Origin of the sequence: Luteimonas sp. MJ250 (assembly GCF_039548455.1) — a bacterium.
GTDB lineage: Bacteria > Pseudomonadota > Gammaproteobacteria > Xanthomonadales > Xanthomonadaceae > Luteimonas.
This window is the reverse complement of record NZ_JBCLVB010000015.1, coordinates 1-55,838: the sequence shown is the minus strand read 5'-3', so window position 1 is coordinate 55,838 and position 55,838 is coordinate 1. Positions and strand designations below refer to the sequence as shown.

Annotated in this window: 55 protein-coding genes (1 of these 55 running past the window's edge); 24 read left to right on the top strand and 31 right to left on the bottom strand. The window is 67.9% G+C overall.

Going from position 1 to position 55,838, the window contains the following annotated elements; translation table 11 throughout:
* Positions 1 to 637, bottom strand: the beginning of a protein-coding gene (locus WCE37_RS12855) for a peptidoglycan DD-metalloendopeptidase family protein (RefSeq protein ID WP_343279711.1). 857 nt of this gene lie to the left of the window's left edge; 637 of the gene's 1,494 nt are visible here — the first part of the coding sequence; it begins with the start codon at positions 635 to 637; the stop codon falls past the left edge of the window.
* 249 nt (positions 638 to 886) lie between these two features.
* Between WCE37_RS12855 and tyrS the strand changes: the two genes are divergently transcribed.
* Complete coding sequence (tyrS, locus tag WCE37_RS12850; RefSeq protein ID WP_343279840.1) at positions 887 to 2,095, top strand: tyrosine--tRNA ligase; 1,209 nt, start codon at positions 887 to 889, stop codon at positions 2,093 to 2,095.
* Between the two features lie 97 nt (positions 2,096 to 2,192).
* Positions 2,193 to 2,729, top strand: coding sequence for a hypothetical protein (locus WCE37_RS12845; RefSeq protein WP_343279710.1), 537 nt, complete (start codon positions 2,193 to 2,195; stop codon positions 2,727 to 2,729).
* A gap of 158 nt (positions 2,730 to 2,887) precedes the next feature.
* Here the strand turns inward: WCE37_RS12845 and WCE37_RS12840 are convergent, their stop codons facing one another.
* Together WCE37_RS12840 and WCE37_RS12835 are read right to left on the bottom strand one after the other, a co-directional pair.
* Positions 2,888 to 4,594 carry a M28 family metallopeptidase gene (locus WCE37_RS12840; protein ID WP_343279709.1) on the bottom strand — a complete coding sequence of 569 codons (1,707 nt, stop codon included), beginning with the start codon at positions 4,592 to 4,594 and terminating at the stop codon, positions 2,888 to 2,890.
* 66 nt (positions 4,595 to 4,660) lie between these two features.
* On the bottom strand, positions 4,661 to 5,347 hold the full coding sequence (locus WCE37_RS12835) for a polymer-forming cytoskeletal protein (RefSeq protein WP_343279708.1): 687 nt from the start codon (positions 5,345 to 5,347) through the stop codon (positions 4,661 to 4,663).
* Between the two features lie 62 nt (positions 5,348 to 5,409).
* Between WCE37_RS12835 and gpmI the strand changes: the two genes are divergently transcribed.
* From gpmI to WCE37_RS12820, 3 genes are all read left to right on the top strand, one after another.
* A complete protein-coding gene (gene gpmI, locus WCE37_RS12830) occupies positions 5,410 to 6,954 on the top strand; it encodes a 2,3-bisphosphoglycerate-independent phosphoglycerate mutase (RefSeq protein WP_343279707.1) in 1,545 nt (514 codons plus the stop codon).
* The gene (locus WCE37_RS12825) at positions 6,936 to 8,288 is read left to right on the top strand and encodes a peptidoglycan DD-metalloendopeptidase family protein (protein ID WP_343279706.1); all 1,353 of its coding nucleotides are present in this window, start codon (positions 6,936 to 6,938) and stop codon (positions 8,286 to 8,288) included. The genes gpmI and WCE37_RS12825 overlap by 19 nt, the downstream gene beginning before the upstream one ends.
* 86 nt (positions 8,289 to 8,374) lie before the next feature.
* On the top strand, positions 8,375 to 9,838 hold the full coding sequence (locus tag WCE37_RS12820) for a S41 family peptidase (protein WP_343279705.1): 1,464 nt from the start codon (positions 8,375 to 8,377) through the stop codon (positions 9,836 to 9,838).
* On the opposite strand, the gene WCE37_RS12815 is transcribed toward WCE37_RS12820, so the two are convergent.
* Positions 9,832 to 10,524: a rhomboid family intramembrane serine protease gene (locus WCE37_RS12815; protein WP_343254681.1), complete on the bottom strand. Its 693-nt coding sequence runs from the start codon at positions 10,522 to 10,524 to the stop codon at positions 9,832 to 9,834. The two genes, WCE37_RS12820 and WCE37_RS12815, sit on opposite strands and share 7 nt — an antisense overlap.
* A gap of 137 nt (positions 10,525 to 10,661) precedes the next feature.
* On the opposite strand from WCE37_RS12815, the gene WCE37_RS12810 reads away from it, so the two are divergent.
* On the top strand, positions 10,662 to 12,002 hold the full coding sequence (locus tag WCE37_RS12810; RefSeq protein WP_343254612.1) for a porin: 1,341 nt from the start codon (positions 10,662 to 10,664) through the stop codon (positions 12,000 to 12,002).
* A gap of 79 nt (positions 12,003 to 12,081) precedes the next feature.
* Here WCE37_RS12810 and WCE37_RS12805 read toward each other — a convergent pair whose 3' ends face one another.
* Together WCE37_RS12805 and putA are read right to left on the bottom strand one after the other, a co-directional pair.
* Positions 12,082 to 12,591, bottom strand: coding sequence for a hypothetical protein (locus WCE37_RS12805; RefSeq protein ID WP_343279704.1), 510 nt, complete (start codon positions 12,589 to 12,591; stop codon positions 12,082 to 12,084).
* A 152-nt stretch (positions 12,592 to 12,743) separates the two neighbouring features.
* The gene (putA, locus tag WCE37_RS12800; RefSeq protein ID WP_343279703.1) at positions 12,744 to 15,899 is read right to left on the bottom strand and encodes a bifunctional proline dehydrogenase/L-glutamate gamma-semialdehyde dehydrogenase PutA; all 3,156 of its coding nucleotides are present in this window, start codon (positions 15,897 to 15,899) and stop codon (positions 12,744 to 12,746) included.
* Positions 15,900 to 16,153: 254 nt separating this feature from the next.
* Here putA and coxB point away from each other — a divergent pair, with 254 nt between their 5' ends.
* From coxB to WCE37_RS12775, 5 genes are read left to right on the top strand one after another with little or no spacing between them, the layout of a single operon-like run.
* Positions 16,154 to 17,125 carry a cytochrome c oxidase subunit II gene (gene coxB, locus WCE37_RS12795; protein ID WP_343279702.1) on the top strand — a complete coding sequence of 324 codons (972 nt, stop codon included), beginning with the start codon at positions 16,154 to 16,156 and terminating at the stop codon, positions 17,123 to 17,125.
* Between the two features lie 23 nt (positions 17,126 to 17,148).
* Entirely contained in the window at positions 17,149 to 18,822 is a 1,674-nt protein-coding gene (gene ctaD / locus WCE37_RS12790; protein ID WP_343279701.1) for a cytochrome c oxidase subunit I, read from the top strand.
* Complete coding sequence (locus WCE37_RS12785) at positions 18,806 to 18,946, top strand: hypothetical protein (protein WP_343277038.1); 141 nt, start codon at positions 18,806 to 18,808, stop codon at positions 18,944 to 18,946. Before ctaD ends, WCE37_RS12785 begins: the two co-directional genes overlap by 17 nt.
* 35 nt (positions 18,947 to 18,981) lie before the next feature.
* Entirely contained in the window at positions 18,982 to 19,542 is a 561-nt protein-coding gene (locus tag WCE37_RS12780) for a cytochrome c oxidase assembly protein (RefSeq protein ID WP_343254680.1), read from the top strand.
* A 22-nt stretch (positions 19,543 to 19,564) separates the two neighbouring features.
* Entirely contained in the window at positions 19,565 to 20,449 is an 885-nt protein-coding gene (locus WCE37_RS12775; RefSeq protein ID WP_343279700.1) for a cytochrome c oxidase subunit 3, read from the top strand.
* Positions 20,450 to 20,567: 118 nt separating this feature from the next.
* On the opposite strand, the gene WCE37_RS12770 is transcribed toward WCE37_RS12775, so the two are convergent.
* Complete coding sequence (locus WCE37_RS12770) at positions 20,568 to 20,786, bottom strand: twin transmembrane helix small protein (RefSeq protein ID WP_343254606.1); 219 nt, start codon at positions 20,784 to 20,786, stop codon at positions 20,568 to 20,570.
* 60 nt (positions 20,787 to 20,846) lie between these two features.
* On the opposite strand from WCE37_RS12770, the gene WCE37_RS12765 reads away from it, so the two are divergent.
* The 4 genes from WCE37_RS12765 to cyoE are packed head-to-tail and all read left to right on the top strand — an operon-like array spanning position 20,847 to position 24,253.
* Positions 20,847 to 21,566 carry an SURF1 family protein gene (locus tag WCE37_RS12765; protein ID WP_343279699.1) on the top strand — a complete coding sequence of 240 codons (720 nt, stop codon included), beginning with the start codon at positions 20,847 to 20,849 and terminating at the stop codon, positions 21,564 to 21,566.
* Positions 21,563 to 22,153: a hypothetical protein gene (locus WCE37_RS12760; RefSeq protein WP_343279698.1), complete on the top strand. Its 591-nt coding sequence runs from the start codon at positions 21,563 to 21,565 to the stop codon at positions 22,151 to 22,153. Before WCE37_RS12765 ends, WCE37_RS12760 begins: the two co-directional genes overlap by 4 nt.
* Positions 22,153 to 23,331, top strand: coding sequence for a COX15/CtaA family protein (locus WCE37_RS12755; protein ID WP_343279697.1), 1,179 nt, complete (start codon positions 22,153 to 22,155; stop codon positions 23,329 to 23,331). The genes WCE37_RS12760 and WCE37_RS12755 overlap by 1 nt, the downstream gene beginning before the upstream one ends.
* A 1-nt stretch (position 23,332) precedes the next feature.
* Entirely contained in the window at positions 23,333 to 24,253 is a 921-nt protein-coding gene (gene cyoE, locus WCE37_RS12750; protein WP_343279696.1) for a heme o synthase, read from the top strand.
* Between the two features lie 20 nt (positions 24,254 to 24,273).
* On the opposite strand, the gene WCE37_RS12745 is transcribed toward cyoE, so the two are convergent.
* The 6 genes from WCE37_RS12745 to rpsU all read right to left on the bottom strand — a co-directional run bounded on the left by WCE37_RS12745 (position 24,274) and on the right by rpsU (position 29,701).
* On the bottom strand, positions 24,274 to 24,675 hold the full coding sequence (locus WCE37_RS12745) for a hypothetical protein (protein WP_343279695.1): 402 nt from the start codon (positions 24,673 to 24,675) through the stop codon (positions 24,274 to 24,276).
* A 16-nt stretch (positions 24,676 to 24,691) separates the two neighbouring features.
* Positions 24,692 to 25,939 carry a DNA/RNA non-specific endonuclease gene (locus WCE37_RS12740; RefSeq protein ID WP_343279694.1) on the bottom strand — a complete coding sequence of 416 codons (1,248 nt, stop codon included), beginning with the start codon at positions 25,937 to 25,939 and terminating at the stop codon, positions 24,692 to 24,694.
* Positions 25,940 to 26,048: 109 nt separating this feature from the next.
* A complete protein-coding gene (dnaG, locus tag WCE37_RS12735) occupies positions 26,049 to 27,779 on the bottom strand; it encodes a DNA primase (protein ID WP_343279693.1) in 1,731 nt (576 codons plus the stop codon).
* A 46-nt stretch (positions 27,780 to 27,825) separates the two neighbouring features.
* Entirely contained in the window at positions 27,826 to 28,761 is a 936-nt protein-coding gene (locus WCE37_RS12730; RefSeq protein WP_343277028.1) for a YihY/virulence factor BrkB family protein, read from the bottom strand.
* Positions 28,762 to 28,934: 173 nt separating this feature from the next.
* Entirely contained in the window at positions 28,935 to 29,381 is a 447-nt protein-coding gene (locus WCE37_RS12725) for a GatB/YqeY domain-containing protein (protein ID WP_343279692.1), read from the bottom strand.
* A 104-nt stretch (positions 29,382 to 29,485) separates the two neighbouring features.
* Entirely contained in the window at positions 29,486 to 29,701 is a 216-nt protein-coding gene (rpsU, locus tag WCE37_RS12720) for a 30S ribosomal protein S21 (protein WP_343254595.1), read from the bottom strand.
* A 226-nt stretch (positions 29,702 to 29,927) separates the two neighbouring features.
* On the opposite strand from rpsU, the gene tsaD reads away from it, so the two are divergent.
* The 5 genes from tsaD (at position 29,928) to WCE37_RS12695 (ending at position 34,288) form a co-directional block, all read left to right on the top strand.
* Positions 29,928 to 31,013: a tRNA (adenosine(37)-N6)-threonylcarbamoyltransferase complex transferase subunit TsaD gene (tsaD, locus tag WCE37_RS12715; protein WP_343279691.1), complete on the top strand. Its 1,086-nt coding sequence runs from the start codon at positions 29,928 to 29,930 to the stop codon at positions 31,011 to 31,013.
* A 27-nt stretch (positions 31,014 to 31,040) separates the two neighbouring features.
* Positions 31,041 to 31,397 (top strand): dihydroneopterin aldolase, encoded by a 357-nt coding sequence (gene folB / locus WCE37_RS12710; RefSeq protein WP_343254593.1) that lies wholly within the window; start codon positions 31,041 to 31,043, stop codon positions 31,395 to 31,397.
* Between the two features lie 21 nt (positions 31,398 to 31,418).
* Complete coding sequence (locus WCE37_RS12705) at positions 31,419 to 32,693, top strand: mechanosensitive ion channel domain-containing protein (RefSeq protein WP_343279690.1); 1,275 nt, start codon at positions 31,419 to 31,421, stop codon at positions 32,691 to 32,693.
* A gap of 114 nt (positions 32,694 to 32,807) precedes the next feature.
* Positions 32,808 to 33,314, top strand: a complete 507-nt coding sequence (folK, locus tag WCE37_RS12700; protein WP_343279689.1) for a 2-amino-4-hydroxy-6-hydroxymethyldihydropteridine diphosphokinase — start codon at positions 32,808 to 32,810, stop codon at positions 33,312 to 33,314.
* Between the two features lie 140 nt (positions 33,315 to 33,454).
* Complete coding sequence (locus WCE37_RS12695) at positions 33,455 to 34,288, top strand: DUF6159 family protein (protein WP_343279688.1); 834 nt, start codon at positions 33,455 to 33,457, stop codon at positions 34,286 to 34,288.
* A gap of 81 nt (positions 34,289 to 34,369) precedes the next feature.
* Here the strand turns inward: WCE37_RS12695 and WCE37_RS12690 are convergent, their stop codons facing one another.
* Positions 34,370 to 35,122 (bottom strand): pteridine reductase, encoded by a 753-nt coding sequence (locus WCE37_RS12690; protein ID WP_343279687.1) that lies wholly within the window; start codon positions 35,120 to 35,122, stop codon positions 34,370 to 34,372.
* 69 nt (positions 35,123 to 35,191) lie between these two features.
* Between WCE37_RS12690 and WCE37_RS12685 the strand changes: the two genes are divergently transcribed.
* Together WCE37_RS12685 and WCE37_RS12680 are read left to right on the top strand one after the other, a co-directional pair.
* Positions 35,192 to 36,376 (top strand): SAM-dependent methyltransferase, encoded by a 1,185-nt coding sequence (locus WCE37_RS12685; protein ID WP_343279686.1) that lies wholly within the window; start codon positions 35,192 to 35,194, stop codon positions 36,374 to 36,376.
* Complete coding sequence (locus WCE37_RS12680; RefSeq protein WP_343254587.1) at positions 36,373 to 36,795, top strand: VanZ family protein; 423 nt, start codon at positions 36,373 to 36,375, stop codon at positions 36,793 to 36,795. The genes WCE37_RS12685 and WCE37_RS12680 overlap by 4 nt, the downstream gene beginning before the upstream one ends.
* Here the strand turns inward: WCE37_RS12680 and WCE37_RS12675 are convergent.
* Positions 36,755 to 38,029 (bottom strand): multifunctional CCA addition/repair protein, encoded by a 1,275-nt coding sequence (locus tag WCE37_RS12675; protein WP_343279685.1) that lies wholly within the window; start codon positions 38,027 to 38,029, stop codon positions 36,755 to 36,757. The genes WCE37_RS12680 and WCE37_RS12675 overlap by 41 nt on opposite strands.
* Before the next feature lie 5 nt (positions 38,030 to 38,034).
* Positions 38,035 to 40,032, bottom strand: coding sequence for a transglycosylase SLT domain-containing protein (locus tag WCE37_RS12670; protein ID WP_343279684.1), 1,998 nt, complete (start codon positions 40,030 to 40,032; stop codon positions 38,035 to 38,037).
* Positions 40,033 to 40,080: 48 nt separating this feature from the next.
* Here WCE37_RS12670 and WCE37_RS12665 point away from each other — a divergent pair, with 48 nt between their 5' ends.
* Positions 40,081 to 40,878, top strand: a complete 798-nt coding sequence (locus tag WCE37_RS12665) for a sulfite exporter TauE/SafE family protein (RefSeq protein WP_343279683.1) — start codon at positions 40,081 to 40,083, stop codon at positions 40,876 to 40,878.
* Between the two features lie 109 nt (positions 40,879 to 40,987).
* Complete coding sequence (locus tag WCE37_RS12660; RefSeq protein WP_343279682.1) at positions 40,988 to 43,855, top strand: TonB-dependent receptor; 2,868 nt, start codon at positions 40,988 to 40,990, stop codon at positions 43,853 to 43,855.
* Between the two features lie 57 nt (positions 43,856 to 43,912).
* Here WCE37_RS12660 and WCE37_RS12655 read toward each other — a convergent pair whose 3' ends face one another.
* The 15 genes from WCE37_RS12655 to WCE37_RS12585 form a co-directional block, all read right to left on the bottom strand.
* Complete coding sequence (locus WCE37_RS12655) at positions 43,913 to 45,025, bottom strand: zinc-binding dehydrogenase (RefSeq protein ID WP_343279681.1); 1,113 nt, start codon at positions 45,023 to 45,025, stop codon at positions 43,913 to 43,915.
* 85 nt (positions 45,026 to 45,110) lie between these two features.
* On the bottom strand, positions 45,111 to 45,599 hold the full coding sequence (locus WCE37_RS12650; protein WP_343279680.1) for a TspO/MBR family protein: 489 nt from the start codon (positions 45,597 to 45,599) through the stop codon (positions 45,111 to 45,113).
* 111 nt (positions 45,600 to 45,710) lie between these two features.
* Positions 45,711 to 45,974: a hypothetical protein gene (locus WCE37_RS12645; RefSeq protein ID WP_343279679.1), complete on the bottom strand. Its 264-nt coding sequence runs from the start codon at positions 45,972 to 45,974 to the stop codon at positions 45,711 to 45,713.
* Between the two features lie 39 nt (positions 45,975 to 46,013).
* Complete coding sequence (locus WCE37_RS12640; protein ID WP_343279678.1) at positions 46,014 to 46,556, bottom strand: hypothetical protein; 543 nt, start codon at positions 46,554 to 46,556, stop codon at positions 46,014 to 46,016.
* Positions 46,546 to 47,049 carry a sigma-70 family RNA polymerase sigma factor gene (locus WCE37_RS12635; protein ID WP_343279677.1) on the bottom strand — a complete coding sequence of 168 codons (504 nt, stop codon included), beginning with the start codon at positions 47,047 to 47,049 and terminating at the stop codon, positions 46,546 to 46,548. Before WCE37_RS12635 ends, WCE37_RS12640 begins: the two co-directional genes overlap by 11 nt.
* A gap of 3 nt (positions 47,050 to 47,052) precedes the next feature.
* Complete coding sequence (locus WCE37_RS12630) at positions 47,053 to 47,778, bottom strand: hypothetical protein (RefSeq protein ID WP_343279676.1); 726 nt, start codon at positions 47,776 to 47,778, stop codon at positions 47,053 to 47,055.
* 323 nt (positions 47,779 to 48,101) lie between these two features.
* The gene (locus WCE37_RS12625; RefSeq protein ID WP_343279675.1) at positions 48,102 to 48,428 is read right to left on the bottom strand and encodes an excalibur calcium-binding domain-containing protein; all 327 of its coding nucleotides are present in this window, start codon (positions 48,426 to 48,428) and stop codon (positions 48,102 to 48,104) included.
* A gap of 159 nt (positions 48,429 to 48,587) precedes the next feature.
* A complete protein-coding gene (locus WCE37_RS12620; RefSeq protein WP_343279674.1) occupies positions 48,588 to 49,400 on the bottom strand; it encodes a hypothetical protein in 813 nt (270 codons plus the stop codon).
* A gap of 303 nt (positions 49,401 to 49,703) precedes the next feature.
* Positions 49,704 to 50,096 carry a surface-adhesin E family protein gene (locus WCE37_RS12615; protein WP_343279673.1) on the bottom strand — a complete coding sequence of 131 codons (393 nt, stop codon included), beginning with the start codon at positions 50,094 to 50,096 and terminating at the stop codon, positions 49,704 to 49,706.
* A gap of 63 nt (positions 50,097 to 50,159) precedes the next feature.
* Entirely contained in the window at positions 50,160 to 50,714 is a 555-nt protein-coding gene (locus WCE37_RS12610) for a hypothetical protein (protein WP_343279672.1), read from the bottom strand.
* 69 nt (positions 50,715 to 50,783) lie between these two features.
* Positions 50,784 to 51,155 (bottom strand): hypothetical protein, encoded by a 372-nt coding sequence (locus WCE37_RS12605; RefSeq protein WP_343279671.1) that lies wholly within the window; start codon positions 51,153 to 51,155, stop codon positions 50,784 to 50,786.
* A 68-nt stretch (positions 51,156 to 51,223) separates the two neighbouring features.
* Positions 51,224 to 51,562, bottom strand: coding sequence for a tRNA-binding protein (locus WCE37_RS12600; RefSeq protein ID WP_191728689.1), 339 nt, complete (start codon positions 51,560 to 51,562; stop codon positions 51,224 to 51,226).
* Between the two features lie 525 nt (positions 51,563 to 52,087).
* Complete coding sequence (locus WCE37_RS12595) at positions 52,088 to 52,792, bottom strand: hypothetical protein (protein WP_343279670.1); 705 nt, start codon at positions 52,790 to 52,792, stop codon at positions 52,088 to 52,090.
* A gap of 1,174 nt (positions 52,793 to 53,966) precedes the next feature.
* Positions 53,967 to 54,707, bottom strand: coding sequence for a GAP family protein (locus WCE37_RS12590; RefSeq protein ID WP_343279669.1), 741 nt, complete (start codon positions 54,705 to 54,707; stop codon positions 53,967 to 53,969).
* 193 nt (positions 54,708 to 54,900) lie between these two features.
* Positions 54,901 to 55,398 (bottom strand): hypothetical protein, encoded by a 498-nt coding sequence (locus WCE37_RS12585; protein WP_343279668.1) that lies wholly within the window; start codon positions 55,396 to 55,398, stop codon positions 54,901 to 54,903.
* Positions 55,399 to 55,838: the final 440 nt, after the last annotated feature.

Here is a 55,838-nt window from a genome sequence, read left to right as displayed (position 1 = left end):
CCTTGCCGCTGACCACGGACGTACGGACCTCGATGGGGCGCTCGATGACGGTTTCAACGACCTTGCCGGCCTCCAGCGAGAGCTCGACGCGCTCGGTTTCGCCGCGGTCATAGCGCAAGGCGTGCAGGCTGCCGCGGCCACCGTTCGCCGGGGCCGGATTGAAGGCGAAGCCCAGCTGGGCGCCCGGGCGAAGCCGGGTCAGGGCATCGCGCGCGCCGGGCTGCTCGAGAAGCGCGTGCATGGTGCTGGCCGGGATGCCCAGTTCGTCGAAGATGGCGCCAAGGGTCTGGCCCTTTTCCACCGTCACCGGCATCCAGCTGGTGGCCGCCGCGTCCGGCTCCGGCTGCACGGGAAGCACCGGCAGCGCCAGCGACAGCGTAGTCAGGCGCGCGCTGTGGGGCACGTCGACGGCGGTATTGAAACCGGGCACGATGGCCAGCAGCAGCGCACCTGCGGTGGCGATCAGGCTGGAATGGGCCCACTGCCGGCGCGACCAGCGGCGGTTGCCGATGGTTTCGGCCGAGGCTTCGGCCTGGTGGCTGCTGGTGGTCGCCTGGCGCTCGAGTTCGCGCAGGTTTTCGAGGCGGACGCGCTCGCTGCGCTGGAGGTCGGATGGATGCGATTCGGGCGTGGTCATATGTGGATCGGACCCCCGGGCCCGTGCGTGACGGGCGCGTCACCGGGCCACCATAATCACGCGAAGATCACGCGTCAAACGATTGACGCGACTGGAATTTATCCCTGGCAATAATTTAACTTCCAGTTAACAACAACTTGAACCCGTGTCACGTTTCGATGCCGGAACGCGACGCCCAGCCGGACCCGAGCCTTGTCACAGAACGCCCACGAACACACCAGCCAGCCGCACGTCCCGCCCGCGCACGCGATCGACCCCGGGGCCATCGAACTGATTGCCCGCGGCACCGACGAAATCCTCAAGCGCGAGGAGCTCGAGGCCAGACTCGCCTCCGGCCGCGCCCTGCGGGTCAAGGCGGGATTCGACCCGACCGCCCCCGACCTGCATATCGGCCACACCGTGCTGCTCAACAAGATGCGCCAGTTCCAGGACCTGGGGCACACGGTGGTGTTCCTGATCGGCGACTTCACCGGAATGATCGGCGACCCCTCGGGCAAGAGCGCGACACGCAGGCCGTTGACGCGCGAGGACGTGCTGGCCAACGCGAAGACCTACCAGGACCAGGTGTTCAAGGTGCTGGACCGCGAGCGCACCGAGGTCCGCTTCAACTCCGAGTGGTTCGGCAAAATGGGCGCGGCCGACATGATCCGCCTGGCCGGCCAGCACACCGTGGCGCGCATGCTCGAGCGCGACGACTTCGCCAAGCGTTACGCCGCCCAGCAGTCGATCGCGATCCATGAATTCCTCTACCCGCTGGTGCAGGGCTACGACTCGGTGGCGCTCGAGGCCGACGTCGAGCTCGGCGGCACCGACCAGAAGTTCAACCTGCTGATGGGCCGCGGCCTGCAGGAGCACTACGGTCAGAAGCCGCAGGTGGTGCTGACGATGCCGCTGCTGGTGGGCCTGGACGGCGTCAACAAGATGTCCAAGTCGCTGGGCAACTACATCGGGGTCACCGACCCGGCGATCGACGTCGTCAACAAGACCATGAAGATCGGCGACGACCTCATGTGGGACTGGATCGAGCTGCTGAGCTTCGACATCGGCATCGGGGAGGCGACAGCGCTGAAGGCGGACGTGGCCTCCGGTGCGCTGAATCCGCGCGAGGTGAAGCTGCGCCTGGCGCGCGAACTGGCCACGCGTTTCCACGATGCCGCCGCGGCAGAGACCGCGATCTCCGGTTGGCACGCGGCGGTTACCGGCCAGGGCGATACTTCATTGCTGCCGCTGCATGACGTGGAAGTCCCGGCGGAGGGCCTGCGCATCGCCGCGCTGCTGACGGCTGCGGGGATCACGCCGTCGAACTCGGAGGCCAACCGCAAGCTCAGGGAGCGCGCGGTGAAGGTCGATGGCGAGGTGGTCGAGGATGCCGGCACCACGTTCCAGCCCGGCTTCGAGGGCGTGCTGCAGGTCGGCAAGCGCAACTTCGCGCGCGTGCGTCTCGTGTCAGGGCGGTAACGGCGGGCGAATGCATGTCCGCCTTGAAAGGGTTCGGGCGTATGGGGTGGGTCCGGGGCGGGCGTCCTGCCGCGCCCCTTCGCATGCGAGGATCCACATGTATACGAAATCAACCTGTTCGGCGCCGGTTGCGCTGGCAATCGCCATTGCGCTTGTGTCCGCCGCGGGCAGCACCGTGGCCGCCGACGTCGAACGCTACGATTACCAGAGCGCTGCAGGTGCCTGCCAGGGCGCGCTCCCGGCATTCGCAGGCACCCTGCGCGCCCGTCCGCTGGCCATTGCCAACGAAGGCGTAACGGGTGCGTTCGTCACCTGCGCCCAGGTCACGGATGAGTTCAACTCCGAATCTCGAACCACGAACGCGATCCTCGGCTTGGGCAACGTCGGTACGTCGCCCGTGACCCTCAAGTGCACGTTCGTGCATGGGAGAGGTGGATCTTCGGTGCCTGCGAGTTACCTCCCCCTCATGCCGATGACACTGGACCCGGGCCAGACCGGTTTCTTTCAAATCGTTCCGGAGAATATCGACCCGAACATGTCCCGACTCCGATACGCGCAATGGAGTTGCTCGCTGCCGCCGGGTGCGGTGATCAATTACCTGGGTCGGCATTACATCGATTACGTCGGCAACTAGCCGGGCCGGACGCATTGGGGCGGCGGCTCCCGTCGCCGTTCACCTTTGCTGTCGTCGCGCAGGCGACCCTCCGCCAGCCGCATGCTGGTGTGAAACAGGAACGGCGCCTTCCGGCGCCATTCCGTACGGCCGTTCCCGGCGAGCTCGTGCGGTGACGCTTACTTCGCGCCGGGACGCATCCCGTCGCGCGCGGCCTTGAAGGCGTTGCCTTCGTACCAGTTCGGCCAGCTGCCGTCGTCGGCCAGGGTGCGGCCCACGCCGTACAGCACTTCCAGGTCCTGGATCACGCCGTCGAGGTTCCACGCCGGATCGAATTCGTCCGCCGGCTTGTGGTACGCGACCTCGGTGTAATGGCGCGCATGTTCCGCGCCGGCGTCCTTGCCGCCGTCGAGCAGGTCGTCGCCGCCCTTGGCGTACAGCGCCGGCACGCCGGCCTTGGCGTAGTTGAAATGATCGGAGCGGAAGAAGAAGCCGCCGGCCGGGTTGCCTTCGGCGACGATCACCCGCTCCTGGCCGTCGGTGAAGGTTTTCAGTACGTCCTCGAGCTCGGAGTTGCCCTGGCCGACCACGACCATGTCGCGCGACGGACCGGCGACGCTCATCGCGTCGAGGTTGATCACGGCGACGGTGTTCTCCAGCGGGAACACGGGGTGTGCGACCTGGTACTTGGAGCCGAGCAGGCCCGATTCTTCCAGGGTCACGGCCACGAACGCGATCGAACGCTTGGGCTGGCCGTCGGCCTTGAACTTCTCCGCGATCTCGACGATGCCGGCGATGCCGGTGGCGTTGTCGATGGCGCCGTTGTAGATCTGGTCGCCTTCGCCCTCGTGGGTGCCCAGGTGGTCCCAGTGGCCCATGTAGACGACGGCTTCGTCGGGCGCTTCGCTGCCGCGCAGCACGCCGATGACGTTGCGCGACGAGCTTTCCCTGGTGGTGCTGGCGAGGTCGAAGGACACGCGCGCGTCCAGCGGCACGGCGATGAAGCCGCGCTGGTTGGCGGCGGTGTACAGCGCCTCGAGGTCCTGGCCGGCGCCGGCGAAGAGCTGCGTCGCGGCCTCGGCGCTCAGCCAGCCCTGGGCCGGCAGGCGCGGCTCCGGATCGTCGGAGGCGCGCAGGTCGAACTGCGGGCCCGACCAGGAGTTCTTGACCACGTCCCAGCCGTAGGACGCGCCGGCGGTGTCGTGGATGATCAGCGCGGCGGCGGCGCCCTTGCGCGCGGCCTCTTCGAACTTGTAGGTCCAGCGCCCGTAATAGGTCATGCGCTCGCCTTCGAACAGCGAGTCGTCCTTGGCGTGGAAGCCCGGGTCGTTGACCAGGATGACCACGGTCTTGCCGGTGACGTCGATGCCGGCATAGTCGTTCCAGCCCAGCTCCGGCGCGTCCACGCCGTAGCCCACGAACACCAGGTCGCTGTCGGCGACCTTGACCTCGGCCTCGCCGGTGCGGGTGCCGATCACCATGTCGGTGCCGAACGCGAGCTCGCGGGGCTCGCCGGCGACCTCCATGTGCAGCACGGTGGATTCGTCGGCGGTGGTCTCGACCATCGGCACGGTCTGGAAGAAGCTGCCGTCGTCGCCGCCGGGTTCCAGCCCGATGCGCTCGTACTGCGCCTTGATGTATTCAACGGTCATCTCGCCGCCGGGCGAGCCGGGCGCACGGCCCTGGAACTCATCGGAGGACAGCGTCTTCACCATCTCGGCGAAGTCGTCCTTGCTCAGCTCGGGGCTGAACGCGTGCGTGGAGGCGGTCGCGGCCGGCGCATCGCCGGTGTTGGCCGCGGCGGCGGCGGCGGCGGGCTCGCCGTTGCCGCACGCGGCCAGGGCGGTGGCCACGGCGAGGCTGAGCACAAGGTGGGTCGGTCGCATTCGTCGGGTCCTGCAGAAGTGGAATCCCCGATTCTATGCGTTCGGCGCCCTGCGGGGGCGCGGGCTTCAGTCGCTGGCGCGGGGCGGCGCGGTTGGCGTCGAATAGGGCACCGGCGTGGCGCCGCTGATCTCGCCGACGCGTGCGCTGTCGTGCACGTACAGCGTGACCTCGCGTTCGAACTCCAGGGGGCCATCGACCACGGCGCCCGGTCCGATGATGATCCGCTGGCGGCGGGTGCTGATGCGGATCGGCATCCAGTTGGCGCTGGGCTTGTCGACGTGCAGGCGTCCGCGCACGTGCGAGCCGGCGCCGATGGTCACGTTGCCGCTGCTGGTGCCGACGTCGCCGGCCACGACCGTCGCGACCAGGCCGATGGCACCGTTGACGGTTTCGACGTCGCCCTCGACCTCGCCGTCGCGTCCGATGAACACACTGCCGTTGACGGTTTCCACGCTGCCGCCGATGCGCGCGCGTTCGCCCGCGTGGATGCCGCCGTTCACCGTCGACAGTCCGCCGCTCGCGATGTCGTTGCCGGCGCGGATGGCGCCGTTCACCGTGCTGGCGTCGCCGCTGCGGGCGCCATCGTCCAGGGTGATGCTGCCGTTGACGGTTTCCAGCCGGCCGTACTCGCTGCCGGCATGGGCGGTGATCGCGCCGTTGACGCGGTTGATGTCTTCCGCGGCCAGCGCGGAGCCGGCGGCGAGCGCGGCGATGAAAAGAAGGGCGAATCGGGGAGTCTGGCGGATGTCCATGGCCCGAGTCTGCGCCGGCCGGCGCTACAATGCATGCGTCCAACGTCACAGGGTCGAACGTCGTGCCTGAGCCCGATACCGTCCGCCGGCCGAAGCCGGTGGTGCTGCTGATCCTCGACGGCTGGGGCCATCGCGACGATCCCCGCGACAACGCGCTGGCGCTCGCCGACATCCCCAACTGGCGGCGCCTGTCCGCGGCGCATCCGACCACCCTGGTGCACACCGAAGGCACCCACGTCGGCCTGCCCGACGGGCAGATGGGCAACTCCGAGGTCGGGCACATGAACATCGGCGCCGGACGCGTGGTCTACCAGGACCTGACCCGGGTCGACGCCGCGATCGCCGACGGCAGCTTCTTCGCCAATGACGGCCTGCGCGCCGCCTGCGCCGCGGTGAACGCGTCGGGCGGCACCCTGCACGTCATGGGCCTGCTCTCGCCCGGCGGCGTGCACAGCCATGAAGCCCACGTGCTGGCGATGCTTCAGCTGGCGAAGCGCGAAGGCGTGGCGCGCGTCGCCGTGCACGCGTTCACCGACGGCCGCGACATGCCCCCGCGCTCGGCCGCGCCCAGCCTGCGCGCGCTGGCCGATGCCTGCGCGCTGCATGGCAATGCGCGCATCGCCAGCGTCAGCGGGCGCTACTACGCCATGGACCGCGACCAGCGCTGGGAGCGCGTGCGCCTGGCCTGGGACGCGATGGTCGATGCGCGGGCGGAACACGTCGCGCCCGATGCCATGGCCGCGCTCGACGCCGCCTACGCGCGCGGCGAGAACGATGAATTCGTGCGGCCGACGGTGATCGCCGGCGCCGAACCCATGCGCGACGGCGACGCGATCGTGTTCATGAACTTCCGCGCCGATCGCGCGCGCCAGCTCGCCGCGGCGTTCGTGGCACCGGCATTCGATGGATTCGCCGCGCGGCGCCCGGCGCTGGCCGACTTCACCTGCCTGACCGAGTACGACGCCACCCTGCCGGTGGCACTGGCGTTCGCGCCCGACGACCTGCGCAACACCCTGGGCGAAGTCCTGGGTGCCAACGACCTGGCCCAGCTGCGCATCGCCGAGACCGAGAAGTACGCCCACGTCACCTTCTTCTTCAACGGTGGCCGAGAGACGCCGTTCGCAGGCGAGGAGCGCATTTTGGTGCCGAGCCCCAAGGTCGCCACCTATGACCTGCAGCCGGAGATGAGCTGTCCCGAAGTGGCGGCGAAGCTGGTGGCCGCGATCGCCTCAGGCCGCTTCGACGCCGTGGTCTGCAACTTCGCCAATCCCGACATGGTCGGCCACACCGGCGACCTGCAGGCCGCGATCCTGGCCGTGGAGGCGGTGGACCGGGCGCTGGGCGAGGTCGCCGCCGCGGTCGCCGCGCAGAGCGGCGAACTGCTGGTCACCGCCGATCATGGCAACGTCGAAATGATGCGCGACCCAGTCACTGGCGAGCCGCACACGTCGCACACCGTCGGTCCGGTGGATCTGATCTATGTCGGTGGGCGCGGCGACGCGACCCTGCGCACGGGCGGTTCTCTGCGCGACCTCGCGCCAACGATGCTCGACCTGCTGGGCGTCGTGAAGCCGGTGGAGATGACCGGTTGCAGCCTGCTGGCGTGAACCCGGGCCTGGCCACGCCGCCGCGACGCGACTGCCTGCCCCGGCGCGTGCCCTCGCGGCCGCTTCTGGCCGGGTCCGTGCCGCGGCTGCTGCTGTCGACGCTGCTGTTGCTGGTGGCCGTCCCCATCGGGCCGGCATCGGCCCAGGACAGCCGCGACGCGCAGCGCCGGCTGGACAGGGTCAAGCGCGAACTCAACGAGGTCGGGCGCGAACGCCGCCGCATCGAAGGCGACCGCGGCAAGGCCAGTCGCGAGCTTCGCGAGGCCGATGAGCGCGTGGCCCGCAATGCCCGGGAACTTGCCGCCACCGCGGCGGCGCTGGCGCAGCAGCAGCAGGCGCTTGCGGATCTGGAAACGCAGCGGGACGTCCTCGCCGAAGGCCTTTCGACGCAGCGCGAGGAGCTTGCCGGGCTGCTGCGCGCGGCCTATACCGTGGGCGCGACCACGCCGCTGAAGCTGCTGCTGGCACAGGATGATGCCGCGGGCGCCAATCGCAGCCTGGCCTATCACGGCTACCTGCAGCGCGGCCGCAGCGCGCGGATCGCGGAGCTGTCGGCCGAACTCGTCGGACTCGAGGAGATGGAACAGGCGATCGCTGCCGAACGCGCGGCCCTGGTCGCCACCAGCGAGCGCCAGCGCGCGCAATCCGAAGCGCTGGAGCGCGAGCGCGCCGAGCGCGCCAGGGCGGTGGCCGGACTCGATGCCAGTTACAGGGACCGCAGCGAGCGCGAGAAAGCCCTGGGTGCCGACGCGAAATCGCTCGAGCGCCTGCTCGCGCGCCTGCGCGAGGCGGCGCGCAAGGCCGAAGCCGAGCGCAAGGCCGCCGCCGCACGCCGCGCCGCCGCGGCCGCGGCCGCGCGCGATGGCGACAAGCCGGGCGCTGGCAGCGGCGTGCGCGGCAGCCCCGTGCCCGAGGCGCCGAAGGTGACCGTGGCACGCACCTCCGCGGTCCAGGTCGGCGGCCTGTCCTGGCCCCTCAGCGGCAGCCTGCTGGCCGGCTATGGCGCGCGCATGCCCGACGGCCGCCGCAGCGACGGCGTGCTGGTTGCCGCCGCCGCGGGCACCCCGGTCACCGCGGTGGCCGAAGGCACGGTGGTGTTCGCGGAATGGATGACCGGCTACGGCCTGATCCTGATCGTCGACCACGGCAACGGCTACATGAGCCTGTACGCGCACAACGACAGTCTGCTCAAGAACCCCGGCGACCGCGTCCGCCGCGGCGATGCGGTCTCCACCGTCGGCACGTCCGGCGGCCAGGGCCGCGCGGCGCTTTATTTCGAGCTGCGCCGCGAGGGCAAGCCCGTGGATCCCGGCACCTGGCTGCAGAAGCGCTGACGGGCGCCGCCCCGTGCCGGCGGCATAATCGACTGAACCCGCGCGCGGATGCGCGGTCCAAATCCCGTTCCCTCCCGGAGTTCCGCATGCGCGCCAGCCTGTTGACGCTCGCCCTCGCCAGCCTGTTGGCGCTGCCCGCCATCGCCCAGGACGCGCCCGCCGTGCCCGCTGCGCCGCCGGTCGCGCCTGAGGCCGCGCCGCAAAAGCAGGCCGTCCCGCCACCGCAGGATGCAGACACCGACACCGACACCGATGCCGACACCGACACAGACACCGATGCCGATGCCGACACCGATGCGGACACCGATGCCGATGCCGATGCCGACATCGCCGCTGCGGCGCCCTCCGTCGACGGCGATCCCGCCAGCGCGATTCCGCTGGAAGAGATCAGCCGCTTCGTGCTGGTGTTCAACGCCGTGCGCGCCGGCTACGTCGACGAAGTCGAGGACCGCGAGCTGATGCAGGCGGCGATCCGCGGCCTGCTGCTCGACCTCGACCCGCACAGCGCCTATCTCCAGCGCAGCGACGCCGAAGCCTTCGAGGAAGGCACCACCGGCGCCTACGAGGGCATCGGCGTGGAGGTCATGCAGCTGCCCGACGGCCGCATGCGCGTGATCTCGCCGATGGACGGCAGTCCGGCACAGCGCGCGGGCATCCGCTCCGGCGACGTGATCGTGGCCGTGGATGGCGAAGAGCTGACGCCCGCCAGCCACGAGGGAAGCGGACCGCTGCGCGGACCCCCGGGCACCGAAGTCGGCGTCACCATCGTCCGCGAGGGCGAGGCCGCGCCGCTGGAGCTGCGCGTCGCGCGCGCGGTCATCCGCACGCCCAGCGTGCGCGGCAGCATGCGCGAGCCCGGCTTCGGCTATATCCGCATCGCCGGCTTCCAGGCCGATACCGCCAGCGACTTCGCCGATACCCTGGACGGACTCCAGGCCAGCGCCGGCGTCGACGGCCTGCGGGGGCTGCTGGTCGACCTGCGCAGCAACCCCGGTGGCCTGTTGACCTCGGCGGTGCAGATTGCCGACGACCTGCTGGAGAGCGGCGGCATCGTCAGCACCCGCGGCCGCATCCAGGTGGGCGACACCGCCTTCAGCGCGACCCCCGGCGAGCGCATGCGCGGGCGTCCGGTGGTGGTGCTCGTCGACGCCGGTTCGGCAAGCGCCTCCGAGGTGCTGGCCGGCGCGCTGCGCGACAACGACCGCGCCTGCATCGTCGGCAGCCGCAGCTTCGGCAAGGGTTCGGTGCAGACGGTAATGCCGCTGGACAACGGCGATGCGGTCAAGCTGACCACGGCGCGCTACTTCACGCCCGACGGCACCTCCATCCAGGCCCGCGGCATCGAGCCCGACCTGGTGCTCGACGTCAAGGGCGCAGCGGTTGCCGGCTTCGGCGAAATCACGCTGCCCGGGCACCTGGTCGCCGACGGCGAGGAGGGCAGCCGCGCCGGCCAGGTGCTCGACGGCGACGAGCCGGTGCAGCAGGCGATGGCCGCGCTGCGCCGCCTGGCCGATGGCGGCGAGTGCGTGCCGCCGCCGCTGGCTCAGTAACCCTTCTGCCGGCGCAGGCGGCGCGCGATGGCGCGCCGCGAGAAGAGCGCGAAGACAACGCCGAACGCGAAGCCCGCGACGTGCGCCGACCAGGCCACGGCGCCGAACGCCGGGCCGATGTAGGCGAACACCACCTGCAGCAGCGCCCAGATCCCGATCAGCAGCGGTGCCGGCGCGCGCACGAACTCGAGGAACAGCCCCAGCGGCAGCACCACGCCCAGGTGTGCGCGCGGAAACAGCGCGAGATACGTGCCGATCAGCGCCGACACCGCGCCGCTGGCCCCGATCACCAGGCGGTCGGGCGTGTCGATCACCAGCACGGTCGCGAGGTTGGCTGCCGCGCCGCCAACCAGGAACAGGGCCAGCAGTCGCCAGGGCCCCATCACCCGCTCCGCGGGCAGTCCGAAGATCAGCAGGAACACCAGGTTGCCGAGCAGGTGGGCCCAGTCGGCGTGCACGAACAGCGCGGTCAGCAGCCGCAGGCCGCGCTCGCCATCGGCCCAGGACACCAGCAGGTCGCCCGGCCCCAGCGCGCCGGTAAGCGCGCCCCAGCGCACCATCAGCGCCTGCTCCACGGCTTCCGGGCGGGTGCTGGCCCACAGGTAGACGACCCACAGTGCCGCACACAGCAGGGGGGTTGCCCAGCGCATTGCGGGGCGGGAACGCGTCGGGATCGAGACGAACATGCGTTGCAGGCCGGGCAGGGACAATTCACAAAGATAACCGGCGGCAGGCGTGACGCGGGACACCTGTGCAGGACCATCCGCCACGGTATAGTGCGCGCCACACCACTATCCGCAAGCATTCTGTCAGGAGTTTTTCAATGCGTATCTCCCCCACTCTGCAGGCTTCGGCCCTCGCGCTCGGCATCCTCGGCGCACTGGCCCTGGCCCCCGTCCACGCGTCCGGCTTCCAGCTCAAGGAAAACAGCGTCAAGGGCCTCGGCGCCGCGTTCGCCGGCTCCGGCGTCAATGAAGGCGACGCCTCGGTCGTGGTCAACAACCCGGCCACGATGACCCGCTTCGAGGGCACCACGGTCCAGGCCGATCTTTCGGTCATCGACCTGAGCTACCGCTTCGAAGGCAGCGGCACCGACGCGCTCGGCCGCCCGCTCAACGGCGGCGACGGCGGCGAAGCCGGCGATGTCATCCCGATTCCCGCGTTCTCGGTGATCCACAAGCTCGACAACGGCCTGGCGCTGGGCGCCATGGTCAGCGCGCCGTTCGGCCTGAAGACCGAGTACGACCCCGACTGGCAGGGCCGCTACTTCGCCGACACCTCCGACATGCAGATCGTGAACCTGACCCTGTCGGCGGCGCTGGACCTCAACGACCACCTGTCGGTCGGCGTGGGCGCGGTGTACTCCAAGGCCGACGTGACCCTGTCCAAGGCCGTCGACTTCGGCACCCTGCTGTTCTCCAACCCGGCCACCCGCCCGCTGCCGTTCGCACTGCCGCAGGCCCGCGACGGCCACGCCGAGATCGAAGGCGACGACACCGGCTTCGGCTGGCTGGTCGGCTTCAACCTGCGCCCGACCGATCGCCTGGCCATCGGCGTCAGCTACCAGTCCGAGATCGATTACGAGCTGCGCGGCACCGCCGAATGGACCGTGCCCGGCGACGTGCGCGCGGTGTTCAACAGCAACCCGATGACCGCTCAGCTGTTCAACAACGGCAGCGCCGGTGCCCAGCTGACCACGCCGTCGACCTTCGCGGTCGTCGCCCGCTATGACTTCACCGACCGCTTCGCGATGATGGCCAACTGGACCGAAACCGGCTGGTCGTCGCTGCGCGAAGTGCGCGTCGAGTTCGACAACGCCGACCCGGACTCGGTCGAGCCCTTCGGCTGGGAGGACACCGCGTTCATGTCGTTGGGCGCGGAATACAAGCTCAACGACGCCTGGACCCTGCGCGGTGGCGTCGCGTATGACGAAACCCCGACCAGCATCGAGCACCGCACCCCGCGCCTGCCCGACGACGATCGCCGCTGGTACTCGATCGGTGCCACCTGGAACGTCAGCGATGCGATGGACGTGAGCTTCGCCTTCACCCACCTGAAGCCGAAGGATCCCAAGGTCGACTTCGCGTCCGGTGGCAGCACCATCAGCGGTCCCTACGAGGGCGACGCCAACCTGTTCGGCGTGTCGGCGCAGTACCGCTTCTGACGGCAGGCGGGTTTCCGCCGACGCAGGCAAAAGAAAAGCCCCGCGAAAGCGGGGCTTTTTGCGTAAAGAAACCCGCTAGTCAGTTGCCGATCTCGATCAGCTGGTTGATGTACACCGTGCGCAGTCCAACGCCCGGCGCGAGCGTGCAGCTGACGTTGAACGTGGTTTGGCTCGATGAGCCATTTGTCGGGAAATCGGTGGGTTCCCAGTAAATGGCGCCGGTGTCATTGGCCGCGATGGTGACCGACCGCGGTGAATATTCGGTGCTCCAGTCGGAGGCACCCATCACGCCGGTGCAACCTATGGTGACGCCCGCATCGGAATCGTTCTTGAAAAAGACGCCATGCCCTCCACTCGAAGCCTCCGCGAACTGCAGGCTGGTTGGCGAACAGGTCACGAACGCGGTTGCGGTGCCTTCGTTCTGGATGGCCAGGGGGCGCTTGCGGATCTGACCTTCGAAGTTGGGAAGGGCGGCCTGGCAGACACCGCTGCCGTTGGCTTGCATCCAATGGTTCTGAGTGGCGGCGCCAACAGGAAGGGCCGCCGCGATGGCGCCGGTGAGAAAAACGGTAGCTAGTGCGGTTCGCATGATTAATCGGGCTCCGGTTGTGGGCGGGTGCTGGCGCTAGGCCAGTCCATCCAGAACGATGAAAGCAGCACGGGCCGGACAAAAACGAGAGAGGGTCCCCGCACGGCAGCGGGGTCGATGACGGACCGCGGCTCCGCGCATGCCCGCCGGTTTCAGTCGCCCAGCGTCAGCAGCGATGCGTTGCCGCCGGCCGCCGTGGTGTTGATGGTGACGACTTTCTCGGTAGTGAAGCGCGGCAGGTAGTGCGGGCCGCCGGCCTTGGGGCCGGTGCCGGACAGCCGCTGTCCGCCGAAGGGCTGCACGCCGACCACCGCGCCGACCTGGTTGCGGTTGACGTAGACGTTGCCGACGCGTGCGCGCGCGGCGATCAGCTCGACGGTGTCGTCGATGCGCGAGTGGATGCCCAGCGTCAGGCCATAGCCGGTGGTATTGATGGCATCGATCACCTGGTCGAGCTGGTCGGCCTTCCAGCGGATCACGTGCAGCGCCGGGCCGAAGTTTTCGCGTTCCAGCTGGGAGAGTGACTTCAGCTCCCAGGCACGCGGGGCGAAGAAAGTGCCGTGCGCGGTGTCGTCGCCCATCGCGGCGATCGCGATCAGGCGCGCCTCGTCCTGCATGCGCGCGGCGTGGCGGTCGAGCATGCCCAGCGCGTCGGCGTCGATCACCGGGCCGACGTCGGTCGACAGCTCGCCGGGGTCGCCGACCTTGAGCTCGGCCATGGCGCCGGCGAGCATGGTGATGACCTTGTCGGCGATGTCGTCCTGCACGAACAGCACGCGCGCGGCCGAGCAGCGCTGGCCGGCGGAGGTGAAGGCCGAGGCCATCACGTCCTTGATCAGCTGCTCGGGCAGGGCCGAGGAATCGGCGATCAGGGCGTTCTGGCCGCCGGTTTCGGCGATCAGGGTCCCGATTGCGCCGTCGCGCGCGGCCAGCGCGCGGTTGATCGCAAGCGCGGTGCCGTTGGAGCCGGTGAACACCACGCCGGCGATGCGCGGGTCGCCGGTCAGTGCAGCGCCCACGCTTGCGCCATCGCCGGGCACGAACTGCAGCACGGCCTCCGGCACGCCGGCCTCGTGCAGCAGCTTCACCGCCTCGAAGCCGACCAGGCTGGTCTGCTCCGCGGGCTTGGCCAGCACGCTGTTGCCGGTGACCAGGGCGGCGGCGACCTGGCCGATGAAGATCGCCAGCGGGAAGTTCCACGGCGAGATGCAGGCGAATACGCCGCGCCCGGCCAGCTGCAGGGTGTTGGTCTCGCCGGTCGGGCCGGGCAGGGTTTCCGGTGTGGACAGGCTGCGCGCCTGGGCGGCGTAATAGCGCAGGAAGTCGACCGCCTCGCGCACTTCGGCAACGCCGTCGGGAATGGTCTTGCCGGCCTCCAGCGTGCACAGCGCCATGAAGCGCGGCATCCGCTGCTCCAGCAGGTCGGCTGCGTGTTCGAGCAGCGCGGCGCGGCTGGCCACCGGCGTCGCGTCCCAGCCCGGCTGCGCGGCGACCGCGTTGGCCATCGCGCGCTCCACGGTGGCGGCGTCGGTGGTCTGCCAGCGGCCGACGGCGCGGCGGCGGTCGGCGGGGCTGGTGACGTCGATCCAGTCGCCGGCGCCGGTGGCGCCCGGGACCAGCGGCGTGGCCTGCCAGTTGCCGGGTTCGGCGGCCATCGCCGCGGCCAGGCTGCGCAGGTCGTCGTCGTTGGCGAGGTTGATGCCCATGGAATTGGTCCTGTCGGTGCCCTGGCTGCGAAGCATGTCGGCCGGAAGCGGAATGCGCGGGTGCGGGATGCTGTCGAACGCGGCCACGATGTCGACCGGATCGCGGACCAGGTCGTCGATCGGCACCCCGGTGTCGGTGATGCGGTTGACGAAGCTGGAGTTGGCGCCGTTCTCGAGCAGGCGCCGCACCAGGTAGGGCAGCAGCTCTTCGTGGCTGCCCACCGGCGCGTACACGCGGCAGGGCACGCCCAGGCGGTCGGCCGGGATCACCTCGTCGTAAAGGTCGTCGCCCATGCCGTGCAGCTTCTGGAATTCGAACGGCCGCCCGGCGGCCAGCCGGTGCACCGCGGCGATGGTCTGCGCGTTGTGGGTGGCGAACATCGGGTACACGGCGTCGCCGGCGTCGAGCAGCCGGCGGGCATTGGCCAGGTAGCTGACGTCGGTATTGGGCTTGCGCGTGAATACGGGATAGCCGGGGAAGCCTTCGACCTGGGCGCGCTTGACCTCGGCGTCCCAGTAGGCGCCCTTGACCAGGCGCACGGGGATCCGGCGCCCGCCGCGACGGGCGAGGCCCGCGATCCAGTCGATCACGAAAGGCGCGCGCTTCTGGTAAGCCTGCACAACGATGCCGAAGCCGGTCCAGCCCTCGAGCGACGGATCGAGCCAGGCGGCCTCGATCACGTCCAGCGACAGCTCCAGGCGGTCGGCTTCCTCGGCATCGACGGTCAGGCCGATGCCGTGCTGCTTCGCACGCTGCGCGAGGTCCAGCAGGCGCGGCGCGAGCTCGGCAAGCACGCGCGCGTGCTTGGCGTGTTCATAGCGGGGATGCAGGGCCGACAGCTTGACCGAGATCGAGGGCGCGACGGTGGCGTCGGCGGGGTGGCCGGCGTCGCGGCCGATGGCATCGATCGCGGCCCGGTAGGCCTCGAGGTAGCGGTCGGCGTCGTGCTGCGTCAGCGCGGCCTCGCCGAGCATGTCGAATGAATAGCGATAGTGCGCGTTGCGGCCCTTCCGGGCACGCGCCAGCGCCTCGCCGATGGTCCGCCCCATCACGAACTGGTGGCCCATGATCTTCATCGCCTGGCGCACGGCCAGCCGGATCACCGGCTCGCCGGCGCGGCCGACCAGGCGCTTGAAGGCGCCGTGCACGTCGCGCTTGGTGCCGTCGGCCAGGTCGACCAGGTGGCCGGTGAGCATCAGGCCCCAAGTGGACGCATTGACCAGCACCGACTCCGACTGGCCCATGTGCCGCTTCCAGTCGGCCTCGCCGAGCTTGTCGCGGATCAGGCGGTCGGTGGTCTCGCCATCCGGGATGCGCAGCAGGGCCTCGGCCACGCACATCAGCAGCACGCCCTCCTCGCTGCCGAGGTCGTACTGGCGCATGAAGGACTCGACCACGCCCTGGTCGGGCGCGCGCAGGCGCACCCGGCGGACCAGGTCCGCGGCGGTGGCGGCGATCGCGGCCGCGTCTGCGGGCGGCTGGCGGGCATCCTCAAGCAGCGCGCGCACCCGCGTCGCCTCGTCCGCCAGCCAGTGGCGGGTGATGTTCGCGCGCAGCGGATCGGACGGCGGGAGCGTGGCGACCGGGAGGAAATCGTTCACTGGGATCATGCACGGGGAGGGAGCCTCCAATTCTAGCTGTCGGGGCGGGCCAGAAGCGCACCCGCAGGGCAGCTGCGGAGCCACCGCGCTTGCCGGTCAGGCGGCGCGGCGGCTAACATCACGACGATCAGGCGCCACCCACCGGGGTGTGGCCGGTCCACTTGCCGGAGCGTCATGCCGGCCGGGGGCCTTCCGAACAACCGTTCCAACAGGCGGCCAGCCGGCTGCCACCGACGACATTTGGGGTTGCACGCATGAGGCAGGCGCGATTCTTGCGGTGGATTCTGGCGGCCGTCGCCGCGGCACCGGCAGCGGCATTGGCACAGTCGGCCGATCCGACCCGCTGGCAGCTGAACATGGGGCGCGGGGTCACCTCCTCGTCGCAGAACGCCTATGACGCACACATGCTGGTGCTGTGGATCTGCGTGGCGATTGGCGTGGTCGTGTTCGGTGCGATGGCCTACGCGATGTTCGCCTTCCGCAAGTCCAAGGGTGCGGTGGCCGCCAAGTGGAGCCACAACCTCAAGGCCGAAGTGGTCTGGACCGTGATCCCGGTGATCCTGCTGGTGATCATGGCCTGGCCGGCCACCGCCAAGCTGATCGCGATGTACGACACCCGCGAGTCGGCGATGACCGTCAAGGTCACCGGCTACCAGTGGATGTGGAAGTACGACTACCTCGGCGAGGACGTCTCCATCACCAGTCGCCTCGGCCGCGAGAGCGACCGCATCCGCCAGAGCGGCGAGCGCCCCGACCTGGTCGCCAATCCCTACTACCTGCTCGACGTCGACAACGAGCTGGTGCTGCCGGTGGACACCAAGATCCGCTTCGTGATCACCGCCGACGACGTCATCCACTCCTGGTGGGTGCCGGCGCTGGGCTGGAAGCAGGACGCGGTCCCGGGCATCGTCAACGAGCATTGGACCGAGATCCGCGAGCCCGGCGTGTACCGCGGCCAGTGCGCCGAGCTGTGCGGCAAGGACCACGGCTTCATGCCGATCGTGGTGCGCGCGGTCCCGAAGGACGAGTACGCAAGCTGGCTCGCGTCGATGAAGCAGTCCGGCGCCGGCGTGCCAAGCGAGCCCTCGGCGGTGCCGCAGGGCGGTGACGGCAATGCCCCGAGTTCGGTCGACCCAGACATGGTCGACGACGTGATGCAGGGCGAGGAGCCCACCGCCCCGCAGGCGCCCGCCGCCGCCCCCGCCGACGCTTCCAGCGCCGGCTGACCGAATACGAAAGGCCGACACCCATGTCCACGCATACCGCCGCCGCTGCTGCTCCGCACGAACACGATCACGACGATCACGCCCACAAGCAGGGTTTCGTCCAGCGCTGGTTCTTCTCCACGAACCACAAGGACATCGGCACGCTGTACCTGCTCTTCAGCTTCATGATGTTCATCATCGGGGCGGCGATGAGCGTGATCATCCGCCTGGAGCTGGCGGTGCCGGGGCTGCAGCACGTCGACCCGCACTTCTTCAACCAGATGACGTCGATGCACGCGCTGGTGATGATCTTCGGCGGCGTGATGCCGGCCTTCGTCGGCCTGGCCAACTGGTTGATCCCGCTGCAGATCGGCGCGCCCGACATGGCGCTGCCGCGCATGAACAACTGGTCCTTCTGGATCCTGCCGTTCGCCTTCACGATGCTGCTGCTGACCCTGTTCCTGCCGGGTGGCGCGCCGGCCGGCGGCTGGACCATGTATCCGCCGCTGTCGCTGCAGGGCGGCTCCAGCATGGCCTTCGCGATCTTCGCCATCCACATGATGGGCATCAGCTCGATCATGGGCGCGATCAACGTCATCGCCACCGTGCTCAACATGCGCGCGCCCGGCGTCGACCTGCTGAAGATGCCGATCTTCCCGTGGACCTGGCTGATCACCGCGTTCCTGCTGATCGCGGTGATGCCGGTGCTGGCGGGCGCGGTGACGATGCTGCTGACCGACAAGTTCTTCGGCACCAGCTTCTTCAACGCCGCCGGCGGCGGCGACCCGGTGATGTACCAGCACATCTTCTGGTTCTTCGGGCACCCCGAGGTCTACATCATGATCCTGCCGGCCTTCGGCGTGGTCTCGGAGATCATCCCGACCTTCAGCCGCAAGCCGCTGTTCGGCTACCAGGCGATGGTCTACGCCACCGCGGCGATCGCCTTCCTGTCGTTCATCGTGTGGGCGCACCACATGTTCACGGCGGGCATGCCGTTGGGCGGCGAGATCTACTTCATGTACGCGACCATGCTGATCTCGGTGCCCACGGGCGTGAAGATCTTCAACTGGGTCAGCACCATGTGGAAGGGCTCGCTGACCTTCGAGACGCCGATGCTGTTCTCGATCGCCTTCGTGATCCTGTTCTCGATCGGCGGCTTCTCGGGCCTGATGCTCGCGATCGTCCCGGCCGACTTCCAGTACCACGACACCTACTTCGTGGTCGCGCACTTCCACTACGTGCTGGTCACCGGCTCGGTGCTGGCGCTGATCGGCGCGGTGTACTACTGGTGGCCGAAGTGGACCGGCCGCATGTACAACGAAACCTGGGGCAAGTTCCAGTTCTGGTGGACGATGGTCTTCGTCAACCTGCTGTTCTTCCCCCAGCACTTCCTGGGCCTGGCCGGCATGCCGCGCCGCATCCCCGACTACAACGTGGTCTTCGCCGACTGGAACCTGATCAGCTCGATCGGTGCGTTCGGCATGTTCGTCACGCCGTTCATGATGTTCGGCATCCTGTTCCATTCGCTGAAGAAGGGTGCCGTGGCCCCTGCGCGTCCGTGGGAAGGCGCGCGTGGCCTGGAGTGGACCGTGCCGTCGCCGGCGCCGCACCACACCTTCACCACGCCGCCGGTGATCCGCCCGGGTGACCTTGCCCACGGCGACCTGGATCCGGAAGGCCATGAAGTCGAACCTGTCAACGATGCCAGCCGCGCCTGACCAGCACGATCCCGATCGCGTTGCCGCCCAGCGGCGGCGCGCGCTGCGCCTGGCGCTCGTGCTTGGTGCCGTCGCGCTGGCGATCTACATCGCGTTCATCCTTTCGGGAGTCCTGGCGTCATGACCGACAAGCGCTCCAACACCGCCGGCATCGGCAAGATGGTGCTGGCTGCGGGCGTGGCGTTCGCGTTCACCTTCTCGCTGGTGCCGCTGTACCGGATCGCCTGCGAAAAGGTCTTCGGCATCCGCCTCGACAACACCGCGGTTGATGCCGGCACGGCGGCCGCCGCCGGTGCCGCAGCCGAAGCGCGCATGGTCACGGTGGAATTCGACGGCGGCGTGAACTCCTCGCTGCCGTGGTCGTTCCGCCCCAACCAGGCGCGCATGCAGGTGCAGGTCGGGCAGCAGTACGAAACCACCTATTACGCGCACAACGACGCCGGGCGCGCGATCGTGGGCACGGCCACGCCGTCGGTGGCGCCGGCGCGCGCGTCGGGCTATTTCGCCAAGACCGAGTGCTTCTGCTTCACCGCGCAGACCCTCGCCGCGGGCGAGACGCGCGACATGCCGGTGCGCTTCATCATCGATCCCTCGCTGCCCGCCGACGTCAAGACCATCACCCTGTCCTACACTTTCTACAAGAACGACGTCCTGACCGAGCGCGAACAGGCCACCGCCGCCGCCGCGGCAGCGACCACCGTGCCGCACGCGGCACCCTGACCCAGCAACAACGGATACCGACATGGCACAGGCCCAAGCCGACCACCAAGACCCGAACGTCTATTTCGTCCCGCACGACAGCAAGTGGCCGCTGTTCGCGTCGGTGGCGCTGTTCGTCCTCTTCTTCGGGCTCGCGAGCTGGTTCAACGAGGTCTCCTGGGGCAAGACGATGTTCTTCGTCGGCGCCGCGGGCCTGATCCTGATCCTGTTCAAGTGGTTTGCCGACGTGATCCTGGAGTCGGTCTCCGGCTACCACAACCGCCAGGTCGACGGCTCGTTCCGCATGGGGATGGTGTGGTTCATCTTCTCCGAGGTGATGTTCTTCGCCGCGTTCTTCGGCGCGCTGTTCTATGCGCGCGCGCTGTCGCTGCCGTGGCTTGGCGGCGCCGGTGACGGCGTGATGACCAATGCCCTGCTGTGGGAGGGTTACAGCGCGGCCTGGCCGTCGGCCGGCCCGGGCGCGATCGGCGGCACCTTCCAGACCATTCCGGCCTGGGGCCTGCCGCTGCTGAACACCCTGATCCTGCTGACCTCGGGCGTGACCCTGACCATCGCCCACCACGCGCTGAAGGCCGACAACCGCCGCCAGCTGCTGGTTTGGCTGGGACTGACGGTGCTGCTGGGCTGCACCTTCCTGTTCTTCCAGGTCGAGGAATACATCCACGCTTACCGCGACCTCAACCTGACCATGGGTTCGGGCATCTACGGCTCGACCTTCTTCATGCTCACCGGCTTCCACGGCGCGCACGTGACGCTCGGCACGATCATGCTCGCGATTATCTGGTTCCGCTGCCTCAAGGGCCATTTCACGAAGGACAACCACTTCGCCTTCGAGGCCGTGGCCTGGTACTGGCACTTCGTGGACGTGGTCTGGCTGGCGCTGTTCCTGTTCGTCTACGTGGTCTGATAGGCGCGCCCGCCAGGGCGGCCGTCATGGAATGACGAAGGCCGGCGATTGCCGGCCTTCGTGTCTGCGTTGCCGGACCGGATCGACGCCGCGGGACGGCGCCTCCGGCCGGATGCGCTCAGCCCTGGATGCCGTGCGGCGTGATCCAGCCCATCCAGATCGACAGGAGCACGATCAGGATCAGCGCCACGGACAGCGCGATGCGCTTGGTGAGCGCATTCACGGTGCGCTTGGTGGTGCCCTTGTCGACCAGCATGTAGTACAGGCCGGCGCCAAGGTTCCATACGATCAGGATCAGGAATCCGATGATGAGCAGGGTTTTCAGCGAATCACTCATGCGTGGCCTCCAGCGGGCCGGTGCGATCCCCGCAGTATCTCACCTCGGGTGGGCGACGCGATGAGCCGCAGCGCGAGCCTGTCCGTCGGCTGGGCACTGGCGCTGCTGGCCATCGCCGGCTTCTGTGCGCTGGGGCAGTGGCAGCTCGGCCGCCAGCACCAGAAGCAGGCGATGCTGGACGAAGTGGCGGCGACCGTGGCCGCGCGCGCGCCGCTGGCGCTGTCGGCGGCGGCCGACCCCGCGCGCGCGCGTGGATACGACTGGGTCGCCGGACCGGGCCACTTCGCCGAGGTGCCCGCGGTACTGCTCGACAACCAGCAGCGCGGCGGCCGCGCCGGCGTGCGCGCCTACCGCGTGTTCGTGCCGGACGCGGGCAGCGATCCGCTGCTGGTGGAGCTGGGCTGGCTGCCGCTGCCCGGTGACCGCACGCTGCCGCAGGTGCCGCGCCCGGTCGGTGGCCAGGCGCTGGCCGGACTGCTGGCGCCACCGCCCTCGCACGGCATCGGGCCCGCCGGCTTCGCCGCGCAGGCCGATGGCACCCTGCTCGCGATCGGGCTGGACCCGGCCGCGCTTGCGGCGCCCCTGCACCAGGCCGCGCTTGCGCCGCGGGTGCTGAAGCTCGATCCCGCGATCGAACTCGGCTACGCCCGCGACCTCGACGTGCTGCCCAACACCTTGCCGCCCGAACGCCACCTCGGCTATGCCGTGCAGTGGTTCGCGCTTGCCATCGCGGTGTTCGCCACCGCCCTGGTCCTCACTTTCCGCAGGCCCCGCACATGACCGACCCCACGACCCGACCGCCGGTGAACCCGCGCCAGCGCAACCGCAACCGCACGCTGCTGCTGCTGATCGTGGCGGTGTTTTTCGGCAGTGCGCTGGTGGCCGGCGCGCTGCGCTTCTCCGGCTGGCGCCCGGCGGGCATGAAGAACCACGGCGAGCTGCTGCAGCCGCCCGGCGACCTGCGCGAGGTGGTGCCGCGGCTGGTCGACGGCGGCGAATACCTCTGGAATCCCGTCGAACGCACCTGGCGGATCGTGGTTGCGCCGCCCGCGGACTGCACGACAGCCTGCGTGGCCCTGTCCCGGGACCTGGACAAGGTCTGGCGCCTGTTCGGCCACAACGCCGACCATGTGCACATCCTCTGGGTCGGCGCGCCGCCCGAGGGCGCGCTCCAGAACCGCGTCTGGCACGTGATCGAGCCGGCACCCGCGTTCAACGCCGAGCTTCCCGGACTTGATGCAGGCGGCGCGCAGGGCGTGCCGGTGTATGTTGTCGACCCCCACGGCTTCGTCATCCTGCGCTACGCGCCGGGCTTCGATCCCGGCCACCTGCGCACCGACCTGGCGCGACTGCTCAAGCTGAAGTGATGACCAACGGCCACGCCACGCATTACGGATCCCGCCACATCCACCGCCACTTCCACCGGATCGCCTGGCTGGCGGTGGCGCTGGCGCTGGGAGTGATCGTGTTCGGGGCCTTCGTGCGCCTGTCGCACGCCGGCCTGAGCTGTCCCGACTGGCCGACCTGCTACGGCCGCGCCACCTGGCCGCAGGCGGCGGAGCACGTCGCCGACCACGCCGCCAGCAGCATCCGCGAGTTCGAGGACCACAAGGCCTGGCGCGAGCAGGTGCACCGCCACGCTGCCGCGATCCTGGGGCTGCTGGTCCTGGCGATGGCGCTGCTGGCCGCGCGCCGGCGCCCGCGCGGCATCACCCAGGTGCTGGCCGCCGCGGGCGTGGTGGCGGTGGCGATCCCGGTGTACATGTCGGGCGCGCACGTGGCAGCCGCGGTGCTGGCGGTGGCGGGTGAAGCCATCCTGCTCGCGGCCGCGCTGCGCTGGCGCGGCGGCGACCTCGCGCGCGAAGCCGCGCTGACGCTGGCGGTGATCATCTTCCAGGCCCTGCTAGGCATGTGGACGGTGACTTGGCTGCTGAAACCGCTGGTGGTGATGGGCCACCTGCTGGGCGGGCTGCTGACCTTCTCATTGCTTGCGTGGATGGCCTGGCGTGCCGTCGACCGGCCGATCGTGCTGGCCTATGCCGGCCGGCTGCGCTGCCTGCTGTGGGGCGCGCTGGCGGTGCTGGGCGTGCAGGTCGCGCTCGGCGGCTGGGTCAGCGCCAACTACGCCGCGCTGTCCTGCGGCGCCGGCGGCTGGTCGGTCGCGAACTTCCCGCAGTGCGGCGGCATGTGGCTCCCGCCCACCGATTTCAGCGAAGGCTTCGTGCTCTGGCGCGGCATCGGCGTGGACTACGAGGGCGGCGTGCTGGATGGCGCCGCGCGGATCGCCATCCATGTCGCGCACCGTCTGGGCGCGGTGGTGGCCGCGGCGGTGCTGCTGTGGGCCGCGGTGCGCATGCTGCGCACGCCGGGGCTGCGCGGCTGGGGCACGGTGCTCGCGCTCTTGACCGTGGCCCAGGTCACGCTCGGCGTCCTCAACGTCAAGCTGTCGCTGCCGCTGCCGGTGGCGGTGATGCACAACGGCGGCGCTGCCCTGCTGGTGTTCGTGCTGGTCTCGCTGCTGGCGCGCTTGCGCGGGGTGGACTGACATGGCCGCGAAGTTCGGCCAGTACTGGCAATTGACCAAGCCCCGCGTGGTGGCGTTGATCGTGTTCACCGCGTTCGTGGGCATGTTCATGGCGGTGCCCGGGCTGCCGCCGCTGCGCGAATCGGTGGCCGGTTTCATCGGCATCTGGCTGGCCGCCGCATCGGCCGCGGCCATCAATCACCTCATCGACCAGCGCATCGACAAGGTCATGGTGCGCACCTCCAACCGCCCGCTGGCCACGGGCAGCCTGGCGCCGGTGCAGGTGCTGGCGTTCGCGGTGTTCCTGGGAGCGCTGTCGATGACCCTCCTGGTGGCCCTGGTGAACGTGATCACCGCGGTCCTGACGTTCGCCTCGCTGATCGGCTATGCGATCGTCTACACCGGCTTCCTGAAGCGCGCCACGCCGCAGAACATCGTCATCGGCGGCATCGCCGGCGCGGCGCCGCCGCTGCTGGGCTGGTCGGCGGTGACGGGCATGCAGAACGAGTGGGACTGGGCGCACGCGCTGCTGCTGGTGCTGATCATCTTCGTGTGGACGCCGCCGCACTTCTGGGCGCTGGCGATCTTCCGCCGCGATGACTACGCGCGCGCGCTGGTGCCGATGCTGCCGGTCACGCACGGCGTGCAGTACACGCGCTGGCAGATCCTGCTGTACACGGTGTTGCTGGTGGCGGTGACGGTGCTGCCCTGGGTGGCCGGCATGAGCGGCCTGTTCTACCTTGGCGGGGCGCTGGTCCTGGGCCTGGTCTTCCTGTGGTACGCGTGGCGGCTGATGGATCCGCCGGACGAGTTCTTCGCCATGCGGGTGTTCAACTATTCAGTGGTCTACCTGATGGCGCTGTTCGCCTTCCTGCTCATCGACCACTGGCTGCTGCCTTACCTGCAGCCGGGGCCGCTGCTGGAGCTGCATCGGGTGGGGTGAAAAAGGCTCTCTGAATCCTGCTAGGCGGAGGGCCGCGCGCGCGCCGCGACTTCGGTCAGCGTGGTCGGCGAGATGTCCCACTGTTCCGGCGTGTCGTAGTCGAACTCGACGGCCATGCGCCCGCTGTCGCGCCAGAGGCGGACGATGCACGCCCCCCAGGGTTCCCTTCCGGGCAGGCGGGTGGCTTCGCGCAGGTCGTCGAAGGCCGGGCCCAGCGTGTCGTCGTCTGGCGTGGCGGCGGCGTGACCGCCGTCGGCGGCATAGCGGAAGCCGGTCATTCGGCGGGCGAGGGTGCCGTCGCCGTAGCGGACGATCAGCGCATAGCCCTGCCATCCGCCATCGGACACGGCAGGATCCGCCACCAGCAGCTTGCCGATGCGGGCGATCAGTTCATTCCGGTCCAGCGCGGGGCCTGCGTGCATGCGGGGCAGTCTGCCGTCAGGCGGCGGCCCTGTCGATCATGTCGGGCATGCGCCTGGAGGCGATGGCGTCGAAGGACTGGCCATCGCTGTTGCCGAAGGCGAGCAGCGAGGGGTCGTAGACGACGCTGCCGGTGACCGGGTCGATCACTTCGTAGTCGACGTGCACTTCGTCGGGGCGGGCCGCGTCATTGCGCACCAGGTCGATGTCGATCCGCACGTCCATGCCCGCGCCCAGCCAGTCGCTCCACTCCTGCTCCATCCTGGCGTAGGCGCCCTGGTTGAAGTTGCTGAACTGCGGGAACATGTTGACCTCGCCATGTCCCTGCGCGAAGCGGTAGGCCACGAGATGGCCGACGTCGTCGCCGCTGCCCTTCATATCGTTGTCGGCGCGAAACCCGCTTTGCGCATTGCCCTCGATGCGGTCGGAGTCGCGGCCGCGGCTCGACGGCTCCCAGGTCAGCACCGCCTCGGCGCCGGTGGGGCGGCCTTCGGCGTCGAGCGTCCAGGTGATCTCGTTGACTTCGCCGGAGCCGGCTTCGGCCACGGTGCCGCGCACTGCGCCGGGCTCCACGTCCTCGCTCACGGCCACGGTTCCGTCGGGCACCTGGCCGGTCAGCAGCATGCGCGTGTACTGCCCAAGGTCGGCGCCGGCCGGGTCGGACAGCATGCTGGTGTGGCGGGTGAAGTCCTCGCGCTCCAGTGCGGGCGAGCCCGGGCCGCCGTCGCGCGGGGCGTCGAACAGGCGTTCGGAGCCGGTCATCACCCGCAGGCCCTTCTTTTCGGTCATTTCAAGCGACAGGCGCAGGTCGTCGATGGAGGCCAGGTCGTTGGCCGCGGCGAGTTCGCGAAAGGCCGGTTCCAGCGCGGTGCCCGCGTAGTCGGCGCCGTGCACCTCGATGCGGGTGCGCAGCGGAATGGTCGCGGGATCGAAGGGATTGACCGATGCCATCGCCGCCGGCGTGGCCTCCTCGTTGCGCAGGGTGACTTCGAAGCGCACCGGCACATCGGTGGCCGCGCCGTCGGGGCCGTGCACGGTCATTTGGCCGCTGGCCTCGTAGTGGGTATTCCACTGGTCGGACCGTTCGTTGCCGGTGACCACGCTGCGCGGGTCGAGCTCGAAGGCGACCTCTTCGGGCCGTGCGTCCAGCAGCGCCGGATCCAGCGCCGGCTTGCCGGCATCGGGGCGCAGCAGATTGCCGGGCCCGTCGCCCCAGGGCTGCGGTGGGGGCAGGGAAGCGAGCAGGCTGTGGGTTGCGAACGACATGCGTCAGACACCGGTCGGCGGAAACGTCGCGATGAACGATACGGGGCCGTACCCATGGCCACCATTGGGGGAAACCCCTGTCTTCCGCATGACACATCAGATCCGGGAATCAGACGCTCCGTGCCTGCAGCAGCTCGCGCAGTTCGGCCTTGTCGGCCGCGTCCAGGCCCTCCTCGCGCTGCTTGGCGAGCAGTTCGTCAACGCGCTGGCTCAGGGTCTGGCGGTCGAGCTGGGCGATGGCGTCGATGAACTCAAGGCGCCAGCCAGCCTCGTCGCCGGGAAGGTCGAGGCTGGCCAGCTTCTGCAGGGCGCCGGCTTCCTCACGGCCCTCGAAGTGGCCGAGCAGGGCGCCGGTGCCGATGTCCGGGCGCGCGCTGACGATGGCCACCAGTTCGGTCAGGAGTTCGATGCCTGGCTGGCGCAGGGCGACGAAGCGGTAGGGCGGCTGCAGCTCCAGCGCCAGCTGCGGGCGCTGCAGCAGCAGGGTGATCGCGCCGCGCACCATGCTGCGGCGTGGCGTATTGCCAGCGGGTGCCCGGCGCGCGCGCGCGGCCGGGACGTGCACGTTCGGCGCCGCGGCGCGGGCGCCCACGCCGGTGAGTTCGGTCAGCCGCTGCTGCATCAGATCGGCGAAGGCGCCGTCGGGCAGCTGCGCCAGCATCGGCTTGGCGCGCTCGGCCAGGCGCGCCTTGCCATCGAGCGTCGCCAGGTTGATGCCGTCCCCGGCCAGGCTGTCGAACAGGAACTGCGACAGCGGCGTGGCATCGGCCAGGCGCGCGTCGAAGCCGGGCGCGCCCTCGTTGCGGACGATGGTGTCGGGATCCTCGCCGTCGGGCAGGAACAGGAAGAAGGCCTGGCGGCCGTCCTTCATCCGCGGCAGCACCGACTCCATTGCGCGCGTCGCCGCGCGGCGGCCGGCGGCGTCGCCGTCGAAGCAGAAGTAGACGTCGGGCGCGTTGCGGAACAGCAGCTCGGCATGGTCGGGCGTGGTCGCGGTGCCGAGCGTGGCCACCGCCTGGGTGATGCCGTGCTGGAACAGCGCCACCACGTCCATATAGCCTTCAACCACGATCAGGCGCTCGATCTTCTGGTTGGCCTGGCGCACCTGCCACAGGCCGTAAAGTTCGCGGCCCTTGTGGAACAGCGGCGTCTCGGGCGAGTTGAGGTACTTGGGCGAATCCTCGGCCTTCAGCACGCGCCCACCGAATGCGATCGCGCGCCCGCGGCGGTCGTGGATCGGGAACATCACCCGGTCGCGGAACTTGTCGTAGACGTGGCCGCGGTCGTTCTTCGACAGCATCCCGGTGCGCTCGAGCAGCGACGTGCGGCGCGCGTCGCTGCCGAGCGCATCCTTGAGCGCGGAAAACCCGCCGGGCGCGTAGCCGATGCCGAACTGCTCGCGGATCGAGGCGTCCACGCCGCGTGCGTCGAGGTAATCCTGGGCTTCGTTCCCGGACATCAGGGCGCCGCGATAGAAGCGGGCCGCTTCATCGAGCACCGTGTACATGTCGCGGGTGTCCGGGTTTTCATTGTGCTGCCGCGTCTCGCGCGGCACTTCTATGCCGGCGCGCTTGGCGAGTTCGTCGATCGCATCAAGGAACTCGAGCCGGTCGAAGTTCATCAGGAACGAGATCGCGGTGCCGTGCGCGCCGCAGCCGAAGCAGTGGTAGAACTGCTTGTTCGGCGACACCGTAAACGATGGCGAGCGCTCGTCATGGAACGGACAGCGCGCCGAATACTCGCGGCCCTGGCGCTTCAGCGGCACGCGCGCGGCGATCACCTCGACGATGTCCGTCCGGGCGAGAAGGTCGTCGATGAAAGCGTCTGAGAGGCGTGCCATGGCTCCCGCCATGATCGCATGCGTACCCGGGCTCCTGCGGGAGCGGCTACGGCCGTGACCGGGCTTGCAGTGGTTCCCGGGCGAGCGATCCGCGCCGCCGCGTCGCGCGCTCGTCCAGCCGCCTGCGGACGTCCGACAGCCGCCAGCGCTCATCGATCACCGCGGTGATCATCGCGCCCACGAAAAACACCACCGCCGCGTAGTACAGCCACACCAGAAGCACTACCAGCGTGCCCATCGAGCCGTAGGCGCTTCCGGGTGCGGCCTGCGCGATGTACAGGCCGATGGCCCAGCGGCCGAGCACAAACAGCAGCGCCGTCAGCAGGCCGCCCCAGAGCGCCTGCCGCCAGCGCACGCGGCGGTCGGGGAGGTAGTGGTACATGAGCGCGAACGCCAGTGCATACAGCGCCAGCGCCGCCAGGTTGCCCAGGACCGGCAGGGTCGGCGAACCGCCGAACATGACCTCCAGCGCAGTGGTCAGGGCCGCCGAGACCAGCAGCAGGAAGCCCAGCGCCAGCACCACGCCGAAGGAGAACACGCGCTTGCGCAGCCAGGCCCGCAATCCGCCGCGGACCTTGTCGCCGGAGGTGTGGAACACCAGGTTCAACGTGCCCTGCAGGCGCGCGAACACGGCGGTGGCGCCGAAGAACAGCAGCCCGGTGCTCCACAACCCGGCCAGGGAGCCGACGTCCGGCTCGGCGCGTGCGTTCTGCAGCACCGTATTGGCGACTTCGCCCGCGCCCGTCCCGGCGATCACCTGCACCTGCTCCAGCAGCGCGTCCTGGGCGGCCGGGTACAGCGAGGCCGTCAGCCACAGCAGCAGCACCAGCAGCGGTGCCAGCGACAGCAGTGCGAAGAAGGTCAGCGAGGCGGCGTGGGTCAGGATGTCGACTTCGACGAAACGCTGCGCGATCGCATACGGCAGCGACTGCTGCAGGCGTTCGAAACCCGCCTTCAGGCGCCCGGTGATGAATTCAGCCATGGCGCGCAGGATGCGGCCGGTGCTGTGCACGTGCCGTGGCGGTGCGTTCGAATGTTTCGGTGGGAGCGGCTATAGCCGCGATCCGGTATCGCGCAAGCCCGTTCGCGGCTGTAGCCGCTCCCACAGGTGCCCCGCAAGGGGCCCGGCAAGAGGTCCGCAAGGACCCTGGTGGATCAGCCGGCGAGGGACTTCTTGACCAGCGCCGAGACCTGGCCCATGTCGGCCTGGCCGGCAAGCTTCGGCTTCAGCACGCCCATCAGCTTGCCCATGTCGGCCGGGCCGCTGGCGCCGGTCTCGGCGATGGCGGCGTCGATGGCGGCCTGGACTTCGGCTTCGCCCATCTTCTCGGGCAGGTAGCGCTGGATGACCTCGATCTCGGCGCGCTCGATGGCGGCGAGGTCCTCGCGCTCCGCGGCCTCGAACTGGCTGACCGAGTCCTTGCGCTGCTTGACCATCTTTTCCATGGCGGCCAGCACCTGGGCGTCGTCGAGCTCGACGCGTTCGTCGACCTCGCGCTGCTTGATCGCGGCGTTGACCAGGCGGATCACGCCCAGGCTGGCCTTGTCGCCGCTTTTCATGGCGGCCTTCATGTCTTCGGTGAGGCGCTGCTTGAGGCTCATCGTTGGTTCTCCGTTTGCATCAACACAAGAAGCCGGCGACGCTTGCGCGTGCCGGCTTCAGGGATGGATCACGACCGCGGCGCAGGACGCGCCGGCAGGCCGGATCAGTACATGCGCTGGCGCTTGGTGACGTCGCGCGAGGTGCGGCGGACCTGGCGCTTCACCGCGGCCGCGGCCTTGCGCTTGCGCTCCTGCGTCGGCTTTTCGTAGTACTCGCGCTTGCGGGTCTCGGCCAGCACGCCGGCCTTTTCGCAGGTGCGCTTGAAGCGGCGGAGGGCAAACTCGAAGGGCTCGTTTTCGCGGACTTTGACGCTGGGCATTGGGAATCTCTGGGTTCGGGGTGCGCCGGTTTCCCCCCGGCGAGCCGCGTATGATAGCCCCGTCTCCCACGCGGCGCAAATGTGCCGGTCCGGGCCGCAGCCAGGGCTGCTCCTGCGGGGCCGGCGGATGTTGTAGGAGCCGCTATGGCGGCGACCGCCCCCCGTCGAACCCCACCCGCGCCATTCGCTCCCCGACCCACCCCACAGACCCACCCGCCCGAACCCCATGATCGTCCTCGGAATCGAAACCAGCTGCGATGAAACCGGCGTCGCCGTGTACGACACCGCGCGGACGGGTGCCGACGGGCTGCGTGCCCACGCGGTCTACAGCCAGATCGCCCTGCACGCCGAGTACGGCGGCGTGGTGCCCGAGCTGGCCAGCCGCGACCACGTCCGCAAGCTGCTGCCCCTGGTCCGCCAGACCCTGGCCGAAGCCGGGCTGGGCGTGGGCGACCTAGAGGGCGTGGCCTACACCGCCGGTCCGGGCCTGGTCGGCGCCCTGCTGGTCGGCGCCGGGGTGGCGCGCTCGCTGGCCTGGGCGCTGGAGCTGCCGGCCGTGGCGGTGCACCACATGGAAGGCCACCTGCTGGCCCCGCTGATGGAGGCCGATCCGCCCGAGCCGCCCTTCGTGGCCCTGCTGGTCTCCGGCGGCCACACCCAGCTGGTGGCGGTGGAGGCCATCGGCCGCTACCGCCTGCTCGGCGAGACGCTGGACGACGCCGCCGGCGAGGCCTTCGACAAGACCGCCAAGCTCATGGGCCTGCCGTATCCGGGTGGGCCGCAGCTGGCGGCGCTGGCCGAAACCGGCACGCCCGGCCGGTATGCGTTCCCGCGGCCGATGACCAATCGCCCGGGCCTGGATTTCAGCTTCAGCGGCCTGAAGACCCAGGTGATGCTGGCCTGGCGCGCGAGCGACCAGTCCGACGCCACCCGTGCCGACATCGCCCGCGCCTTCGAGGATGCAGTGGTCGACACCCTGGCCATCAAGTGCGAGCGCGCGCTGGACGCGGCCGGTTGCGACACCCTGGTGGTGGCCGGTGGCGTCGGCGCCAACCGGCGCCTGCGCGCGCGCCTGCAAGCGATGGCCGCGAAGCGCGGCGGCCGCGCCTGCTTCCCGCGGCCCGAACTTTGCACCGACAACGGCGCGATGATCGCCTTCGCCGGCGCGCTGCGCCTGGAAGCCGGGCAGCGCGCGACCGACGCGGTGCACGTCACGCCGCGCTGGGACATGGCCACGCTGCCCGAGGTCACTTCGGTGCCGGCGACGCTGTTCGCTCCCGGCGCAACCGGGGCCAGCGCGCCACCGCGTTAAGCTGGCCCGCCGCCCGGACCGCGCGCCATGGACCACGTCTTCATCGAAGGCCTCGAGATCGAGGCCCTGATCGGCATCTACGACTGGGAGCGGCGCATTCGCCAGACGCTGGTGTTCGATCTCGAGATGCGCTTCGACAACCGCGTGCCCGCGGCCACCGACGACATCGCCGACACCCTGAACTACAAGGCGGTCAGCCAGCGCCTGGTCGAGTACGTCTCGCAGTCGGATTTCGGTCTGGTGGAGACGCTGGCCGAGCGCTGCGCGGAGATCGTGTTGCAGGAGTTCAACGTCGATTCGCTACGATTGAAGCTCGGCAAGCCCGGCGCCGTGCGCGGTGCGCGCGCGGTCGGCGTGGTCATCGAGCGCCGCCGGGCCGGCTGATCCGCCCACTCTGGAGATTCCATGCAATTTCGACTTGAAGCCCTGCGCGAGACGCTGGCGCCGTATCCCTGGGCCTATTCCCTGCTGGTCCTGACGGCGCTGCTGCTGGTGGCGTGGCTGGCCAACCTGGTGACGAAGCGGATCCTGCTGCGCGGCCTGCGCCAGGTGCTCATGCGCGTCGCGGCACTCGCCGGGCACGCCGGAAACGGCTCGATCAGCCGCATGCGCGTGGTCTCGCGCCTGGCCAACGTGGTGCCGGCGCTGGTGATCGGCAGCGGCATCGCGCTGGTGCCGGACCTGTCGCCGGGGCTCGTGGCTTTCATCACCGGCCTGTGCCGGGTGTTCGTGATCTTTACCGTGGCGCTGGCCTTCGGCCACGCGCTCGACGTCGCCAACGAGGTCTACGAGCGCCGCCCCGACGCGCGCAACAAGCCGATCAAGGGCTACCTGCAGGTCGCGAAGATCATCGCCTTGGTGATGGCGGCGCTGGCCTCGGTCGCGCTGCTGGCCGGCGTGGACCTGGTGCACGTGCTGACCGGCCTGGGCGCGGCGAGCGCGGTGCTGATGCTGATCTTCCAGGACACCATCCTGTCGTTCGCGGCCAGCCTGCAGATCAGCGGCGACGGCCGGGTGCGCATCGGCGACTGGATCGAGATGCCCAGCCAGAACGCCGACGGCGACGTGATCGACATCGCCCTGCACACGGTCACCGTGCAGAACTGGGACAAGACCATCACCACGGTGCCCACGCGCAAGCTGATCTCGGACTCGTTCAAGAACTGGCGCGGCATGACCGAAGCTGGCGGCCGCCGCATCAAGCGCGCGATCTACCTGGACCAGCACAGCACGCGCTTCCTCGACGCCGACGAGATCGCCGGGCTGCGGCGCTTCCGCCTGCTCGACGACTATCTTGGTGGCAAGTCGAGCGAGCTGGAGGCGTGGAACCAGACCCTGGGCGAGCGCGGCAGCGAGGCGGTCAACCGGCGTCGCGTGACCAACCTCGGCACCTTCCGCGCCTATGTGCTGCAGTACCTGCGCAGCCACCCGGGCATCCACCAGGACCTGACCCTGCTGGTGCGCCAGCTCGATCCCACCCAGGCCGGCCTGCCGCTGGAGGTCTACTGCTTCACCAACGACACCGCCTGGGCGGCCTACGAGGGCGTGCAGGGCGACATCTTCGACCACCTGCTGGCGATCCTTCCCGAGTTCGGGCTGCGCGTGTTCCAGGCGCACAGCGATGCACCGGTGGAGGTGCGCCTGCGCCGCGAGGACGGGCCGGTCGCCGCCGCCGACTGAGCGACGCAACCGACCCGATCGCAAAGCCGTGTCGCGTGCGCCGCCGGGTGTGCCCGGCGCTCGCGCGCGGGCCGCCCGGTGCGCGATCATGAGCGCCCCCACGGAGTGCGGCCCATGCCCATCGCCTGCCTCAGCCTCGGCAGCAACGTCGATCCCGAACGCCATATCGCGATCGCGTTCGCGGCGCTGCGCGCGCGCTTCGGCGACATCCTCGCGTCGGCCGCCTACCGCACGCCGGCGGTGGGCTTCGAGGGGGCGGACTTCGTCAACGCCGCCGCCGTCATCGACAGCGACCTCGACGTGCATGCCTTGAACCACTGGCTGCACGCGCTTGAGGACGCCCATGGCCGCGACCGCAGCGGCCCGCGCTTCGGCGACCGCACCCTGGACATCGATATCGTGCTGTTCGACGACCTGGTCTGCAGCGGCCCCGGCAACCTGCGCCTGCCGCGCGGGGAGCTGCGCCACGCCTTCGTGCTGCGGCCGCTGGCCGAGATCGCGCCCGAGGTGGTCGAGCCGACCAGCGGGCGCACGTTGGCCGAGCTGTGGGCGGCATCGACCGAGCGCAACGTGGCCATGCATGAAGTCACGCTGCCGGTGCAGAGCGATGCTCCCGCGTGATCGTTGCTGACAACCGGTACTGACACGGCACCTGTCCGGTCGGTCACACTCCGCGCGCTGGCGTCGTCATGGGGGCATGCGTTGGACGAAGCGGCCAATCGGCGGTTTCGGGGCGCAGCACGCAGACGGAGGGAGAGGCCATGTTCGAGAAGTTCTCGCGCAGCTGGGAGATGGTGAAGGCAAGCGCGGCGGTGCTGCGCTCGGATCGCGAGCTGATGCTGTTCCCGGTGCTGTCCGGGCTGGCCACGCTGCTGGTGCTGGCGAGCTTCGCGCTGCCCACGCTTGCCCTGCGCCTGTTCAGCAGCGGCCTCAGCGTTGGCGGCGTGCTGCTTGGCTTCGCCTTCTACTTCTGCACCTACAGCGTGATGATTTTCTTCAACTGCGCGCTGGTGGGCGCGGCGATGATCCGCCTGGACGGCGGCGATCCCACCCTGGCCGACGGCTTCGCCGCCGCGCGCTCGCGCCTGGGCGCGATCTTCGGCTATGCAGCGATCGCGGCGACCGTCGGCGTGCTGCTGCAGTCGATGAAGGCGAAGGACAACAATTTCATTGTGCGCCTGGTCGGCAGCGGCTTGGGGCTTGCCTGGACGCTGGCCACTTTCCTGGCGGTGCCGGTGCTGGTCAGCCGCGATGTCGGCCCGATCGATGCGCTGAAGCAGAGCGTCACCCTGCTCAGGCGCACCTGGGGTGAGAACGCGGTCGGCCAGGTCGGCATCGGCGCGGCTTTCGGCTTGCTTAGCGGCGGCGCGGTGCTGGTTTCGGTGCTGCTGGTGGTGCTGGCCGCGCAGGCGTCGATGGCGCTGGCGGTGGTGGTTGGCGCGGTGTGCATGGTGGGCGTGCTGCTGCTGGGCGTGTACCAGGCCGCGCTGACCGGGATCTATTCAGCGGTGCTGTACCGCTATGCGATGTCGCATGAGGTGCCGGAAGCGTTCCGCGGCACCGGCATCGCCACGTCGTTCGCGCCCAAGCGCTGAAGCGAATGTCGCCGGAGCCTGCGCTTGCAGGCTCCGGCCCGACCGGCGCGCATGTCCACGCGTGTCATCGTGTTTGTCCTGCTACGGACCGCGTCCACCGTCCACTGCAAGCACGCTGCCTGTCGTATAGCCGGCGTCGCGCAGCAGCCACAGCACCGCGCCGGCGATCTCTTCCGGGGTGCCGGTGCGGCCCAGCGGGGTCATCGCCAGCAGCCGCTCCTGCAGCTCGGGATCGATGCCCTCGTCCGGCCACAGGATCGCGCCCGGCGCCACCGCATTCACCCGCACTTCCGGTGCCATCGCGACGGCCAGCGCGCGGGTCGCCGCCTCCAGCGCGCCCTTGCTGGCGACGTAGGCGGCGAGATCGGCGCGCGGCGCGCGCGCATAGACGTCCGAGATATTGACGATTGCGCCGCCCGCCGCGCGCAGGTGCGGCGCCGCCGCCTGGGCGAGGAAGAAGGGCGCGCGGGCGTTGACCGCCATCGTCGCGTCCCAGTGAGCGGGATGGATGTCGCCGAAGGTGGCGGTGGCGAACGCCGAGGCGTTGTTGACCAGGGCATCCAGCCGGCCGAAGCGGCCCACGCTGCGCGCCACCAGCTCCGGCAGCCGGTCGAACTCGGCAAGCTCCGCCTGCAGCGCCAGCACGCTGCCGGCGCGCGCGGACTCAAGCTCCGCCGCCAGCGCCAAGGCCTCGTCGGCTGAGTGGCGGTAGTGCAGCACCAGGTCGTAGCCCTCGGCGTGCAGGCGGCGCGCGATGGTCGCCCCCAGGCGGCGCGCGGCACCGGTGACAAGCGCAACGGGATGGCCTCCCGGCATGACTGGCTGCGTACTCATGACCGACACCATAACGTTCGGCGCCGCCGGGTTCCGTATCCTGTCGCGCGTTACGCAACGGAATCCCCCATGTCCCTTCCCCCGCTTGATCCCGACGCGCAGACGCACAGCGAACGCCTGCGCGGCCTCATCCACGCCGTGATCGCCGATGCCGGCGGCGCGATCCCGTTCTCCCGCTTCATGGAGCTGGCGCTGTATGCGCCGGGCCTGGGCTATTACAGCGCCGGCAGCACCAAGTTCGGGCGCGCCGGCGATTTCGTCACCGCGCCCGAGCTCGGCAGCCTGTTCGCCGAATGCGTGGTCGAAGCGCTCGCGCCGCCGCTGCGCCAGCTGGGCGCGGACAGCAGCTTCCTCGAGATTGGCGGCGGCAGCGGCGCCTTCGCCGAAGCCGCGCTCAGGCACCTGGCGACGCTTGATGCGCTGCCGGCGCGCTACGCCATCCTCGAACCCAGCGCCGACCTGCGCGAGCGCCAGCGCGAGCGGCTGCGCTCGCGGCTGCCCGAGGCGCTGAACGCGCGGGTGGAATGGCTCGACCGGCCCTTCGACCAGCCCTGGCAGGGCGTGCTGTTCGCCAACGAGGTGATCGACGCGCTGCCCACCCCGCGCTTCGTGATCCGCGGCGGCGAGGTGATGGAGGAGGGGGTGTCGGTGGCCGCCGACGGCGGCTTCGCCATCGTCGAAGTGCCCGCCGATGCGCTGATGGGCGCGGCCGTGCGCCACGTCGAGCGCCAGCGCGACGAGGGCGCCTTTCCCGAAGGCTACCGCTCCGAGCTGCTGCCGCAGCTGCCGTACTGGATCCAGGCGGTGATGGGCCCGATGCAGGCCGGCGCGATGCTGTTCATCGACTATGGCTATCCGCGCCGCGAGTACTACGCGGCCACCCGCGATCGCGGCACCCTGCGCGCGTTCCATCGCCATCACGTGGTCGACGATGTATTCGCGCGCGTGGGCCTGCAGGACATCACCGCATCGGTGGACTTCACCGCGCTGGCCGAGGCCGGTACCGGCGCCGGCTTCGACTTCGCCGGCTACTGCAGCCAGGCCATGTTCCTGATCGGCAACGGCCTGGAGGAGCGGCTGGCGGCACAGGAAGAAGCCGCAGCGACCGAGACCGCGCGCTACGCACTGCGCCGCCAGGTGCAGCAGCTCACCCTGCCCACGGCGATGGGCGAGCGCTTCCAGGTCATGGGCTTCGAGCGCGGCGTGCCGTTCGAGGCCGCGTTCCTGGCCGGCGACCTGAGCTTCCGTTTGTGAACCGACCGCGCGTGGGGCGCTCGCTCAAGGCGCTCCGCCATCCATGGGCATGGTGCGCGCTGTGGTGCCTGGCGATCGCCGCGGTGGTGGTGTTTTCGCTGATGCCCGCGCCCGACCTGCCGGACGCGCCGGGCAGCGACAAGCTGCATCACTTCATCGCCTACTTCGCGCTGGCCGCGAGCGCGGTGCAGCTGTTTGCGCGCTGGCCAGCCCTGCTTGGCGCGGGCCTGGGCCTGGTGCTGCTGGGCATCGGCCTGGAGCACGGGCAGGGTGCGCTGACCGGAACCCGCATGCCCGACCGCTGGGACGCACTGGCAAACACCCTGGGCGTGATCGCCGGCCTGGCCACGCGGCTGACGCCGATGCGCGACCTGTTGCTCAGGCTGGAGGCGCGCCTGCTGTCCCGCGCCCGGGGCTGACGTCGCCCTTGCGCAGCGTGCGCGCGGCCGCGATCGCCGCGATGCGCGCCTCGCGCAGCGCGACACCGAAGGCGGGGCCTTCCAGTTCCCGGTCGACGATGTCGGCGCCGGTCACCGCGGCGGCGGCGTCGCGCAGGCGCACCAGTTCCCCCGCCTGCGGATAGGGCAGGCCGGCGAGGCCCGCGCGGCCGCGCTTGTCGGCCTCGCAGGCCGTCGCCAGGCGGCGGATGCGGTCCGGCTTGCGAAAGCCGTCGCAGCGCGCGAGCAGGTCGTGCACGGTCTGGTCGCGAAGCTCGGCCAGGCGGTGCACGTTGAGGTGCTCGCGGCAGGTGATCACGCCGAGGTCGCGGTGCGCCGCCGGTACCCGCAGCCGCTCGCACAGCGCGCGCACGGGGGCCACGCCGCGCTGCTCGTGCTGGATGTGCCTGGGCAGTTCGTCGGCCGGCGTCAGCGCCTTGCCGAGGTCGTGCACCAGCGCCGCGAAGCCGACCTCGTCATCGCCCGGCGCCAGCTGCGCGGCCATGTCGCACACCAGCTCGATGTGCACGCCGGTGTCGATCTCGGGGTGGTACTCCGCGCGCTGCGGCACGCCGTAGAGCGCATCGACTTCGGGCAAGACCACGGCCAGTGCGCCGCAGTCGCGCAGGGTGCGCAGGAAGGCCGATGGCTTGGGCGACCGCAGCGCGCGCACCAGCTCCTGCCAGACGCGCTCGGGTACCAGCTCGGCGAGCTCGCCGCCGGCGACCATGTCGCGCATCAGCGCCTGGGTCTCGTCGGCCACGCTGAATCCCAGCGCCGCGAAGCGCGCCATGAACCGCGCCGCGCGCAGCACGCGCAGCGGGTCCTCGGCGAAGGCGGGGCTGACGTGGCGCAGCACGCGGATCTCGAGGTCGTGCGCACCGTTGTACGGATCGGTCAGGCGACCGTCGCCGCCCTCGGCGATGGCGTTGATGGTGAAGTCGCGGCGCCCGAGGTCGTCCTCCAGCGTCACCGATGGATGCGCATCCACCACGAAGCCGCGGTGCCCACGCGCCGACTTGCGCTCGGTGCGCGCCAGCGCGTGCTCGTCGCCGGTGTCGGGGTGCAGGAATACGGGGAAGTCGCGCCCTACGGGCTTGAAGCCGGCCTCCAGCATCGCCTCCGGCGTACTCCCGACCACCACGAAATCCCTGTCGCCCGCCGGAAGTCCCAGCAGCCGGTCCCGCACCGCCCCGCCAACGAGAAACGTCTCCATGCCGGCTACTCCCCCGATGACACAGCAGGGGCGGCTTTAGCGGCGCCCGCAACAGCCGCGGGGCACGCGAACGCTTTGCGCACTGCGCCGCTGCGGCCGTGCATGCGGTCGCTTACCGGCACCGCGTTGCCGTCCAGGCGCCAGTCGTAGATCACGCTGAAGGCGAGCACCCGCGCCACGTAGTCGCGGGTTTCCTTGTAGGTGATGGTCTCGATCCAGAAGTCGGCGTCCATGCCCGGGCGGTCGGCCTGCCAGCGTGCGGTCGGCGTGGGGCCGGCGTTGTAGGCGGCGATGGCGACGTAGGGCAGCGTGTATTTGTCCTTCATCTCGCGCAGGTAGGCGGTGCCGATGCGGACGTTGGTGGCCGGATCGAACAGCGACTCCGCGCCCGACCACGGCATGCCCAGCCGGCGCGCGACGCCGGCGCCGGTCTCGGGCAGCACCTGCATCAGCCCGCGGGCATTGGCCGGTGAGCGCGCACGCGGATTGAACACGCTCTCGGCGCGGATCTCGGCCGCGACCCAGGCCGGATCGAGCTGGTTGCGCGCGCTCTCGCCGCGGATCAGCAGGTCGTGGTGCAGCGGGAAGCGCAGCGTGTACAGCCGCAGCTCGTCCGGCTTGCGCTCGCCGCCGGCGTTGACCAGGCCGAACACGCCGCGGTCGAACCAGCCGTTGGCCTGGGCGATCTCCACCGCCATCTGCCGCTGCCGGTCGCTGAAGCGCGACAGCGCATCGCGCCACTCCCGCGTCGCCCAGGCCGCGCGGTTGATGCGGAACAGCGCCATCGAACGCTGCATCGCCGGGTCGGCGGCGACGGCCGCCTTTTCGGCCGCAGTGCCACCGTGTTCGAGCGGGCACAGCGCGTACGGCTGGTCGATGCGGTCGGCGGCAAGGAAGCCATGGAAGTCGGCATCGCGCGCCGCCGCGGCATACAGCGGCCGTGCGCCGGCACGGTCGCCGGTGAGCTCGTGCAGGCGCGCGGCGAAGTAGGTCCAGCGCGAATCGACGCGCTGCGCGTCGCCCATGCGCTTGATCGCCGCAAGCGCCGCCGGCCAGTCGGAGCGTGACATCGCTTCGCGCACCCGCCATTCGTGCAGGCGCGCGTCATAGGCGGCTTCAGGCACCGCCGCCAGGCGCCGTGCGCCGCCGTCGTGGTAGGACGCCACCGTCCACAGCGCGACCTGGTAAAGCACGCGGTTGCGGTCGGCGTCGCTGAACTGCAGCGCCTGCGCCACCTGTGGCAGCAATGCCTCGGCGGCGTCGGGATTGGAGCGTGCCAGCGTGGCCAGGCCGTGCGAGGCCGCCAGGCGGCTGCGCGCGTTCTTCGGCCAAGCCGCCGCGCTTGCATCGGCTCGGCCAAGATAGGCCGCGTAGGCCTCCGCCTGCTGGCGCGCGTCGGCAGGGAGGCCGCGCGCGGCGGCGCGCACCACACCGAGCTGACCCTCGGCGATCGCAGTCTCGATGCGCGCCCAGCGCAGGCCGTCGTCCAAGCCGCCGCGTTCGGCCAGGGCATCGAATACCGGGTCGCAGGCATCGGGCTGCGAACGCCCGGCATCGCGCCACAGCTGCTGCACTTCGGTCGTCCATGCGGCATCGGCTGCACCGGTGCGCAGCCGCGCTTCAAGTTCGCTGCACGCAAGCGCCGCCGAACCGGTCCCGGCCACCCAGGCCGCGCGGAACGGACCCCAGGCCTTGCGCCGCGCCAGCTCGCCCAGCCACGCCGTGCGGAAGGTGTCGGCCACGGCCTGGCCACGATGGCGATCCAGGAAGTCGAGCGCCTGCGCGGGCTTCAGGCTGGTGAGGTCGCGGCGCAGCCGCGCGTAGCCGATCCAGCCCTGCAGCGGATGGTCCGCGCGCAGGGGCGGCAGCGGCTGGCCGATCTCGGCGGCGGTGAGCGCGCGCCGTGCAAGATCGTCGTCGGGCAGCGCCTGCGCCTGCACTGCGACCGGAGCCGACAGCGCAAACGCCGCGGACAGTAGGATGGCGAGCTTTCCTTGCGGCATGCGGGGACTATATCGAATGGGCCGGGCGCCCATGCTGAAGGAGTCGGTGTGATCGAAGGGTTCTGGATGTTCCCGCTGCTCGGCATCCTGGCCGGCGTGCTGGCCGGCCTGCTCGGCATCGGCGGCGGCCTGGTGCTGGTGGCGGCGCTAGCCTGGTTGCTGCCGCTGCAGGGCGTGCCGGTGGACATGGCGATGCACGCCGCGCTTGCGACCTCGATGGCCAGCATCGTGTTCACCGCCCTGTCCTCGGCGTGGTCGCACCACCGGCGCGGCAGCGTGCTGTGGCCGACCGTGGCCTGGATGATGCCGGGACTGGCGATCGGCGGCGTGCTCGGCAGCCAGGTCGCCGTGGGCCTGGACGGCATCGTGCTGCGCTGGATCGTGGCCGGGTACTGCCTGCTTGCCGGCGCGCAGATGGCGTTCGGCGGCGCGCGCGCCGACAGCGGCCGCGACGTGGTCCCCACCGGCCTGCCGATGACCGCGGCCGGCACCGGCATCGGCGCCCTGTCGGCGGTGGTCGGCATCGGTGGCGGCAGCATGACCGTGCCCCTGCTGGTGTGGCGCGGCGTGCGCCCGGTGCGCGCGGTCGGCACCTCATCGGCCTGCGGCGTGGCGATCGCGATCGGCAGCGCCCTCGGCTACGCCTTCAACGCCCCGCCGGGCGGCCTGCCCGCCGGTGCGGTCGGCTACATCTATCTGCCGGCCGCGATCGGCGTCGCGGTGACCTCGGTGCTGGCCGCGCCCTGGGGCACGCGGCTGGCGCACGCGATCAGCGGTCCGACGCTGCGCCGGGTGTTCGCCGTGTTCCTGGTGGCGGTGGGGCTGAGCCTGGTGCTGCAGGGCTGAGCACCCTGGGGTAAACCCGGGGGCTTGCCGGCGTTTTACATTCTGTTTACAAGTGGGCTGCCGACGGCACGGGGGCAACGGGACGGCGTACAGCCACCAGGAGAGCTCCATGGCCATGCCCCCGCGTCGCCTTCTCGCAGTCGCCGTCTGCGCTGCGCTGCCCTTTTCGTTCCCCCTCGCCGCTGTTGCGCAGGACGCGCCCGACGCCATCACGCTTGATTCGGTCACCGTCACCGGCTCGCGCATCAAGCAGTCCGCGCTGGAAACCCACGTTCCGGTGCAGGTGCTCAGCCGCGAGGACATCGACCGCAGCGGCTTCAAGTCGGTCGCCGACGTCGTCCAGAACCTGACCGCCAGCGGCGCGGCGCTCAACACCAAATTCAACTCCAGCGGCAACTTCGGCTTCCCGCCCGATGGCGGCGGCGTTGGCGCGGGCGCGGCCACGGTCGACCTGCGCCACCTCGGCCCCAAGCGCGTGCTGGTGCTGGTGGACGGCATCCGCTGGGTCAATGAATCCTCCGGCTCCGGCGTGGGCTCGGCGGTCGACCTCAATACCATCCCGCTGTCGCTGGTGGACCGCATCGAGGTGCTGGAAGACGGCGCCTCGTCGATCTACGGCTCCGACGCCATCGCCGGCGTGGTCAACATCATCACCCGCCGCAACGTGCAGGGCGGCGACATCGAGCTGCACTACGGCACCTATGACGACCTTGGTGGCGACACCTGGGGCGCCGACATGGGCTACGGCGGCGGCAACGACCGCGTGCAGTGGTTCGCCGGCGCGTCGTACTTCAAGCAGGAAGAGGTGTCATCGCTGGAGTACGGCCCGGCCAGCGTCCCGGTGCCCGGCACCGGGCTGTCCAACGGCAGCTCGGCCACGCCGCAGGGACGCTTCGTGTTCATGGATCCGAACACCGGACTCGTGCATGACCTGACGCCCGACACCGGCGTCAGCGATCCAGGCTTCACGCCCGGCCAGGACTGCGACCGCAGCGACGACTATCACTGCTTCGCCACCGCCGACCGCTTCAATTTCGCGCCCTACAACCTGCTGCTGACCCCGTCGGAGCGGAAGACCGTGTTCGGGCAGGTGCGCTTCGCCTTCAACGACAACCTCGGCGGCTACGTGCGCGCGCTGTACAACGAGCGCCAATCGGCGAACCAGGCCGCGCCGGAGCCGTTCTTCCTCGGCACCGATGCCGGCATCTACAACCACTGGGGCGAAAGCAGCCTGGTGATCTCGGCGCTCAACCCCTACAACCCCTTCGGCTTCGACCTCACGACCGTGGGCGACGACGCCAACCTGTTCCTTCTGGGCCGCCGCCCGGTGGAAGGCGGGCCGCGGCGCTACGAGCAGGACGTGGAGACCTGGTACGTGGCCGCCGGCCTGGACGGCAGCTTCAGCGTGCGCGAGCGTCCCTGGGATTGGGACATCAACGTCGTGCGCAGCGAGAGCAGCGCCAAGCAGACCAACTTCGGCAGCTACAACCTGCGCCGCATCAACGAAGCCTTGGGCGATCCCACGGCCTGTGCCGGGATTGCCGGCTGCGTGCCGCTGGACGTGTTCGGCGGCGTGGGCACGATCACGCCGGAGATGCTCGGCTTCATCCAACCGGTCGTGCGCGACGAGAGCGAGAACAGCCTCACCCTGGCCTCCGCCAACCTCACCGGGTCGCTGGCCGAGCTCCCGGCCGGGCCGCTGGGCTTCGCCGCCGGCTACGAATACCGCAAGTACGAAGGCCGCTACCAGCCCGACCCGATCACCGTGGCTGGCGAATACAACGGCGTGCCGTCCGGCCCGACCGCAGGCGACTACAACGTCAACGAGGTCTACCTTGAACTGGCCGTGCCGCTGATGGCCAATGCCGAACGCGGCAGCGCGCTCGACATGAGCATCGCCGGCCGCTACTCCGACTACTCCACCTTCGGCGGCGAAAGCACCGGCAAGCTGGGGCTGCGCTGGCAGCTGGCGGAGGAGTTCGTGCTCCGCGGCTCGTTCGCGCAGGGCTTCCGCGCACCGTCGATCGGCGAGCTGTACGGCACGCTGTCGCGCTTCGACGCCACCCTGGTCGATCCCTGCTCCGGCGCGGCCAACGCCGTGCGTCCGGAGTGCGTGGCCCAGGGCGTGCCGGCCGATTACGTGCAGACCAACTCGCAGATCTCGGTGGTGACCTCGGGCAACGCCGACCTGCAGCCGGAGACCAGCCGCAGCCTGAACCTGGGCGCTGTCTGGAGCCCCTCGTTCGCGGCCGGCGCCTCCTGGTCGGAGCGCATGGACCTGGGCCTCACCTTCTACAAGCACACCATCGAGGACGCCATCCAGGCGCCGGACGCGCAGGTCATCCTCAACCGCTGCGTGTTCGATGCCGATCCGTTCTCGTGCGCGTCCTACGACCGCAGCGAGCGCGGCCAGATCGTCCGCTTCGACGACATCCTCGACAACCTCGGCACCATCCGCACCGACGGCTGGGACCTGAGCCTGGGCTGGCTGCTGCCCGAGCGGGGATGGGGCCAGCTGCGCTTCGATGCCAAGGCGACGTTCGTCGGCGAGTACGAGCTGGTGAACGAGTCCGGGCAGGCCGAGCCGCGCGCGCCCGGTATCGAAGTGAACAACAGCGCCATCCCCGAGTGGACCGGCAACGTGTCCACGCAGTGGAGCAGGGGGCCCTGGGCGATCGCCTGGAACGTGCGCCACATCGATGACCTGCGCGAGTCCTGCGGCGGCGCCAACGGCTTCGCCATCTGCGACGACAGCGCCAACGACATCAACCACCTGGACGCGACCACCTATCACGACCTGCAGGCGTCCTGGAACAGCGACGCCTGGATGCGCGGCCTGCGCGTGACCCTGGGCGTGAACAACCTGACCGGCGAGGACCCGCCGATCTGCCTGAGCTGCTCGCTCAACGGCTATGACGCGGCGACCTATGACCTTCCGGGGCGGTTCTTCTACGCGCGCCTGGGACTCAGGTTCTGAGCCAGGATGGCGGGCGTGGCCCGACATGGGGCCACGCCCGCCGGACGCGCTGCGCGCTCAGCGCGACGGGTCGATCAGGTACTTCTCGCCCGTGGCCTTGCGCTCGTAGCCGCGAAGGATGTCCAGCTGCAGGGCGTCGCGCAGGCTGATGGTGCGGGTGTAGCGGCTTGCGAAGGTGGTGGTGAGCTCGTCGGCCACGCGCTGCCGCATCCGCGCCGCGACCTCGCGCCCCACCTTCTGCAGGAACGGCGACAGCAGCCAGCCCCCCACGCTCCAGGTGAAGCCGAACGTGCGGTTGAGCACCGTCGGGCCGGTGTCCAGGCTGCCGTAGACATGAACCTGCTTGCGCGCGTTCGAGCCGTAGGGGCTGTAGCCCGCGCCGCGATCGGCCGAGGCCTCCATCGCCTGCAGGATCTGCCCGGCCAGCGTGCCACCGCCGATCGCGTCGAACGCGATGGTGGCGCCGGTATCGCGGATGGCCCGCGCGAGTTCGGCCGGGAAACCGGGCGACGTGCTGTCGACGATATGCCGCGCACCGATCGCGCGCAGGAGGTCCACCTGCGCCTGGCTGCGCACGATGTTGACCAGCCCGATGCCGTCCTTGATGCAGATCCTGTTGAGCATCTGTCCGAGGTTGGATGCCGCGGCGGTGTGCACGATCGCGCGGTGGCCGTCCGCCTTCATGGTTTCAGTGAAGCCCAGCGCGGTCAGCGGATTGACGAACATCGACGCGCCGTCCGCCACGTCCACACCCTCCGGCAACACGATGCAGTCGCGTGCCGGCAGCCTGCGCAGCTGTGCATACATGCCGCCGCCGAGCATGCCGACCTTGCGGCCAAGGAAGTGGCGCACGTTGTCGCCGGCCTCGACCACGGTGCCGGCACCCTCGTTGCCGACCGCCAGCGACTGGTCCAGGCGGTCCCTGATCGCCCCCATGCGCTGCCGGGGAATGTCGGCCACCACCACCGGCTGCTCCGGCGTCCCTTCGGCCCTGGCCGTCGCCATGTCGGCGGGTCCGATCAGCAGGCCAAGGTCGGAAGGATTGATGGGCGCGGCTTCCACTCGAACCACCAGCTCGTCGGCCGCGGGCGCCCCGGGCGTGGCGTCCTCGAGGCTCAGGCGCAGCTGGCCGTCGCTTGTCGCCAGTGATCGCAGCTCAAGTCCGTGCATCGATGGATCTCCAGGCAGTGGGTCGGCTGCCAGTGTGGGACGGGATGCGGGAGCGCGTCACGCGGCGCGGCCGACGCCCGCCGGCTCAGCCAAGCACGCCGGGATTGGTCTGCCACAGCCTGAGGTTGAGCATGGCCGCGAAGCTGATCCACGCCAGGTAGGGCAGGAGCAGCGCCGCGGCCAGCCGGCTGTGGCGCCAGAAGGCGGCGATGGTCGCCACCACCAGCACCCACATCAGCGCGATGTCGGCCAGCGCGGCGGCGCCCATCTGCCAGGCGAAGAACAGCCAGCTCCACAGCGCGTTGACCACCAGCTGCACCAGGAAGAGCGTCAGCGCGCTGCGCGCATGGCCGAAGCCGCCGATGCGCCAGACCAGCCAGGCCGCCACCGCCATGAGCACGTACAGCACCGTCCAGACAGGCCCGAAGATGTCGCCCGGCGGTGCCCATTCCGGCCGCACCAGCTGCGCGTAGAAATCGCCGGCGCGGCGGGAGGCCATGCCGCCGGCGAAGGCGGCAACGCCCGTCGCCGCCAGCCACGCGACGAGGCCGATGAACTGCTGCTTCCCGGTCATTCTGTGCACGGCGAACTCCCTGTCGACTGAATGCGCCACGCTACGGCGTGTGGACGTGAACGAAGCGCCAAGGCGCGCACAAGCGCATGCCGAAGCCTGGACCACGCCGGCTCACGCGTTTGCGGGCGTCAATTGGCCGCGGCGGCGGAACAGCCAGCTGAAGTCGAAGATGAAGGGCAGCAGGCGACCCAGCGCGATGCCGATGGCCACGCATGCCAGGCTGCACACGATCACCATGGCGAAGCGGGTCGGGAAGCCGTGCTGGGGAAGCAAAGCGAACCACTTGTTGGCCTGGGCGATCTTCACCAGGTAGATGTGGCTGATATAGATCGCCATGGTGTATCGACCCAGCGCGGCAAGGCGCGGCGGGGACATGGCCAGCTTGAGCACGGCGAGGGTGCCGGCCGCAGCGGGTCATTCCGAAAGCCGGTCGCGTTCCACCCGCAGGCTCCCCACCCGGCGGGTCAGCTGCCAGGTCCTGAGCACCGCGTAGGGAACGTAGGCTGCGGCGGCAATCAGCAGTCCGGTGAGCAGGCGTGGGTGATGGATGGCCGGAAGCGTCAGGAATGCCAGCGGGACCAGCAGCACACCGCCGGCGAGACCGCACCACAGCGTTGCCACCACGAATTTCGCACGGCGCATCTCCGCGTCGATCATGCCCACAAGCCCGCCGGCGGGCAGGCCGAACAGGCGATAGCGCTGGCGGATCAGCAGGTATCCCACCTGCCAGGCCACCACCACCAAGCTGGCCACGAGCAGCCAAGGTCGCAACTCGGGCTGCCGCGTCCATGCCCATGCCGACAGCACCAGCGCCACCAGTGCACCCAGCAGCTCGCTCATCAGGCCGAGCCGGTTCCGCCACCGGTATCGCCGCAGGCGCGCCCGCAGTACAGCGGGATCGGGCGCGTCCGCCGCATTCCACTGCGCGGCAAGATCAACCCAGTCGTCATTGTTCATTGTCGGCTCCAAGGATGCCTCGCAATTGCTGCCGCGCCCGGCTCAGCCGCTGGTCCACGGTGTTGTCGGCCACGCCCAGGATTCCGGCGATTTCGCGGTTGCCGAACCCTTCCAGAACAAGCAGCACGCATTCCCGCTGGCCTCCGGGCAAGCCACGCACCGCCTCAAGCAGGCGGTTGCGATCCTGCACGCCTCCGGCGTACTGGTCCGGGCGCATGCCGGTCGATTCCAGATCTTCGTCGAGGCTGGCGGCATCCACCCGGCTGACCCGGCGCCTCACATGATCGAGCGCGGTGAACTGCGCGATGCGGGCAACGAAGGCCTTCAAAGGACCATCGCCGCGGTATGCCGGCAGCGCCTTCCACAGCGCGACCGACATGTCCTGCACCAGGTCATCGCGCGCAGCGCCTGTCCGCGTGTATCCGGATGCGATGCGGAACAGCATCGCCCCGTGGTCGCGCAGTGCGACATCGATATCGGGGGTCGACGTCAACGCTCAGGCTCCCGGCACACGGTCGAAAACGTCCCGATACGCCGCATACCCGATGCACAGGCCCGCAGGCAGGAACACCAGCAGCAGCAAGGGCATCCAGGTCAACCCGGCAAGCATCAGGGCCATCAGCAGCGAGTAGAACACCATCGGCTGCCAGCATCGCTTGAGCAGGCGCGCGTTCTCGACCACGGCAGGCCACAGCCGCAGCCCGTCGAGGATCATCCTGGGTCCGACAAAGAACAGGAACAGCATGGGAACCGCCCCTGACGCAAGGACGCCGGCCAGTTCCACCTGCGAAAACCCTATGCCGGCAATGTCTCCCGCAGCCAGGGCGCCCGCCTGCGCCGGGCTCCCGATCAGCGCGGCCGTCGCCACCTGGACGGAGAACACCAGCAGGCTCGCCAGCGCCAGCCCCCCGACCTGGCGCCAGCGCAATACGGTCTGCCGGCCGGTCTTCCCCGGCGAAAACCCGTGGTGGCGCAGCTTGCAATCCAGCATGACCAGCACCCATGCGGATACCGCCGGCGTCAACAGCTTCGACAGCACAATGCCGGCCCAAGGAGTCAACTGGACAAGCGCCTCAAAGACGATCGGAGACAACGCCAGCAACAAGATCCGCACGGGCGCCTCACGATAGATCCGCCAACCCGCCGCACACCACGCGCCAACCCGGGTCCACCGCAGCTCTTCCTGCCCGGAATCGAACATCCCGCGCCGCATGCCTGCCATTTCCATATCCATCCCCGTCAAAGCCCAAGTTATCGACTACAGACGAGGGCCGCGGGGAAAACCTGACAGGCAGCTGCAACCGGGCGCCCCGATCACATGACGGTGGACCAGGGCGCCGGACCGCCGAAGGCGGATACATGTCCAGGCAGATGGTTGTGGCCTGCGAACCCTGCGCCGCGCCTCAGGGCCCGTGGATCTTTGGGAAATGCCGGGCAATATGCCGGTCAAGTTCACCGCCGACTGAAAGCTGTTCGAGCACAAGCGCACGACTCCGGCCGGTCAAGATATACTCGTTTCGATTGGGCTGAGCCAGTGCAATTTCCCTACTCGCAACCCACTCCGTCATTGTCCCGATCCAGATGCGGACCATACCCCGGATCACCACGGCGAACAGGCGCGGCTCCTGCAGCACGGGCGGCGGCACAGTTGGCGAAAGCGCCCTGCTGGCGCGGAGCGGAGAGTGCAGGCGCGAAGTCGCTCTGCTGAAGAGCTGGGCGAGGCGCCGCAGGCGCGCGGTGGCAGTGATAGTCGCCGGTCTTGCGGTTGTTGTGGCAGCCCTCGCTGTTCAGGCCACCCGGGTGGCTCAGCACCAACCCCGGCGCCAGCCACAGCGCCGCAATCAAGCTGAGGCTGAACTTTGAACCAGGCATGCAGCCCCCCCGTGCGGCCTAACACCTTATGTCTTTCGTTTCCCCTAGCCTAAGAGCCGAGACGCGTAGTGGAGCCCAGCACATGGCAAGCTGTATCTGCCATGTGCTTGGTGGAACGAAGCGGCTTCGGCTTGAACGCATTGTTAGGCGGCACCGGCATCAGGTTACTCCACGTGGCAAGTCGCGGAGGGGCACAAGGCTCAATGCACTCTTGGCAGCGGAAGATGGTGCAGCACACTTTGTCTTGAAAACGACCAATCGCTTTAGACCGCTAATTTTCCGAACAAAATCCCAGTCATGAACTGGGGCGCACGCCTCAATGATAATTGCTTCCACGCTTTCCGGAATTGAGTCGTATGCGAACTTGTCCCTACCGACGTTCTTGAGCTCTAACTGTTTAAGGGACCGCAGTGGGGGTAACGCCCGCAGGTTTCGCGCGTATATTATTTCCAGGTCAACCAAGTGATTCATATCGTGAATAAAGTCAATAGACTCGGCGAAATACCTCACTAACTGCAGCGTCTCAACGCTTGGCGGCAATGGGAATGGGCTAGCGTTCTTGGCGCTGCCAATTTCATAAAGATACGCACTTTTTAGCGCATCCAAGGACTCGAGTCCTGAAGATTCGGGGTGCCATTGATAGCAAATCGTCTGTAACGATGTGAAGATCGTGAAATCTATAGAGAGCTTCCGGCCGACTATGCGGAGATACTTAGCGTGGCTGATTGGCAATAGCTTTGTGCAAGAGAGAGTTTTCGAGAAGTCTACGAACTCGAAATGCTCAACTCCGGTCGCATCTTCAAGAAACCCCCAGTCCGTAACATCCTCTCCTCGAATGAAGAGCCCCGCAGGCACCCCTTGATTTAGGAGTTGGCGTGCAAAGCAGGTGGCTTCGCGCTCACGCCCCGGCAGCACATGAACCAAATGCTGGTCGTGGCATCTGAAGTCATCAACTCGTAGTAAGTCCGTCATGCCGCCTAACACCTGAATTAAGCCGAGCCGCGAAGCGGCTTCGGCTTGAATGAATTGTTAGGTGCCAACCCGACCTTGTCGAAGACCGCCATACAAGTGCTCAAGTGCTTGTCGAGTCGATTGACTAACGGAGTTATTCGCCAACTGCAGGTCGATGTAGTCGAGAACAATGTCAATTTCATCTATTGAGATTGAGCTGGCCTGTGCTTTTGACAGCGCTTCATCGATGAATACAGTGTCCTGCCCAGTTATGCGGCCGCTCTTGATAATTGAAGTAGCTAGTTTAAGGTCGCTCATAGTGCATTAGAGGGCGCATGCAACATCTAAGACCCTGTCCTCGATGCTTCCGCGTTCTGGCGCGTAATAGATCCGATCATACGGATTTACATAGTTCCGCTCTTCATCCTTGGGGCCAGCATTGTATTTGTATGTATGGATCTGGCTTACGTTCAAGTTCTGGCAGTTGACCTTGAACAGCACTTCCGTAAAGTCTTTTGAGATAGACGCATCATTTCTATGGTCTGCCATCGTCAGGATGGAGACCGCGGTTCTATCCTCATTTGGCTTTACAGAGTCTGCGTCGTAGTAGAAGACCGTACTGCTCGGGGCTGTGGCAAGTCTCACCCATGACTGGGAGAAGGCGGTGGATGGTAGTGCTACGCAGATGAGCGCCGGAATAAGCAGATGAAATTTCATGACTGTAGCCGTCTGTAGAATGGATGAGCGGTGAGCAGTGTCTCGTGGCACCTAACACCAGAATTAAGCCGTGCCGCGAAGCGGCATCGGCTTGAATGATTTGTTAGGCCGCACGCCAAGTGCCTTTGCGGTCTCTTCAAGCGGCGTACTGAATCCTAGCTTCTTGGCGGGCCGGGAATTCATGTCGATTACCAACCGGTCAAGACTGCAGCGGTTCAAGCCACCATCTTGTTCAATGAAGCTCTCATAGTCGAGTGCGCAGTTGGTCAGCACGCCGAGCTTGGAAAGGTCAGACGCTCGCGCAAATGCGACAGAACGATACCCATTCATCACTCGCTCCCGCACATGCTCCGGATAACCAGCGAGCTCAAGCACTAGGGAAATGCCCCGAACCAGGCTTATGAACAGCTTTTCGGGCGTGAGACGCTCTCCCTCCAGCATGAGGAAGCTCAGCTGAGTGCGACTACTCATATACACAAAGGCGTTTCGCTCTGCCATTGGCAGGAACGTAACGTACCAATTGCCAAGCGGCGCGTCGGTCGCCCGAGCTTCGCCCAAGTGATCTCGTTTGATACGAGCTCTCGCAGCTATGGCGCGTGTAACGATCAGATTAGCCATGACGTGTCATATGCGGCCTAACACCAGAATTAAGCCGTGCCGCGAAGCGGCATCGGCTTGAATGAATCGTTAGGCGGCGCACCAGAGTGCAATGCCGCCGATAACGAACAGTACCAGCCACGACAAATGCTTGCCTCGGGTGAGGAGCAACGGCAGGACCCCGGACGCAACGAAGGTGAGACCGATGATTTGGAGCATGCCGGACACTGTGAGGTCGCCGCGACCGGCATGCACCAACAGCGCAGCAAAGCCGAACCACGCAACGGTGGTGATGTGCCAGGCGAAGCGCAACGTTCGGGTCGTGAATTCAGCGCTGCCGAACAATTTTGGCAGATCACTGCGGTGAAACAGGCGGGTGAGAATGTACCGCTCGCCGAGGACAGAGTGGGCCGCGCCGAGTGCTACGGCGAAAACTGCTGCGGTGTAGAGAAGTCCTGCCATAGCCGCCTAACACTAGAATTAAGCCGTGCCGCGAAGCGGCATCGGCTTGAATGACTTGTTAGCCGCCACTACAGCAGCCTCGTACCAAGTGGAACTGCCTGATCGGGCACGCAGAGCGCGACCTCCCCCTGCTCATTATGGAACCCGGTCACCAGACACTCGGACATTAAAGGGCCTACTTGCTTGCGAGGGAAGTTGACGACGGCTACCACCAGCTTGCCGACAAGCTCCTCAGGTCGGTAGAGCGCCGTGATCTGTGCGCTGGACTTCTTGACGCCAAGGTTCTTGCCGAAGTCCACGTGCAAGACATAGGCGGGCTTTCGCGCTTCCGCAAACACCGACGCGCTTACGACCCGGCCAACGCGCAGCTCAACTTTCAGGAAATCGTCGAAGCTAATGGTTTCCACGCAGCTCTCTCTCTCACAGCGGCTAACGCCAGAGTTAAGCCGAGACGCGTAGTGGAGCGAAACACATGGCAAGCTTTACCTGCCATGTGTTTTGCGTAACGAAGCGGCTTCGGCTTGAACGACTTGTTAGGCCGCCGCACGCCGAGCTTGCGCCCGCCCCTGCGACAGCCCAACCCCTGAGCCGAACAGTACAACATGTCTGACTGAACGGCCTGAGGCTGGCACTTGCCGGGGCCGAAGCCAGAACCAGCGACTCGCGCGACCAAGAACTCTCACTACGCCCTCGCCCGAAGCCGACCCGGCCGGTCGAATCTTGCGGAGAGTCGCGCCTGTCCGGAGCCGAGGTTCTGCAGGGCTGACTACCAATGCCTGCACCGCGCGCGCGAGGTACAAACGCTGCGGATAAGCGAGGCGCTGCAGAATGCCTGGAACCCGGCAACAACAGTGCGGGATGCAAGGCCTAACACCAGAATTAAGCCGCGCCGCGAAGCGGCGTCGGCTTGAATGAATTGTTAGGGCGCAAGGCTACCGCACCTTGGTGAGCTTGAGCTTCTTCTTCTCGCCCCTGCCGGGCCGCCATATTTCGATCCGATAGTGCTGCGGTATGGGCGGGTCGGGAGGGCGAGGCAGTTTGGGGCCGGGCTCTTTACCCAGCGACTCAAGGTCAGGGCAGTCAGGCCATGACTCATCGGACAACGAAAGCTGCTCAGGGAATCTGGGCGCGGCTTCCAAGTTGGCCGCTAGCTCGTGCATGAAGCCCGGAGAAGACACAGCCTCCTCGCCCCAGCGGGCTCTCACGTCTTGGATTGCCTGGTCCGGGGTGAGGACGCCCGCCTGCACCCGCTCGAAGATGCGCTGCAAGTAGATGATTTCTCCACCGGTACGCTTTGTGTTGCCGCGCTCACTACTACAGGAAAACTCGCTCTTTGCCTGCTCAAACAAGATGTTGCTGACATAGACGGCTTGATCTCGGACGGTTCCGAGACCAGACATGAAGTCTCCGTATGCTCCGATGCCAAAGTATAAGGCGGCCGCGTAAGCGCCGATCTTAGCCCGGCCCTTAATGGAGCCTTCTTCAAGCACAAGCGTGAGGGCGTAGTCCGGTAACAGCAGGTGAGCTTCTACTTGCGCCTCCCACTCGTCGAAAAGCTCAGAAGAGTGGTGCTCAAACGCGGCCTTATCGAAAGCCGGCGACTTGATGTAGAACGATGTGGTTACGAGATCGAGCATCCGGCCCCTTCGGATCTATCCCTGCGCCCTAACACCAGAGTTAAGCCGAGACGCGTAGTGGAGTGAAGCACATGGCAAGCTATACCTGCCATGTGGTTTGCGTAACGAAGCGGCTTCGGCTTGAACGACTTGTTAGGCCGCTACCGTTGCTGGTTGTAACAAGCGATCGACTCAGGAGTGTCATAGGGCCCGCCGTTATTTGCCATGTCATCGTCAGTCTGTGCCGCGCCTCCGCCTTGGCAGACGTGGGCGCAACCGCCACCAATATTTGGCAAGCCACCTTTCGCCTCGCATTGTATTTGACATCGATCAGATATCACGCAACGTTCTGCTAGTGCACGTAGGGCGCATGCTCTTTGCGAAGAAAGTGAACTATCTCCGACCCATGATACGTCGCACTCATTCCTTGCGACGCTCGGCTCATTGCTGGTCGCGCAACCAACAATGAGCAAGACCAGAGCGATACATGAGAATCCGAAAACCTTCATAGCGGTCTAACACCAGAGTTAAGCCGAGCAGCGTAGTGAAGCGAAACACATGGCAAGCTTTACCTGCCATGTGTTTTGCGTAACGAAGCGGATTCGGCTTGAACGACTTGTTAGGCCGCCGCTGCCCGGCACTTACGCCCGGCCCGCGACAGCCCAACCCCTGAGCCGAACAGTACAACAAGTCTTGCTGGAGAGCTTGACCTGGCACGTGGCGCGAGCGGAGCCTAGAAGATCAAGTCGTGCGGCCAAGAACTTTCACCGCGCACTGCCCGAAGCCGACGCGACGGGTCGAATCTTGCGGAGAGTCGCGCCTGTCCGAAGCCGAATTGTTGCAGGGCTGACTGCCGACGCCCGCACTGCGCGTGCGAGGTGCAAACGCTGCGGATCAGCGAGGCGCTACAGATTGTCTGGAACCCCTCAACAACAGTGCGGGAAACAAGGCCTAACGCTAGAGTTAAGCCGAGACGCGCAGTGGAGCGAAGCACATGGCAAGCTTTACCTGCCATGTGGTTTGCGTAACGAAGCGGCTTCGGCTTGAATGAATTGTTAGGCCTCAAAGCCGGAACCACGACGGCCGCTCAGCCGATGCAACTACCAAGCTGGAACTGCGCTGTTGGATTGAACGAGCCGTTAGACGATTCAGCACACTAAACCCAATCTACTTAAGCGGGCGAAGACACATAACTTTAAACCCAACCGAGTTCACTCAAGCTTGTGCTTGTCAAGTACAAGCCGACCAAGAATATCACCCAAGCTATCATCCCGTTTGCATGGCGCGACAGAAACGCCTCCAGCCTTTTCAAGGTAGGCGCAATACGATCATGCAGAAAGAGCCGCGCCGCCAGTAACAGCAAAGCTGGTGCGATCATCACCAGACAATAGCCGAACAGCACAGCAGCGCGTCCAGCCAGCGACAACTCCGATGCGGTCAAAAAACCAATTGCGGCCAGGTACGGGACCATCGAAGCTGCCTCGACGAGGCTAGCGATCAGCGCTAATACGATGATCGTGCCGACAGGGGCCGAAGCATCGATCGCACGCTCACGCATCCGGTTTTGTAGGCTCGGCCCTGAGCGGGCCAGCTTTTCTGCGCGGCGGGCGAGGCGACGTTCCTTGCCCGATTCTGTCCAAGGCTCCATTAGTGTGCCGAGCGCCATCAGCCCGACACCGACGATCAACTGAGTGACCAGTAAAGGCTGTGAGGTTTCCATCGCCCTCAACGTGTCGGAAAGCGACGACGCTCCGACTAGCAACGCAATCCCCAACAGCAGATAGAAAGCGGCCACCGTGGCTAGGAACAACAAGATCCTACCCGGGCGCGGACGACCGGGGGCCAACATCAGGAACAAAGGAATCAGCAACGTGCCGAAGCTAGTGCTATCTATCAATGCCAGTAAGACAAGCGGGACAATAAGCTCGATGTTCACCGAAAGCAGCTCCTAACCCGCCAATGGCATCTGAACAGTACGATTATCATGCTTGGTGAGAATAACAAGAACTAGTCACCTCACAATGGGGGGCTGGGAAGGCAGCGGTTCAACGGGTGGCTCCTCCGAGAGGCCTAACGCTTGAATTAAGCCGTGCCGCGAAGCGGCATCGGCTTGAATGAACTGTTAGCCATCACAAGCCGAGCATGCTGGAGGCGGACTTGGCTGATTGGCTGCGCTTGCCGGCACTTGACCGAATTATTCCGCGAATGCTCCATTTCTCTTGTTTGGTTTTTTTTATGTTGAGCAAATCTTCGTTGACGGAAAGCGCCGACTGAATAAGGAAATTCTCAAGCAAGTCAATCTGGTATGTCGGCGCTTTTTTTCCCTGTGGTGATTCGAAAAGAAACAAAACCAAAGTTCCTTTAGCGTAGTCGGCCAATATCTGATTGCACTTTCCGAGCTTGTGGGAAGTGAAGCACTCTTGATCAAAGCTCTTTGTCGCCTTGCCTACATAGATTGGGGTGATCCCGCCCCCGGATCTCATCGCGAAAATGTAGCAGCCGTTTCTCGCCTTAAGGCTAGGGTGCGCTTTGAAGAAGGCATCGCCTTCCTCAGATCGGACGATTCTCGAGACTCTGCCTCGATAGACAGGTACCACATGCGGACCTGACACAATAAACTCGCTCATCACTTCCCCTGATGGCTAACGCTCGAATTAAGCCGACCCGCGGAGCGGGTTCGGCTTGAACGAATTGTTAGCGCTCAAGCCGTGATGTTTGCGTTGGCTACTTGGCGACGAATCCATCGCCGCTGGGATCTCTCGAGATGGATCTTCCCGGATTGCTCCGCGCCCAAGCAGCTGCCTCTTGGAGAGTCTCAAACACTGGAATCGAGCTTCGCTCCACACCAGAGGGTCTGTGTCGAGTTTTGGGGGCGTCATCGGCCCAGCCTGGTGAATCCCAAGGGGCGTAAGACCCGTCCATACTCATGATGTTTTGCCAGTCACCCATCGTTTCCTCCAGTTGAGCGCTAACACCTGAGTTAAGCCGACTTGCGTAGTGGAGGCTTTGGCGTGGCAAGCTTTTCCTGCCACGCCAAAGCCGTAACGAAGCAAGTTCGGCTTGAACG

Bases quoted from the DNA above. Each gene is read 5' to 3' on its own strand.
- WCE37_RS12620 (WP_343279674.1), bottom strand. From the start codon at position 49,400: ATGACGGACTTACTACGAGTTGATGACTTCAGATGCCACGACCAGCAT.
- dnaG (WP_343279693.1), bottom strand. From the start codon at position 27,779: ATGGCACGCCTCTCAGACGCTTTCATCGACGACCTTCTCGCCCGGACG.
- WCE37_RS12805 (WP_343279704.1), bottom strand. From the start codon at position 12,591: ATGCGAACCGCACTAGCTACCGTTTTTCTCACCGGCGCCATCGCGGCG.
- WCE37_RS12755 (WP_343279697.1), top strand. From the start codon at position 22,153: ATGACCAACGGCCACGCCACGCATTACGGATCCCGCCACATCCACCGC.
- WCE37_RS12765 (WP_343279699.1), top strand. From the start codon at position 20,847: ATGAGCCGCAGCGCGAGCCTGTCCGTCGGCTGGGCACTGGCGCTGCTG.
- WCE37_RS12595 (WP_343279670.1), bottom strand. From the start codon at position 52,792: ATGCTCGATCTCGTAACCACATCGTTCTACATCAAGTCGCCGGCTTTC.
- folB (WP_343254593.1), top strand. From the start codon at position 31,041: ATGGACCACGTCTTCATCGAAGGCCTCGAGATCGAGGCCCTGATCGGC.
- WCE37_RS12695 (WP_343279688.1), top strand. From the start codon at position 33,455: ATGTTCGAGAAGTTCTCGCGCAGCTGGGAGATGGTGAAGGCAAGCGCG.
- WCE37_RS12660 (WP_343279682.1), top strand. From the start codon at position 40,988: ATGGCCATGCCCCCGCGTCGCCTTCTCGCAGTCGCCGTCTGCGCTGCG.
- WCE37_RS12730 (WP_343277028.1), bottom strand. From the start codon at position 28,761: ATGGCTGAATTCATCACCGGGCGCCTGAAGGCGGGTTTCGAACGCCTG.
- WCE37_RS12760 (WP_343279698.1), top strand. From the start codon at position 21,563: ATGACCGACCCCACGACCCGACCGCCGGTGAACCCGCGCCAGCGCAAC.
- WCE37_RS12845 (WP_343279710.1), top strand. From the start codon at position 2,193: ATGTATACGAAATCAACCTGTTCGGCGCCGGTTGCGCTGGCAATCGCC.
- WCE37_RS12630 (WP_343279676.1), bottom strand. From the start codon at position 47,778: ATGGCAGGCATGCGGCGCGGGATGTTCGATTCCGGGCAGGAAGAGCTG.
- WCE37_RS12655 (WP_343279681.1), bottom strand. From the start codon at position 45,025: ATGCACGGACTTGAGCTGCGATCACTGGCGACAAGCGACGGCCAGCTG.
- WCE37_RS12690 (WP_343279687.1), bottom strand. From the start codon at position 35,122: ATGAGTACGCAGCCAGTCATGCCGGGAGGCCATCCCGTTGCGCTTGTC.
- WCE37_RS12615 (WP_343279673.1), bottom strand. From the start codon at position 50,096: ATGAAATTTCATCTGCTTATTCCGGCGCTCATCTGCGTAGCACTACCA.
- WCE37_RS12640 (WP_343279678.1), bottom strand. From the start codon at position 46,556: ATGAACAATGACGACTGGGTTGATCTTGCCGCGCAGTGGAATGCGGCG.
- coxB (WP_343279702.1), top strand. From the start codon at position 16,154: ATGAGGCAGGCGCGATTCTTGCGGTGGATTCTGGCGGCCGTCGCCGCG.
- WCE37_RS12605 (WP_343279671.1), bottom strand. From the start codon at position 51,155: ATGGCAGGACTTCTCTACACCGCAGCAGTTTTCGCCGTAGCACTCGGC.
- WCE37_RS12785 (WP_343277038.1), top strand. From the start codon at position 18,806: ATGCCAGCCGCGCCTGACCAGCACGATCCCGATCGCGTTGCCGCCCAG.
- WCE37_RS12725 (WP_343279692.1), bottom strand. From the start codon at position 29,381: ATGAGCCTCAAGCAGCGCCTCACCGAAGACATGAAGGCCGCCATGAAA.
- WCE37_RS12820 (WP_343279705.1), top strand. From the start codon at position 8,375: ATGCGCGCCAGCCTGTTGACGCTCGCCCTCGCCAGCCTGTTGGCGCTG.
- cyoE (WP_343279696.1), top strand. From the start codon at position 23,333: ATGGCCGCGAAGTTCGGCCAGTACTGGCAATTGACCAAGCCCCGCGTG.
- WCE37_RS12810 (WP_343254612.1), top strand. From the start codon at position 10,662: ATGCGTATCTCCCCCACTCTGCAGGCTTCGGCCCTCGCGCTCGGCATC.
- WCE37_RS12685 (WP_343279686.1), top strand. From the start codon at position 35,192: ATGTCCCTTCCCCCGCTTGATCCCGACGCGCAGACGCACAGCGAACGC.
- WCE37_RS12775 (WP_343279700.1), top strand. From the start codon at position 19,565: ATGGCACAGGCCCAAGCCGACCACCAAGACCCGAACGTCTATTTCGTC.
- WCE37_RS12780 (WP_343254680.1), top strand. From the start codon at position 18,982: ATGGTGCTGGCTGCGGGCGTGGCGTTCGCGTTCACCTTCTCGCTGGTG.
- WCE37_RS12675 (WP_343279685.1), bottom strand. From the start codon at position 38,029: ATGGAGACGTTTCTCGTTGGCGGGGCGGTGCGGGACCGGCTGCTGGGA.
- ctaD (WP_343279701.1), top strand. From the start codon at position 17,149: ATGTCCACGCATACCGCCGCCGCTGCTGCTCCGCACGAACACGATCAC.
- tsaD (WP_343279691.1), top strand. From the start codon at position 29,928: ATGATCGTCCTCGGAATCGAAACCAGCTGCGATGAAACCGGCGTCGCC.
- WCE37_RS12740 (WP_343279694.1), bottom strand. From the start codon at position 25,939: ATGTCGTTCGCAACCCACAGCCTGCTCGCTTCCCTGCCCCCACCGCAG.
- folK (WP_343279689.1), top strand. From the start codon at position 32,808: ATGCCCATCGCCTGCCTCAGCCTCGGCAGCAACGTCGATCCCGAACGC.
- WCE37_RS12585 (WP_343279668.1), bottom strand. From the start codon at position 55,398: ATGAGCGAGTTTATTGTGTCAGGTCCGCATGTGGTACCTGTCTATCGA.
- WCE37_RS12840 (WP_343279709.1), bottom strand. From the start codon at position 4,594: ATGCGACCGACCCACCTTGTGCTCAGCCTCGCCGTGGCCACCGCCCTG.
- WCE37_RS12705 (WP_343279690.1), top strand. From the start codon at position 31,419: ATGCAATTTCGACTTGAAGCCCTGCGCGAGACGCTGGCGCCGTATCCC.
- WCE37_RS12645 (WP_343279679.1), bottom strand. From the start codon at position 45,974: ATGTCCCCGCCGCGCCTTGCCGCGCTGGGTCGATACACCATGGCGATC.
- WCE37_RS12815 (WP_343254681.1), bottom strand. From the start codon at position 10,524: ATGTTCGTCTCGATCCCGACGCGTTCCCGCCCCGCAATGCGCTGGGCA.
- WCE37_RS12770 (WP_343254606.1), bottom strand. From the start codon at position 20,786: ATGAGTGATTCGCTGAAAACCCTGCTCATCATCGGATTCCTGATCCTG.
- WCE37_RS12625 (WP_343279675.1), bottom strand. From the start codon at position 48,428: ATGCCTGGTTCAAAGTTCAGCCTCAGCTTGATTGCGGCGCTGTGGCTG.
- WCE37_RS12745 (WP_343279695.1), bottom strand. From the start codon at position 24,675: ATGCACGCAGGCCCCGCGCTGGACCGGAATGAACTGATCGCCCGCATC.
- WCE37_RS12835 (WP_343279708.1), bottom strand. From the start codon at position 5,347: ATGGACATCCGCCAGACTCCCCGATTCGCCCTTCTTTTCATCGCCGCG.
- WCE37_RS12650 (WP_343279680.1), bottom strand. From the start codon at position 45,599: ATGACCGGGAAGCAGCAGTTCATCGGCCTCGTCGCGTGGCTGGCGGCG.
- WCE37_RS12610 (WP_343279672.1), bottom strand. From the start codon at position 50,714: ATGGCTAATCTGATCGTTACACGCGCCATAGCTGCGAGAGCTCGTATC.
- rpsU (WP_343254595.1), bottom strand. From the start codon at position 29,701: ATGCCCAGCGTCAAAGTCCGCGAAAACGAGCCCTTCGAGTTTGCCCTC.
- WCE37_RS12670 (WP_343279684.1), bottom strand. From the start codon at position 40,032: ATGCCGCAAGGAAAGCTCGCCATCCTACTGTCCGCGGCGTTTGCGCTG.